This window comes from Metallosphaera yellowstonensis MK1, assembly GCF_000243315.1.
Taxonomy (GTDB): Archaea; Thermoproteota; Thermoprotei_A; order Sulfolobales; family Sulfolobaceae; genus Metallosphaera; species Metallosphaera yellowstonensis.
The window spans coordinates 769,656-823,823 of the sequence record NZ_JH597761.1; the positions used below are offsets into that span (position 1 = coordinate 769,656).

The following is a 54,168-nucleotide window of genomic DNA, read 5'->3' on the forward strand; positions in this document are numbered from 1 at the left end:
GCAGACCTGCCTGGTCCACCTCAAACGGAGGGTGGACAGGAGGGTGAGGGTCTTGCTGGACCTCCTCCTCTCCCTCGCCGAGTCCGTCCCCACCCGTGGCTCTCCCCTCCTACCTCCTCGCCCCCAGGGAGGCCCCTCCTCAGGTCAAACAACCTGGCCGAGTACTTCAACTCCATCCTGGAGAGTTCGGGAAGTGCCACTCCCCCTGGAGGACCGCCCGGGCCATAGCCCTCAACTACAACCTCTCGATCTATCATCTCATCCTTGTAATAATATTACAAGAACCCTTATTTCTTCGTGATGTGATCAAATATATTCAGTAATTCCTTCATTGAATAAGTCTAAACCGAGAGATATATTACAATTTGCAAAGGAGCCCTTAATCACCCAGTCTACCACAGCGCCCAACTACTATGCTCTCAAACTGCCTAAAATCCTACTAACCTCTGCTTTAGGACCTACTAAACTGCAATTCTGGGCCTGCTAAGCTGCTAAACTCTAAACTGGGGGGTGATGAAGGGGAAAAGAAAGCGGGCGAGGGTGGCGGTGAAGTGCTTACTAGTTCTTTATAAAGAGAATATATATTGTTATTTTGTATTTCACGTACAAAAAAGTAGTAAAATATAAAATAGTTATCTATTTTAGTGTGAAAGAAAAGATAGTTAGTTAATGTAAAGAAAAAGAAAATAATGGAATAAAAGAACTGTTATAATATTCATATTGTGGTAATAAAAAGGCAAAGATAAAAACAAAAAAAGTTTTTAAATATGTTTTAACAGAAGTAGAAATGGGGGATGAGGGGATGATGAGTAGGGTCAGAATTGACCTATGATAGGACACCCGGAAGCTGACCTGACCCCCTCATCCCTAATTCATTACTTATCTTTTCAACTATTAAGCTTTTCTTCTCATCCAATTTTGAAAAATCGAGCGAAGAATGAGGTTGGATCCTAACGATGAAGTTTTGTTGTTTGCTACTCTTATTAAGTGAGCTAACGTATGCAATAACACGGCATAAGCAAAATCTAGGATTGAAGGAAAAAGAGATTAAGCTTTTTGTTTTAATTTTTTCTCATTAAATTGGGGAGTTAATTCAAAATTTATAAAACTTTCTCTAAATATAAAATTTTAGGGCGATGATGAAACGACGTGCTGAGAACATGAGGAACGACTTAGAAGCTGAGCCTTGTCAACAGTTTCCGATAAACCGTGAATTATGCGTAAAAAAAAGAAAATAATGAATAAAAGAAATGTTATAATATTCACATAAAGATAATAAATGTGCTGGAAGAAGAAACTAAAAGATTAAAACATCTGTTTAACTACACATCTAAATAGGGGGCACCCCTGGAGGTGATGACGGGAGGCATACCGATAGGTGACGAATGGCTTGGAACCTGATCCCCGCCCGCCCCCCATTGTTTTTTCTTACTACCTCATTTATATTTTTATACAATGTTGTACTTCTTACTACCTCATTTATATTTTTCCAAGTCGATGTTGTACTTCTTAGCGTATTCTTTTAGGCCTAAGTCTAAGACCTCGTCGGCAACTTCTGAGTATCTTTTCCCTATGTCTACAGCTATCTTCTTTATTATCCTGGCGTATTGAGGGCTTACCCACAGTTGTTCCTTATTTGTTGGGTGAGACACCATTTCCCTCACTAAGTAAATATCTATTTAGATGTTTAAAAGCTTTACTGTTGAGATAAAGAGATTGTATAAACTCCCCAGTTTAGTGTAGAAAATTCAACTACTGGTAATAACTACTACTAAGGGTTTGGAAAGTAAAAGCAACGAGTGAAAGTGTAGGCCCCGTAAAAAGAAGTGCGTAAGGCCTTCTTTCTTTTCATAAAATTTTCTAAAAGTGAAAGTAAAAATTCAATTAGTCTCAAAAAAGTGTAAGTTAGTCTTCATAAAAAATACGTAAAATTGAAAGAGTAAAAAAAGTATTGTGAAAGTTCGGAAAAAATTCAGTAGTAGTAAATACTAGCAAAATCTCTTTTTAAAGAAATAGAATTTTTTCGGCAAACCGGGGAGTTATTTTGAGAAATTAGTTTGCTCTTATCCAAAACTTTTTCAAATTAAACTCCCCAGTTTATCAAACTTAGGATATTTATTACAGTTATGAGAAATTAGAAAGATAGGGTTAGGTTATGTTATTTCTTATTTAGAGAAGGTTCTTATTCAGTCTTACCTTTAAGATTAGACTGTAACGCTTCTACGTAACTACTCGTTATTTTTAATCATCTAAATATCGTTTTGACAAGTTGTGTTTATGTAGTATCACCGAAGTAGTTTTTATTGATGATCCCCCTAACTGATGACGGGCACTGCTCACGAGGTTTGGGGAGTGATAAAAGTGTGGATGGGAGGGTATTGAAGTTTCCCTCGACTAGCCCCAGTGATCTGGGGGTGACCGTGTATGAGCCCTCAGCAGGGGTGCCCGTGGTGGAATTAGAAGTAATTAAAGAAGGTAAGTTACGCCACGGGTAAACACCGTTCTTTAACCTATATGCAAACAATACCCTGGCCTTAGTGAACTCATCTAATATTTCACTTATCCTAGAGTCAATTCCTCAACCCAGCCTAAGTCGACTAGGAAGTTTAGACCTTCACCACTGTGAAGGAGGCCGATCCACGAGGTGGAACGTTCACTTAACGTAATTCTCAGGTCTTTTCTTGAACTCCGCCATACACATCGGGGAACAGAAGAGGTATGTCTTTCCCTTATACGTAACCTTGTAAGGTGATTGGGTCACCTCCTCCCCACACACGGGATCCTTCAAGTGGGCTCACCTTGTCTATTTAAACTTCCACAATTTATTCCTTAACTCCACAACTTCCCCCACCACTATGAGGGCTGGAGAGGTTACGTTATGCTCTCTCACCGTCTTTGCTAGCTCCCTCAAAGTGCACGTGAGTACCCTCTGGCCCTCCGTTGTAGCCTTCTCTATCACAGCCACAGGTGTCCTCTCACTCCTCACCTTCATCAGATTCTCGGCTACCTCCTCGACCCTCGACACGCTCATCAGGAGAACCACTGTGCCCTTCTTTGGGATGTAGTCCAGATCCATGGCTGATCCATCAGCCCTCTGTCCTGTCACGACCGAGAATCCAGAGGAGTACCAACGACTTGTCACAGGAATCCCAGCGTAGGCCGGTCCCGCTATGGCGCTGGTCACTCCGGGTATCACTTCGCACTCCACCCCCCTCTCTATCAGAAAGAGGCATTCTTCTTCTCCCCTTCCGAAAACGTAGGGATCTCCACCCTTCAGCCTGACAACCGTGAGTCCCATTCTAGCCTTCTTTAGAAGCAGGGCGTTGATTCCCTCCTGGATCTCAGCCTCCCCCCTCTCCTTCCCAACGTAGATGAGCTCCGCCCCATTCCTGATTTCCCTCAGTAGTTCGGGAGAGATCAACCTATCGTACAGGACAACGTCAGCCTGCCTCAGTACCTTTAGTCCCTTGACCGTGATCAATCCTGGATCCCCTGGACCTCCACCCACTATATAGACCTTCCCGCTCATCTTCTCTCCTCAAACAACGTTAACCCGTCTCACGATATAAACCCCGAAGGCCACTCCCTCCAGTAACTTAATCAGATACGCCAGTATGAAGACGTCGTTTAACAAGACCTGTTGTGAGACGTGGAAGATTCCGGAGTCAATGTAGAGGATAATTATGAAGAAGACGTCTGCCGCAAATCCCAGGGAGTAGAGTGTGAACTTCTCCATGAACCTCAACGAGGTGATAGAGTAACCTATTATGAACCCGCCCGCGAATTCCGACAGGAACGCCCCAATGAAGAGCCACTGTAACTGCAGTGCCATGGTGTAAACGAAGGGAGTGAACCAAGGTAACATCATCAGGATCGCAATGGAAATGAACAGCCAGGCTCTCCCCCTGAGAACAACAGAGGCTATGGGTATTAGCTCACCGTCCTCCGTCTCCACATATTTCTCCTTGGGGGTGTAATTGTGCATGGCGAACCACCCCAGGAGTGCCCCAGACAGGATGGGACCCTGATAGGAGATCAGTCTCAGCAATGGGTCCCCCACACCGTAGACGACTCCAGAAACTATCAGGAGGACTAACCCCGCATATTTGGCCACAGCTGTCTGCTTCAATCGGCCGACCTCCTCTCAGTCCTTAGGACAACGGTCTCCCTATCTCTTAGGGAGCAAACCCCCTCACGGAGGCTACTCGGTTGTGGCTCACAACGAAGGAGATCTGGCCCCCTGAAGGCTGAGCCCACGACGCCGATCATCAACACTTCTCGCTGACCGTTCAGGTCGAAGTGAGGCGTTTGGTCAAGGGGACGGTAGATGACTCCCACGGGCTTTCTCAACACCTCCAAGTTGCTGAGATAACAGAGCCTGGACGTGTCCTCCAGAGTTCCCCTCAAGGCAGCCTCCACTTGAAGGAGATGTTGTCCCTCCTCATGGCTTAACCGGTCGTGAATGCCAGCTGAGACATCTGTCAATCTCCTCACATCCCTCTCCGTTGAATCAATGGCCGAAAGACTAATCATGTTGCTCCTCCCGATCCTAAACTCAACCTCACACCTACCCTCCTCGAGTGTCGCATTGGGTAATTCTCTTCCCGCTCCTCACCTCTACTAAGTTGACTGGAGGAGGGCATCTCTGGAATAAGTGAAGTCCTCAATTTTAACTTTACCTACCTCCTCACTTTATGAGTTTGCCTCAATTTTTACAAAGAAGCTTTCAAGTTTTCCTCCATTAATCTAACATCACCTTAAAGACTTTATATAGATTTAATTACAACATCTCCCCAAGTAAGTTGGAGTGTAACGTAAAACACTCGACCCCTGGAGTGAGTTTACCCCCATTAAGGGAGGTAGATCAAATATGTTACCTTTCCGTCAACCTTCTCCTTGCTCACTATCTTAACTCCCTGCTCTTTCATTGCCTGGGCCCACATCTCTACTTGATCTTCCTGAGCTCCAGGGGTAGCTAATACCTTAATCTCCCTGTTCCCTCCGGTTTCTAACCACTTCCTCATTAACACCACCGCAGGGGCGTTGGCTCCACAGCTCCCTGTCTCCTTAGTAAGGTCAATCTCTTCCGTCAAGCAGCCTCAATATATCATATGGGAGCTCAACTTTAAGATACTTTCGTTTTCAGCGAAGTAAACCTTCTCCCACGACCTTCGTTCCATCTCAGCTATGATGGACCTAATAATTGAGACCGCGTTGCAGAGGGAGGTCCTGCACCCCGTCATAACGAAGGATCTCCCTCCTCTCTCCTTCAGTTTCCTCTCCCTCTCATCCCCGGAGGACAGTACTATCACCTTCCTACCCACGCTGGCGAATATGGGAGAGTGGAGAAATTGTTCCAGTGTTTACCCGTGGCGTAACTTCTCTTTACTTTTAATTACTTCTAATTCCGCCACGGGCACCCCTCTTGAGGGATCATACAGGGTCACCCTTAACTCATTGGGGCTAGTCGAGGGAAACACCACTACCCTCCCATCCACCTTCCTTACCAAGTTAAGGGGAGCAATAGAATCCCTCTCCAAAAGAACTTCACCGCTTTCCAGGTACCTAGCGTTCACCTTCAGTACTTTTACACCCCCACCCTCGTGAGCAGAGCCCGTCATCAGGTGGGGGTTAAAAACCCTGATAACTTTCTCAACTGTCTGTTTCCTCTTCCTCAACTTCTCACCGTTAAACGGGTTGATGGAGGAAGTGTAGGACTCAGAGACCTCTGCGACCTCTATCGGCTGAGTTTTCAACATCTCCAGAAATTTAACAACACTCCACTGGTGAATCCTATGCCTAAGCTTATCATTTTTATTGCTCTCCATCTTCTCCTTAGACCTTGAGGAGAACTTACCTACTACGACTTTGGCACTTAAGCTCCTAGCAAGCTCTGTTATCCTCTTTACAGTCTTCCTCAACACGTCAGTTTTCCTCTCCCTCTCCCTCAATTTTCTCAACTTCTTCTTTATTAACTCGTCCTTAGTTGAGTGTCCTTTAGTAATCTCCTCCCTCCTCAAGGAGTAATTAACCACAATCCTCCCTAACCCAGTCTCATATCTCCTCAACTCCTTGAGTTTAAGACCCTCGAAGACTGCTACCGTGACGTTATTCTCATTAACGTCAATAGAGATATGATTGCCGTCTTTCGTGTCAACCTCAACCTCCTTCTCAAAAGTCAACCAAACTAGGACTTTCCTACCAACTAATCTTAACTTAAGCTCTTGCGAAACCCTCCAACCCTCATGCAAGTAACGAATAAGCTGTCTAGTTACCATGAGGGGAATCTCGACCCAACCCTTGTGGGTTAAAACATTAACTGAAACCTTGTTAAACCTCCAATTAACCATGTTAGGAATAGTGATCATAACCCTCTTATACTCCGGTTTATCCTTCCTCGTTAATCCTTTCTTTTCCTCTCCCTGAAACTCTTAACAATCCTTCCAGCAACGACGTAGGCACCTTCAATAACCCTTGAAGGTAGGAAGGGGTACTTCTCCTTATAATGATTGTAAAACCTCTCGTGCAACTTCTTCCTAGTGGTCTGTAAGCGCTTTGATAGGATTACCTCAATCATTTCGTTAACGAACTTCCTCTGATGTTCTTCAACCTCCCTAAGAACGCGGTACTTCCACTCGTTCAAGAAGTCGCCCTCTAGTTTAACCGTCCTTTTCAACGTTTTCAACACATTTTACCACCTTCTCATACTCTTGGCCGTAAATTCTTGGGGCGAATGACTTGACGATCTCTACAAAGTCCTCCACTAGCTCCTGCGTGTGATCCTTATCATCTTGGAAAGCCACAATAACGTTTACTCCGTAAGCTTTGAACTCTACGAGGTATTCGAAGCCGAAACGTGTTAGCCTGTCCTTATGAGCTACAACTGCGTCAATTTGCCTCCTCTTGGCTAATTCTATTAACTTCTTTAAACCTTCTCTGTCCTCTTTCAATCCGGAACCTATATCCTTTTTCTATCACACTCACTTCACCGAAAGTTTTCCTATTCTCTCAATGCGCCCAACTGCCTCTCCAAGTCGTCCCTTTGCGTTCACGAAACTCGTGCGTAAATCGCTACTTGTTTAACCCTTCCACCGCCGGACAACAATCAATTTCGCTGTAAGGTATTCTCCACCTACCGTTAACCTCAACAACCTTTATCTTCCCCTCCCTTACTTAATGACACCACTCCTACTCACGCCGAATATTTCAGCAACCTCACTGGGTGTTAGATACCTCTCCACAATAATTAAAAGTAACCAGAAGTATTTAAAAGTCACGTGAAAGTGCTATAATCTCTCGGCATTGGACGGTTCGCCAAATATTTCGGCCATCTTGAGGTAGGAGAAGTAGGCTATGCCGAAGTTCCCTCCCTGGCCTACAAAAACAGGTGTACGTCCTATTTTAACTTCTCTCCCCACACCAACTACCTCTTCGTGGTCAGCCAAGGAGTATGCTGCCCTCAGGGTTAGAAGGAAGGAGCCCATTCCGGGTCTGGGACTATCGGGCGGGGAGAACGGTATTACTATTTTCCTGTCAGCGAGCTCGAAGAGTTTTGAGCGAGGGTTAGCCGTGATGAGGAGTATCTTTCCCTTCCCCCTCTGTCTTTCAGCCAGGGATCTAAGTACCCTCGGTCTACCTGAAACGGAGATTATTAAGAGTGGTTTCCTGAAGTTCCACCCCAAGAGCTCGTACGGATCCACACACCTGAACCTTCCCTTGGTGACGCCTTCCAGGGCCAGGCACACTGCATAAGAGTCACCCGCACCTGTGACCAATCCCTCCCTGAGCCTCTCATCCACGCTCACAGACGTCCTCTGAGCCTCCTCAACTTCCCTCTTCAACTCAGAGATGACCGACATTACGTAGACTGACATCCTGTAGGGGTTGAGTAAATAAAAACTTGAAACAGAAAACTCAACTCTCCTCTAAACTGCACTAGGCGAAGGAGTGAGCTTTGTGGGGGCTCAGGGGTGTTTACCCGTGGCGTAACTTACCTTCTTTAACCACTTCTAATTCCGCCACGGGCACCCCTCCTAAGGGGTCATACACGGTCACCCCCAGATCACTGGGGCTGGTCGAGGTAAACTTCAATACCCTCCCATCCAACTTCTCCCATCCTCGTGAGCAGTGCCCGTCATCGGTCGGGAGATCGTCAAGAGAGAATTCTTGGGTAATACTACATGAACATGACCGACGTCAAAACGATATTTATAAAATTGAAAATAACGAGTAGTTACGTGAAAGAGTTACAGTCTGTGGAGTACATCCCTCATCTCGGTAGCTCCAAGAACTCCATCCAATTCTCCGATGACGAGAAGTTGAGGCGTCGATTTCTCGCACAATAAGGGGGAGATGTGCGGAGAGCGGCAAGATCATTCACGAGAGGAAAACTTGGAGAACTCCTCAGGTCGAGGAGGCGTTTAGAAGTAGAAAATAGGAGAGGAGAAATTAAACTTAATTTATGGTTCAACCTGACTGAGAATAGGTTGAAGATACTAATAACCTCAGGTTTAGCTTACCTTAAGGACGGACCTGTGAAGGGCGCTAACATAGGGGTAAACGAGTCCCGGGTTGAGGCCATAACCAAGGAGATCCCACCAGACTTCGAGGACGCCGAGCTCCAAATAGGAGGAAAGGATAGGATAGTCTCTCCAGGTTTCGTGACCACCCACACTTATCTCTCCCTCTACCCCTTCAGGTACTCTCTGGTCTCAGGGAAGTTAAACGTCAACGATTTAGTATCAGTGTTAACCCCTAAGGATATCTATTCGCTGTCGCTGTTGGCCTCTTATCACCTCTTGAGAAGCGGCGTCACGGCCGCAGTGACTGCAGATCCCAGCCCAGAGAGCGCAGCCAGGGCCATGATGAGCGTGGGACTTAAACCTTTCCTGGCTGTGGGAGTTGGGTGCAACTGGGGCCCCTCAGATTGGAAGAGGGAATTCAAGGTCCTGAGGGAGAGGTGGGGAGGACCAGAGGGAAGGGTACTCTTAAAGATATGTGACCAGCAGGAGTTGGAGGAGGCCCTCCATGTGGCGTCCGAAGCTAGAGTTCCGGTACTTCTGGACAGGCTCGTCACCTTAGAGGGCATCTCCCAAGTGCCCAACTACACTACAGCCCTCGGAGGAGGATCCAGACAGGATCTGGAGGCGGTGAAGCGACTGGGGGCCGGGCTCTCTTTCCTCCCATCAATGGAGGTGTGCAAGTTCACTTTGGGTTCCTTCTCACCGTCGATATCTCTGGACGCTAGTTTGAGGTATGATGCCAGGGTGGAACTGGGTTTCGCTATCTCTAGGCTGACGCTGACTCCAGATGAGGCGTTCAAGGCACTGACTTCGTGGGGTTATCAGGCTCTAGGTATTAAGGGATCCCTCGAGGTGGGAGCTGTACCAGACTTGGTTGTGTTTCAGGTCGGGGAACCACCTAGCTATCCCCTGGATAGGAGTTCCCCGTATGAGACACTCATCTTCTCCACTGGGGTGCCTGAGACCGTAATAGTGGGAGGGGAGCCAGTTTTAGACGGGGGAGTTCCCCTAAACGTAGGGATCAAGGACATCGAGGAGGCGGAGGAGGTAGTCCAGGAGATTGCAGGAAAGAGGATCAGTTCTCTGGAAAAGGGTTGAGGTAGTTGGGGACATAGCCATCGTGGGGGTCCCCTTCAACGCTGACGAAGAGGAACTCAGACGTTTCGCAGAGGAGATGATGAGGAGAACTGGGGTGAGGGCGGTCTGGGGGAAGAAGAGGGATACGTCCGGAGATTTCAGACTTCCGACTTATGTTCACCTGGCCGGTGAGAGGCGTAGCGAGACCTTATATAGGGAACACTCCTGCGTCTATTTCCTGGACATAACTAAGGTGTTCTTCTCTTCCAAGCTCTCCTACGAGCACCGAAGGATAGCCAAGATGGTCAGACGTGGGGAAGTTGTGGTAAACATGTTTGCGGGCTTCGGGCCCTTCTCCATCCTCTCCTTCAAGCTAGGTCAACCAAAGGTGGTCTACTCTATTGATATTAATCCCTATGCATATTATTATATGATTGTAAATATCGAATTGAATAAGACCTACGGTGTGATTCCAATGTACGGAGACGCCTTTAGGAGGTTGAAGGAGCTGGGAGTGGTGGACAGGATAATCTCGCCGTTGCCTGAGAGAGGCAAAGAAGTTTACTGTGAGGCCATGGAGCATCTCAGGAGCGGAGGATACCTTCATCTATTTGTCGAGATTAAAGTCGAGAGGGGCGAGGATCCCTTAGAGAGGGCACTGAGGGAGTATCCTGCAGAGGGTGGAAGAGTGGTGAGGAGCGTGAATCCCTCAACCTACCACGTGGTCTTGGACATAAGGAAGGGTGAGAGCGTTTCTCCTTATAAGTCAGTTTGCTGAAACCTTCATCCAATGGAGTTCAACTTGAGAGATCTGGAGGACATGAACTTGGGCGTAATAGCCTGTCAAAGGAAGAGGGTGGAGGTGGGGAACTATCGCATAGTCTTCCGGAGGAGAAAGGTAGAGGGCGACTACATGTATCTGGTGGAGCTCTCACTGGGAGGAAAGGTAATAGAGAGGGGAGCCTTCACGGACTTCAGGGAGGCTACAATTTTTGCTGGGAGATTGTTCAGGGCGTTACTGTGAGGTTGAAATGCTTTTTATCTTTCCCGGGAGATGTGGGGCCTGAGGAGAGTTGTCAAAGGACGACGTACTCGAGGCGCTGAAGTCTGGGAGAATAGATTACGTGAGGGTGGAGTTCATAGATCTCTTGGGGAACGTCAGGGGCAGATCTTTGAGGAGGGCAGAGTTCGAGAAGGTCATGGGTCAGGATATGGGGGTGCCCTACGCCGAGTCCCTCGTGTTATTAGATTACTTGGACAGACCCATCAAGTCCAAGTATGAGGACATAATAGCCATGCCAGATCCACAGTCCTTCATTATTATTCCTTACTTGGAGAGGACGGCCAGGGTTCTCTCCTACCTCTTCTCCCCAGACGGTACGCCTTCGAAGTTCTGTACTAGGGGGATACTTAGGAGCGCCGTACAGAAGCTTGAGGAGATGGGTTTGGAGTTGGAGATCTCCTTCGAACCGACCTTCTATCTATTGAAAAAGGATCAAAAGGGCATGGTTCCATCGGATTTCGGCAAGGCCTTCTCACCAGAGGGACTCATGGAGGAACAGGGCTTCCTGAAGGACGTCATAAAGTACTTGGAATTGGTGGGGGTTCAGGTCGAGATGATAAATAAGCACTACGGTCCGGGGCAGTACGAGATCACCTTCTCGGCAAGGGACGCCATATCATCTGCAGACTCGTTGATAACAGCCAGGGAGATTATAAGGGATGTGGCCAAAATCTACAGTCAAGTAGCTACATTCATGCCTAAGCCCTTCTCTGACCTCCCGGGGAGTAGCATGGACATCTACATCAAGATAAAGAGAAAGGACGGTTCAGACGCGATGTTAGATCCCAACGATCCTAAGGGGATAGGTATCAGCAGGGTCGCCTACAGTTTCTTCGGTGGTATACTAGAACACATAGGGAGCATAATAGCCATAGCCTCTCCAACCATTAACTCGTACAAGAGGTTCAGGGAGGTAATAACTCCGAACCTTGGGGGAATAGGTCAAGAGAGGCACTTCATAATCAGGATCCCGAGCAACTTTAGGGAGTCGAAATCCCTGGAGTTTAGGCTGGCAGACCCCCTAGCCAACTCCTACCTACTGCTAGCCTCCCTCATATTCTCAGGGATAGAGGGAATGGAGAAGGGGGCAGATGTGGAGGTCAACGAGGTGGTCACCACCATACCCAAGGACATGAGAGAGGCGTTAAACGTGTTGGATGGAGACTCATCCCTGAAGTTCTCTCTTGGAACTGAGCTCATATCCTCGTTCCTCGAACTCAAGAAGAGGGAACTAGAGAGTTACGAAAACTATGTCTCTGAGTGGGAGAGGGAAGCTTACCTTAAGGCAGGATGGTAATGCTGGCAGCAATATTGAGGGAATTCGGCAAACCCCTGACTCTCGAGGAGATGGAAGTCCCCCATGGTGTCATGAAGGTCGGAGCCACAGGTCTCTGCCACGGAGATTTGCACATAATTATGGGAGAGTGGAGTTGGGACCTGGGGATCAAGCCCCCTCTCATCCTGGGACACGAAATTGCACTGGAGGGGGAGGACGGGACGTCCCTCCTGCTATATAACGCGAGAGGGTGTGGTAAATGTAAGGTGTGCTCTAAGGGTTTCCCCCAATTCTGCGAGAGGGTGAGGGTACTAGGTGTTCACGAGCACGGTGGATTCGCGGAGTACGTCCAGATCCCAAGTGGATACCCCCTAGTGCCGGTGAAGGGGGAAGCCTTTGAAGTAGCTCCCTTGGCTGACGCTGGCGTCACAGCCTACAATAGCGTGAAGGGGATAGGAGAGGGCGACAGCGTGGCGGTGTTAGGGACCGGGGCGGTGAGCATGTTCGCTGTCCAGATGCTCTCCATTAAGGGGGCAGAAGTCACCGTGGTGGGAAGGAACGAGAGGAAGCTGTCCAAGATGTTGGAGTTAGGGGCGTCAGAGGTGGTCAAGGCCAAAGGAGAGTACTCCACCGCCTTAGGAGAGGCCTACCCTAGGAGGAAATTCGACTACGTCATAGACTACGTGGGGAGCGACAGTTCACTGAGGGACGCGCCTTGGCTGTTGTCAAGGATGGGGGAGCTGAGGTTAGTGGGAGAATTCGGTGGGGAACTTAACGTTTCGGGTCAGCTACTTGTCCTGAGAGGGATAAGGGTTAGGGGAGTTCTATACGGAACCCTCAGGGACTTGATCTGGGTGAAGAGACTGTTCGAGAGAGGATCGTTAAGACCCATCTCGGTACCCTACACCCTATCTGAGATCAACGAGGCAATATCTGACTTGATGGAGGGAAGGGTAGTGGGTAGGGCAGTGATAGTACCTTAAGTCCCCTCAGTTTTACATTCCAGAAAGAACGGCCTCTCTCCCCTCAAGGTTATGTTCACGTTCAAGAACTTCCGGATTACCTCCAGGTTCGTCTTCGCATGCTCCGTGAGCTGTGCCCCCGTGTACCTGAGATTGTTGAGGGCGCACAGCACCATGAGCATGTCTGACATGTGTCTGTCTAAGGCTCCTCCGCTGGACATGTCCTGGAGCAGTTGTTCAGCTGCCCTCTCTCCCACGATCTCAGCCATGACTCCCCTCTCCCCTAACGCACTGCCTCCCATCAATGAGTCACCTACTGCCACCACTACTATCCCTGAGCCCTTGCTACCCACTTCATCAATCTCCAACTCTATGTGAACTGGTTTGCCGAACTTTTCCAAGTGCCTCCTGGCTGAGTCCGCCTGCCTCCTGGCTATATCTCCCGGCAGGGAGGACACATGAGACACTCCTACAAATTTCGTGGCCTCTCCCATCTCCGTGAGTGAGAGGGGTGTAGGGTTTCCCCTCACGTTCTCAAGAACAATTTCTCCACCCCCTTGAGGGTAGTGCCCCCTTCTCGAGACCCTGAGTTCTGCTCTCATCCCCATTTTCTCCAGGATGGGAAGGTAGACCAGTCTCATGTAATCTACCGGGGGAGATAGGGGGACGTCAGTACCTCCCCTTAGAGTCAGTCTCACATTTCTGTTCAGTATTACCGGGAGGGCGGTCATGGCTATCAGGACTACGCTCCCAGCAGTGCCCACATCCAAGGAGTAGTTCCCTTCCTGAACCTCTCCTGGCACGAACTCCAGTTCCGTGGAACCCAGGAAGTCACCTCTAACCTTTGCCTTTGCCAACAACTTCATCACCCTTACGGCCGACAGGTGCTGGTGCTGTAACCCAGGGTTCTTTCTTTTAGCCCTTATGTTTCTCATCTTGAATGGCCTCCCTGTGAGAACTGACAAGGTGAGTGAAGTCCTAAGTATCTGACCTCCTCCCTCACCGAAAGATCCATCTATCTCTATCACGTCTTATCAACCAAATGGAAGTCAGGGTGAAATTAAAGCCTCTAGCCAGGGTGCTCGGTAGGGAGGAGTTGATAGTTATACCAATTGCGGAACACGGTAGGTTCGTCCTGACCCTCAACTTCTACGAGGACGTCGAGGACGGGAGGAGAGGGAGGCTAGTGCTAGTGGAGGACAGGTTCGGTATGTTGACGCAGGTGAGGGTTATTGAGGGTGACAAGGTGAACGTTGAGGCAGAAGGGGTGAGGGAAGCTATGGAAGTGCTCTCCAAGGTCATTAGGATCGAGAGGTGGAACATGGGCAAAATCATCCCCCTGATACTTAATCCTGAGTTCAGGAATGAGCCTCGCAGTATGAGCAGGGGAGTGAGGGGATACGTGAACTACGTGAGCAGGTATGGAACTCCCGACACTGAGAAACTGAGGGGCATACTGACTCTTCTAGTGGAGGAAGTCCTCTAGGGTTGAGGTCTTGACGACCTTTCCTAACCTCACTCCAACTCTCCTCAATTTCCTCCCGTCCTTCTCCAGTAGCTTCATCAGTAAACTCATGGCCTCTTCCTTTGCCCTGTCTGAGGATAGGGCGAAGGTGTAACTCCTTCCCCTGCTGACGATATCCAGGTCTTCCATTATACCTATCACGTAGATCTCCTGAGGTAGACCGTCCACTTTCTTGTAGGCCTCCTCCACCGCCCTGTGAAGGAAGGGTCTAATCTCCTCAGGATCCCTCGTGTTTCTGGGGAGGGTCAAGTATCTCCCCATGTGGTGTCTCTCCCTCGGTTTCACCGGTTCCTGGAACGTGTTATTGGCTAGGCTGAGGAGATAGAGGGCCTTACTTTTACCTACCAGTCGCGAGAGCTCATTTAGCCCCACTTTCCTCAATTGCCCTAACTTGTTTATTCCCTTCTCCAAGAGGGCCCTTTCAGTGACCTCCCCCACTCCTGGGATCTCCCCCACGTCCAGGTTCTCCAGGAAACTCATGACTTCCTCCGGTCTGATAACTCCTAGACCCCCAGGCTTGTTCCTGTCGGCAATTACCTTGGCCAACACCTTATTTGGGGCTACCCCCATGCTCACCGACAATCCTTCCCTCTCCTTGATTTCAGTCTTAGCCCTGAGGGCCAACTCGATGGCCTCCTGGAAGTTCCTCACCCTCCTTGTGACGTCCATGTAGGCCTCATCTATACTGGCTACCTCCACCACGTCCGCATATCTCCCCAGGATTGTCATCACTCTGTCACTGACCTGTTGATAAAGTTCCTTCCTCATCCTGAGGAACACTACGTCCTTGGAGATTTCCTTGGCCTTCTTTATGGGAATCCCCGCCTTTATCCCCAACTTTCTCGCCTCGTAGTTTGAGGTGGCCACTGCACCACTGTCCTCAGATCTTCCAGAGAAAACACACACAGCAACAGGCTTGCCCTTAAGCGATGGATTCATGATCTCCTCCACCTGTGCGAAGAAGTAGTCCATGTCTACAAATACTACTATCATCTACAAATTACTTTAGGATTCATGCTTTTCAGTTTTTCTTCAACCTCTTTCAACTTGGGGGAACTTATTCCTCCCAGCCTCGTCACCTTGATCCCAGAAGCTACGATAGCTAACCTGAGTGCCTCCTCAATCGGTCTGTCGGCGACATAGACAACGTTGAAGGCAGCGTCAAAGACATCTCCAGCTCCTGTGGTGTCCACAGCGTTAACCTTGATGGACTCGGCCCTGCACTCCACCCCGTCTCCGAAGACTTCAGCTCCCTCCTCACCCTTCTTGATCACTGTCAGCTTAGAGTTGATCCTGGAACCCAACCTCTTGTACTCCTCCTGGTTTACGAAGATTACGTCCACCCTCTCGCCACTGTATTCAGAGGCATATGGCCCAGGATCGTAGCTCACCAATTTCGCTCCCTCGTCGTACACCACTGAGGAAGGGGGTATAGAGGCGAAGTGTATTACGTCAAATATCCCCCTCAGTTTACTTACGTCCTCGGCTGTAGGCATCAGTCTTGGATTACTCCTCCTTATCATTGAGATCTTACCGTCGTTCCTCAGAAAGATGACGGCGACATTGGGCTCCTCGTCCAGCTCCTCTAGGTAGTCCAATCCTACACCTTCCTCGGCTAGAGGGGACATCAAAGCCTTGACTAGTGGTGTTCTCCCTACCTTGGCGTATACCTTCGAGCTGTGGCCCAACCTAGCCACCGCGACCGCATAATTTGTCGCTGAGCCACCTGGGAAGAACTCGATGAGATCCGTGTATTGAGGGGAGTCTGGACTCGGAATCTGGTCTGCCCTGACTATGACGTCTATGTTAAGCTTACCCACAGCTAAATGGACCGGGACAGTCAGTTAGCCGCCACCTCTTCACAATTCTGACCCAAAGGTACTCATCACTAGACTGGGCAGATATAAGATTACCCAGTTATTTAGCCTCCACCAGTTCCAGATGAGAAATCCAGTCCTTAAATACTCGTGAAACCTACTGATCGTGAAACCCCCACGTCTGGGACCGTTGTTGAATTGCCCACCGTGAGGGAGGGGATGGATAGCTCCTTTTAGAAATGTTTTTAGATATTAATATAACATATTCTTTATAGGCATATTCTTTTAATGCCCACCGTAGGGTTTAGGTTTCGCGCATACATAGATCAACAAACGTTTAGGGCGTTAGAGGCCCGGTTGGAGTTAGCCTCAAGTTCACAACACCCTGCGTTGGGCAGACGTGTACTTCCGTGAACTAGACGGGAAGTGGTCAACACGGACGGAGTTGAGGCAACCGGCACTGGACCTGAGGAAGCAGGACGTCCAATGTCAGTCAATGTACTCCCAGGTAGTCCAACAGGTCGCACTACGAGGCCAGGGAGAGGTCCTTAGACGGATTGTCGCGTTTTCCCAGGACGAACGGGGTGGTTGCCCTGGACGTCGGGATGGGAAGTCGCTCGTGGCCTCGGGTGGTGCCCAACATGAGACATGGGGAAGGCACTCGGGAGCTGAGGAAGCTGCACGGGGACCTCTCCAGGAAGGAGTTCCTGTCAAGAACTTGTTCAAGACGAAGGTCAAGGTCGCCGAAGCTTAAGGGCGCTCGAAGGAGCTGAGGGACGTGAGGTTGGGCGAACACTTCCCCGAGAAGTACGACGTGGTCGTCATGGAGGACGTTCAAGTTAAGGAACTGGTGGGTAAGTCCTCAAGGAGGATGAGGCTCCGCGACGTCGCGTTCCACGAGCTAGAGACCGTCCTGAAGTACCAGGTGGAGAAGTACGGCAAGGAACTGGTCCTCGTCGAACCATCATGTACCTCCAAGGCCTGTGCCAGATGCGGACACGTGAAGGACTAGACCTTAGCAGATCGCGTGTTCTCTGCGGTTGGGTAACAGACCTTGACTACAACGCTTCCCTGAACGTGCTCAAGAGATCAGGACTGGTGGCCTGTAGTGCCTGTGGAGCTCCTCCCTCTACCCGCTGGGCAAGGAAGCAGGAAGCTCCGTCCGCTAGGGCGAGGTGGTTCACTCAAGATACCTCCACGAAGTTAGTCCACGAAGTTAGCTCCGTGCATGGTTATAGCAAGGGGGATCGATCTTTAAAAATAAGTACATGTGGTCCACCCCTCATGAGGGCTGAATCCTTTCTCACGTTAATAGAAATCTTTTTATACTTATTTATTATCAACCAATTTTGTGGAGAGACTACTGAGACCTAAAGAGGCTTGCCAACTGCTCAGCATTTCATACTCAACACTCCTACGGTGGATTAGAGAAGGGAAGATAAGGGCGGTAACGACTGAAGGAGGGAAGTATAGGATACCTTACAGCGAGATTAAGAAGTACTTAGAGAGGAGGGAAGAGACGAGGGCTGTAATTTATGCGAGGGTGTCCTCGGCTGACCGGAGAGAGGACTTGGAGAGGCAAGTGAACTACCTAACAAATTACGCAACGGCGAAGGGTTACAAGGTAGTTGAAGTACTGAAAGATGTAGCTAGCGGGTTGAACACAGGAAGGAAAGGACTGTTAAGGCTATTCAAACTTGTTGAGGGAAGGAGTGTAGACGTCGTATTAATAACATACGAAGATAGGTTAACAAGATTTGGATTTGAATACCTTGAGGAGTTCTTCTCAACCGTGGGAGTTAAGATTGAAGTGGTTTTCGGTGAGGAACCTAAGGATACACAGGAACTTGTGGAGGACTTAGTCTCAATCATAACCTCATTCGCAGGGAAAATTTTCGGAATGAGGAGTCACAAGAAAACACTCCTAGTTCAGGGCGTAAAAAAGTTGATAGGTGAGTTGAGTGGAGAGGACAGTGAAGTTAAGGGTTAGGGTTGACCATAAAACTTACTCAGTACTTAAGGAGGTCGAGGGGGAGTACAGAGAGGTTCTAGAGGAGGCAATAAATTACGCGTTGTCAAACGAGACTACCTCCTTCACCAGGATTAAAGCTGGGATTTACAAGACTGAGAGGGAGAAGCACAAGGACTTACCATCCCATTTCATTTACACCGCCTGTGAGGACGCAAGCGAGAGGTTGGACAGCTTTCAAAAGTTGAAGAGGAGGGGTAGGAGTTACACTGAGAAACCGTCAGTGAGGAGAGTCACTGTGCATCTAGATGATCACCTGTGGAAGTTCAACCTCGACACGATTTCAATTTCCGCAAAGAGGAGTAGGGTTTTCATTTCACTAACCTTCCCTAAGATCTTCTGGAGATATTATAACAAGGGCTGGTCGATTGCCAGTGAGGCCAGGTTTAGACTAATGAAAGGTAACGTGGTGGAGTTCTTCATAGTTTTTAAGAAGGATGTTAAACCTTATGAGCCTAAGGGTTTCATCCCAGTCGACCTCAACGAGGACTCGGTCTCCGTATTAGTTCATGGAAAACCGACGCTTTTAGAGACTAACACTAAGAGGATTACTCTGGGCTATGAGTATAGGAGGGAGGCAATAATTACTGGTAGGTCAACTAAGGATAGGGAAGTGAGGAGGAAGTTAAAGAGGCTGAGGGAGAGGGATAAGAAAGTAGACGTTAGGAGGAAATTAGCCAAGCTGATCGTTATTGAAGCTTTTGAAAGTATGAGTGCAATTGTCTTGGAGGACTTGCCAGGGAGAACTCCGGAGCATATGATAAAGGACGTGAAGGACAAACAGCTTAGGTTGAGGATTTACCGTTCAGCATTTTCCTCAATGAAGAACGCTATTATTGAGAAGGCTAGGGAGTTCGGTGTCCCCGTACTCTTAGTTAACCCCTCTCGCACTTCCACTGTTTGCCCAGTCCACGGGACGAAGATCGTTTACCGACCCGATGGGGGCGATGCCCCAAGGGTTGGTGTTTGTGGGAAGGGGAAGGAAAGGTGGCATAGGGACGTGGTTGCGCTGTACAACTTAGCGAAGAGGGCTGGAGATGTGAGCCCCGTGCCGTTGGGCTCGAAGGAGTCCCATGACCCGCCTACAGTAAGTGGGTGGTTGAGGGCTAAGTCCCTACACTCGATCATGAATGAACATAAAATGATTGAAATGAAAGTGTAGGGACAAACGGGGACAACCGCGGTTAGGGTCGAGTGTATTGGTGAAAAGGTTTCTCCTAAAATATTTATACGCGTGGAGGTTTCATACCAGTATGTATCCTCCAAAGTTCGGATATGTAATCCCAGATAGCTTGGGGGAGGCCACGGAGTTCCTGGAGCAACACGAGGACGCCAAAGCCCTAGCTGGAGGTCATAGCCTAATACCCATGCTTAAGCTCAGGATCATACGACCTAGCTACCTTGTAGAATTGAAGGGACTCAAGGAATTGCACTTCTTGAGCAGAGAGGGGGGAAAGATAAGGATAGGGGCGCTGACCACCCATTACGAGATACTCAAGTCTGGAATACCGTTGTTGAGCGAAGCTGCATCTACGGTCGCAGATCCTCAGGTTAGAAACATGGGAACAATAGGTGGGGTGATCTCTCACTTGGACCCAGCCGCAGATTATCCTGCCTCTTTGATCGCCATGGACGCTGTGGTCAGAATAAAGGGAAGGAAAGGTGTAAGAGAGGAATCGTTCAAAGATTTCGCAAAGGACATGTTCACCCCTGACCTTTCACCTGGGGAGTTAGTGACGGAAGTTGTAGTTCCGGACTTCAATGGATACTCGTTTTCCTACAAGAAGTTGGAGAGGAGGGCCGGGGATTTTGCGATAGTGGGAGTTGCGGTGCTCCTCAAGAAGGAAGGAGGAGTTGTGAAGGACGTTAGGATAGGGCTGACAGCTGTTAACAACAAGGCTGTCAGAGCTGATGAAGCTGAGAAGATGCTTCTGGACGCTTCCCCTGACGAGAAGCTGATAGAGAAGGTCTCAGAGAAGGCGATGGAGTACGCTAACCCAACGTCCGACATCAGGGGTACCGCAGAATATAAGAAAAAGATGGTGAAAGTTATGACTAAGAGAGCTCTCCTTGATGCACTAAAAAGGTGATTGAAGTGAAGCTCTTCGAGAAGGATCAGAAGGTAAAGATAACCTTGAAAGTGAACGGGAAGCCCTACGAAACTGAGGTGGAGCCGAGAAGGCTGTTGGTTCACGTCCTCAGGGAATTGGGTTTCACTGGGGTGCACGTGGGTTGTGACACCTCGAACTGTGGAGCCTGTACAGTCATCATGGACGGTAAATCGGTGAAGTCGTGTACCTTGTTGGCGGTGGAGGCGAACAACAGCGAAATAACCACTGTGGAGGGTCTGGCACAGGATGGCAATCTCCACCCGGTTCAGGAGGCTTTCTGGGAGAAGCACGCCCTTCAGTGTGGATATTGTACGCCTGGGATGATAATGCAGAGTGTATGGCTTTTGAAGGAGAACCCTAACCCCACAGAGGAGGAAATAAGGGAAGGGATCTCAGGAAACCTGTGCAGATGTACAGGTTATCAAAATATAGTGGAGGCCATCAAGACAGCCGCCGAGAGACTTCGGCTAAATCAGCCTCTGTATCAACGTCGATGAGAACTCCCTCGTCTCCTTGAACCAAACATATTTCCTTAACATTTCTTATTATTTTTCTGGCTCCTGTGTCTCCCTCTAGTTTCCATATCTCTGGGAAAAGCTTCTTGGAAAGGATTACTGGGTTTCCCAACTTTCCCTCATACGTCGGCACCACTGCCAGACAGGAGGAGGAATAGGCCTCCAGCATTCTCTTGACAACTCCCTCACTCACCAAAGGCATGTCCCCCAAGGCTACTAGAATCCCGTCCATATCTTGAAAGAACCTGACTCCAAGCTTGAGAGATGTGGACATCCCATTGGCCCAATTTGGGTTGTATATCACGACCTCACTTTTGAGGACTGGAAACAACTCAATGGCATACCTACCGACTACTACCACTCTAGGCCTAGGTAGAGCAGATATGGCCCACTCTATTATGGTCTTTCCACCTACAGTCATCAATAGCTTATTTCGGCCGAATCTTTTACCTTCTCCAGCTGCTAAAACCACCGTACCTACGTCCATTGACGAACTGTACTCTCCATTTGACACTGGTGAACTCACCCCTCAAGACGGGGCTTCCTGCTTCATGGCACCATCTTGCCTGAGTAGTATAAGGGCAAGTTATAACAACTTTCGACACTTCGTTGTTTACTATCATCCTCAGTAACTTGAGGAACCCCCTCCTCTTCACGTTCAATGAAGGTCCCACGTCCGTGATGACCTGCTCGTGGTCCTTAACGTTCTCCTCGAGGTACTTAACTTGGTTTGCCAAGTCGTCCTTTCGCGATGACACTCCAGCATATAATACCACTTTCCTCTTCCTCACAATTCCCATTAATTTTTCCACGTCCTCCCTGAACCTCCACTTCCCGCTCTGTAGTACTGGTCTTATTTATCCCTTCTTAACATATTCCCTAAGTGTCGTATAGGATATTCATAAGCGTTGGCAGACTTCCTTAGGTTTCAGCATTGTATAAAAGCTTATGATGAAATAATATAAACTTTACGGCTTATCGGAAACTGTTGACAACGGCAGTAATTCTGAACATAGTGAGCGTCGGCAGAGTATACACGCCGTGATGAGGAATGCACGATGCTTACGTAATGTCTACTCCGTGAGAAACGTGATGAAGTTGGTCCTGCCCTCTCGACTAAAGGTCACATATACGCGACGTTCCTGACTATCTCCTGCAGTACGCTCGGAGTTATGACTTTTTTCAGCACGTCGTTCTTTATTACCTCTCTGAAATCCTTACCGCTCACCAGGTCCCTTGATCCGTATTCTAGCTTTGGTGAGTTCAAAACTCTCTTCACTAGCTCTTCGGTCAATTCATCGAAATTAATTCCGTTGAGCACCTCAGTCCATCTGGAGGTCTTCTCCTGGAGAGTACCAGCACTTCCCAGTATGACTGAGAAGTATCTCTTGACTTCCTTACTAGTGCTCAGCCTCTGTATCATCAAGTTAACGAATTTCTTCCTGATGACGGGTGTGGCTAGAAGGACGAAGTAGTTCTTCCCTCCGAGGTTCCAGGAGTTCGCCCTGTCAGCCACCTCATCCGCTGAGAGTATCACTGCGTTCTTGAAGGCCTCCATCATCCAAGACACCAACTCCTGCTCTTCCACCAGGATTTCCTCCTTGGGAAGACTCGCCTGTTGGACGTCCCTCTTTAGGAAAGTGGAGTAGACGGACTTTGTGTTGTATTTCCACGTCGAGAAGGGACAGATCGTTAATACGTCCTTATTCTTGAGCTGTACCGACTTCCCTGAGTAAACTGTCAGGAACGTACCTGCACACTCGTTATCTCCTCCAGAATAGCCCATCTTCCTCATCCAACAACCCACGTGTACCCTTCCCTTCACTTTGTCCTTTACCAGATCGTATGCGAGAATACCTTTGTCTCCACTCAAGCTGTTATACACGTAGAGACCCTCGGGGCAAAGGAAGTAAACCCCTTGGAGACCCAACTTATCCTTCATCTCCCTTATCCTGATTGCGTCACTCTTAGCCCCCTCCACATCTCCCGCTATGTACTTCTCGAAACCACAACAATGTCCGTCCATTAACTTGACCCTGGGAGAGTAAGATAGATCGTTCCCATAATCTCTAAGGAAGTGAAGGAATCCCTCCAGGCCATCCAAGTCATATTTGGATGCACAGCCAACGAACAGCATGAAGGGAGGTTTGTTCTTGTAAGTGTTCTCGATGAGCTTCTCCTGCTCCCTTATTCTCTGACTTACAGGTGGTGTCTCCACATTCAGGGTAGACTTCGTCTTATTGAGCCTGGGGAGAACCTCAGTAACTGAGGCTATCTTTACTCCAACGGGACAGGCATCCTGACATTCCATGCAACCGAAACACTGCTCGAACTCCTGATCTCCAGATATTAACCTAGCAAACTTTCCAGGGGGAGATCTAGTGTAATCCTGGGTAACCCTGTAGGCCAGGCAAGCATTCAGACAGAGACTGCAGTTGACGCACTTAAGGGCCTCCTGGTACTGTAACCTAAACTGGCCCAAGTTCTTGGGAACCTTAAGCTCAAACTCGGCCCTATTTAAGATGGCCTTATGGAGCTCAGTGTACTCCATGAGGTTAGGGAAGGGGAGGACTCTCGGGTTCTTCCTCAAGTAAGAGAATAGATCCTCTAGTCTTGACTCCTCCACAGATCCACACTTCACATAATACCTCGCGGGGGAGTTGTAGTTGACGATGTAGCCTACGCCCCATTCCGCTTGAAATTGGTCTATAACCTCAAGGTATTCGGACCTGAGACATACGGGTAAATAATCCCTTTTGATGATCTTTTCGGTCCTACTCGTTATATTTTTAACCAATTCGGCTGTGCTCAAGGATCCTCGTTTCTCCTGCACAGAGTCCGAGTAGGCCTCTGGGATGTAGTAATACGCACCCTCTTGGGTTATTACTCCAGACCACGAGAATTTGGATTCCTTGGTTGACTCCACAACTTCCGGATACCTGACTCCGAGGACCGAGACGTAGTTAGGATCCTTGAGTTCATGAACCCTCTTCTTTGCATTGACGAATCCGAACTTGTAACTGCCGAACCCTGAGCCGTTGGTGGCTACGAAACCCCCTATAGTCCCTTCCACATATACAGGGAAAAGGGCCGGAAATATGTCCTCCCTGGAGAGCCTCTCAATGAGTTCCCTGAAAGTTACCCCTGCAGGGACTGTAAGCCTAGAGTAAGGACCGTCAGAGGACTCGACCCTATAGATACTCCCATCCTCAAGTCTGGTTGGGGGTGAGATAGCCCTCGGATTTTGAAACTGAAGAATGCCTCCATAAAGGGATGTTCCTCTTCCTACGATGATCTCTCTCCCCTCTTGTACCATAAACTTCCTGAAAGCCTCTGAACCCATCAACTTCAATGCCCTGCTGAACACTGACGCGTCGAATAGCATTACTGAACTATGTCTTCTTCAACTGAATTTAAAAATACGTGGCCGAACGCCCAACACATGGTGGATGTCGTAATTCCTTTGAGTGTATCCGGTGTTTGGTACCCAGTTCCCCACCAGGAACCGTCTAAGGCTGGATCCTTGGGAATAGCCTTAGTTCTGGAACCCTATAGTCACGCCCGTGTCAGTGAGGGAGAAGGCGTATACATTAACGGAGCGAAGGTGAACTTTGAGAACCTAAAGTATCTCGAGATGAAGTTAGGCAAGGTCAGGGTCGACATGACCTCAGCCGTCCCTCTGGGGTACGGATACGGAATGAGTGCGTCTGTGAGTCTGGCCTACTCTCTGGGGGTAGCCGAGATTAGAGGGATTCCTGAGGAAGTAGCAGTCAGGTTGGCGCATGAGAGTGAGGTCATCTCCGGTAACGGTCTTGGTGACGTCATTTCACAGTACTACGGTCACGGGATAGTGTGTAGGATGAGACCTGGTTTACCTCCCCTCGGAGAAGTCAAGGTGTTCGAGAGCGAGGGGATTGTCTACTCCAAACCCTTAGCCCCGCTTCCCACTTCCAGAATCGTCAGAAGATTGGATTTAGCCTTAAAGCTAATGGAGGAGTTCATGAGAGACCCTTCCCTCTCCTCATTCTTCACAATCTCCAAGAGATTTGCCGAAGCTCTTGGTTTTCAATCCCCATATCCCTGCTCCTTCAGGAAGAAGGGGGTAATTCTTAAATTAAATGAACCGGAGTCTGATTCATGGATAAAGCACAGGATCGCAAGGCGTGGAGCTTACGTGGAATAATACCAGAGAACCATCCCAGGAGGGAATCCCTACTCATCAGGGAGAAAGTGGTGGAGGGCATGATGGAGAACGTGGTAGTACCCCAAGGGTTGATAGCTCAAGGGAGGGGGGAGTGCTTTGATTATCTGTTAGGCGAGAGGACGCAAGACTTCGCACTCAGGGCTATTGAAGTGTCAGCGGCCATGTTGGTGACAGCCAAGAGCCCAGTGATATCCGTTAACGGCAATATGGCCGCCCTAGCAGCCCATGAGATAGTCGACCTGGCTAAATCGATCCCTGCTAAACTGGAAGTAAACCTCTTCTATAGGGATGAGGAGAGGGAGAGGGCAATAGAGAGGAAATTAAGGGAGGCTGGGGCGGAAGAGGTCTTGGGCGTAGGAAAAAACGCGTCTGAGACCATACCGGAGCTCTTCAGCGAGCGAAGGAGGGTAAGTAAAGAGGGGATATACTCAGCAGACGTCGTCCTCCTAGGGCTCGAGGACGGAGATAGAACCGAGGCTTTGGTGAGGCTTCAAAAGAAGGTCATAGCCATAGACCTGAACCCTCTCTCCAGGACTTCACTTACGGCCACTGTGACCATAGTCGATAACGTAGTCAGGGCAATCCCGGAGCTTAAGAAGAAAGTCCAGGATGTCAGGAACAAGGACAGGGAAGAACTGGAACGCTTGATTAAGGGGTTCCACAATAGGGACAACTTGAGGTCTGCATTGAGGTATATGTCGGAGAGGTTAGCTCAACTATCCCTAACCCTATAGTTCTCCCTTGACGGGAATTTTCCTTCCCTGACTTCACTCGTGTATTTCCTTACGGCATCCCTTATCTCTGTCTTGAGATCTAAGTATTTCTTGGCGAAGTAGGGTGAGATGTCCCCTAGGCCTAGTAGGTCGTGCAATACCAGGACCTGTCCGTCACAGTGAGGCCCAGCACCTATACATATGGTCGGTACGGACACCTCTTCTGTCACCCTTTTTGCGATCTCTGCGTAGACGTTCTCTATGACAATGGAGAATACGCCCGCCTCCTCGAGTGCCATTGCGTCAGCTAGGATTTTCTCTTCGTCTTTGATCAACCTATATCCCCCCAGGGCCAGATACCTCTGAGGGGTCAGGCCTATGTGTCCCATGACCGGTATGCCTGCCCTCACAATGCTTTTGACCCTCTCGAACATCTCTACTCCTCCCTCTAGCTTCACTGCGTCAGCCCCCTCCCTTACCAGTTCTCCGGCGTTTCTCACTGCTGTCTCGTTGGAGAGTTCGTAGCTCATGAAGGGCATATCTACCACGATCATCTGTCTTGGATTAGCTCTCACTACAGCCCTGGTATGATGAACCATATGATCCATGGTGACCTGGAGAGTTGAGGGGAAACCCAGAACGTTCATCCCTAGGGAATCTCCCACTAGGAACATATCGAGATCTGTTTCAGAAAGTATCCTGGCCATGGAGTAGTCGTATACCGTCAGCATTGTTATTTTCTGTCTCCCCTTCATCTTCACGATGTCCCTTACCGTCATCCTTTGCATTTCCCATCGTAGCTATCTTTGTGGCCAGCGTTAAAATCCTCATCACCTTGGTAACTATGTATTGAGTCTCCTCATATTGAACGGCCCTTCGGTGGAGCTCAACTAGGAGAGGGAGGTCGCTGAACGCGATCTTCCTGAAGAGCATTCTGTCAGCCTCTGTCCTCAGACCTCTCCCTGCTAGAAAACGTAGTTTTCTCTCCAGCTCGTCTAAGTTCAGGGAGTGAGCCTGAGCCCTAATTAGCATGACCTCGGGTTCCTCCTCCTTTCCTAAGGTTTCCTTAACTGCCTCCAGGTCAACGAACTTCCACCAATGTTGATTTGAGGACTTGTACGAGGTCTCGATCACCGCGTAGTCCTTTTCAAGCGACCTCAGGATCATCTTCGGATCGAAATTGTAACCCCTCTCTCTCAACCTCTCCACCAGCGTCTTGTAGTCGAAGTCCCCTACTTCTCCCCTCCCCTTCTCCTCAGTTATTGAGAGAGCTACCTCCAACACTACCTTAGCCTTCTCGTACTTCAGAAGGGCCTCCGTTACTCTGTCCCTAACTCCCCCTATCAACACGTGTATTTCTAAAAACGTTAAATTATTAGTTAGCCGTGAATAATGTCGTATGACTGAGCCTCAGCCGATAGTCAGTGTTACTTCTCTGACCAGGGAGGTCGATGGCAGGCTAATACTCCACGACGTGAACTTTAACGTTCTGAGTGGCGAGATCTTTGGGATCGTGGGCCCCAACGGAGCTGGTAAGACCACAACCTTAAGGATCTTGGCTGGGATAATCACCAAATATGAGGGATCAGTTACGATCCACGGCAATACTCCTAGGAGAGCTAAGGAACAGGGACTTATCTCGTATATGCCTGAGGATTCTTTCCCCTACGATAGGCTCACTGGTCTAGAGAACCTGGAGTTCTACGCCAAACTATACGCCGGGGGACAAAAGGAGAGGATCGAGGAGTTCATCGAGAGAGGTATAAAGATAGCTTCCTTAGGGCAAAGAATATATGATAAGGTCTCTGGGTACAGTAGGGGCATGAAGAGGAGACTTCTCATAGCAAGGACACTGATGGTACATCCTGTAGTGGCTATTTTGGATGAACCGACCTCATCTTTGGACGTGGAATCTGCAGTCAGGATAAGGAATACAATTAGATCCATGTCTGGGAAATCCACAGTGATTTTGTCGTCCCATAATCTTCTGGAAGTAGAGTACCTCTGTGATAGGGTCATGATGCTCAACATGGGGAGGCAGATAATAATAGGTAAACCGAGAGAGATAGTGGAACTTACTAGAGCCGGGAATCTGGAGGAATCATTCCTGAAGCTGATAGGTGAGGGAAATGATAAGTGACCTCGTGAGAAAGGAGTGGTTAGATCTGAAGAGGGACAGAAGACTCCTCCTGACTTCAATCCTCTTACCCATGCTCCTGCTCCCCTTGGTGGGAGCCATAATTTACGCATCAGTGGCCTCACAACCACCCATAGTGCTGTTGATAAACAACGATACTGCCAACATCCCTTACGTTAACTTCCTCGAAAAATACGCTGAGCAACAGGGAGCCAAGGTGTACCTAAACAACGGTAGTTCCGTAGTTCCGGACGTAGAGGTCATCTTCCCCTCAGGATTTGCACAGAACATCTCCTCCATGAACGGCACAGCCTATGTGGAGGAAATAACGTTAGTCTCTTCACAGAGCGATGCTGTGAACATCGTTAACGACGGTCTCTATAAGCTAGCGGTCAACGTTTCCTTGACTAGGATATCCACTTTGTCCCGTGAGGCTCACACTCCTGTAAATCCTGAGGCCGTACGAGATCCCCTAGTATTGAAGCTTGGATACATAAGCCCAGAGAAGAGACCAACTACAGGATCTGTGGAGAGACTGGGCCAGTTGACCAGAGTGGTCTCCCTTATTCTCTTCCCAGCAGCAACACCTGTAATATTTTTCCTGACCGACGGTATCCTGGGAGAGAAGGAGAGAAAGACGCTCGAGGCACTACTGGCTTCGCCTGTTTCGCCCTTTGAACTGGTCATATCCAAGCTAGTGATAGCCATGATGTTGGGCATCATATCTTCGCTAGGAGATCTCCTGGGCTTAGTTGCGTTCTCCTTCTTTGCTCCACTCCTTGTCGGGAACATAGGAGAACTGAGCTTATCCCTGGCGGGAATGGTCTCAATTGCCTACCTCCTCATGATCCTCCTAACTGGATCGATAAGTCTACTACTCCTTGTGCTCATGGGCGGATCACAGAGGAACGCGCAGCTCATCAATTTCCTGGTCACTGGGTTTGGTATGTTAGCTTCGTTCTCAGCACTGATTTTGAATTTTGGCTCACTTGGGTTCCCCTTGGTCCTAGTTTACTTCATTCCCTACGTACAAATAGTAGCGGGGCTTTTGGACTTCGTGTTCGGTCTTGGCACTCAGAGCCTGATCCTCCTCTTATCGACATTTCTGGTATCTGTTCTGCTAATTTACACAACTACTCGCCTCCTCGATCCAGAGAGGCTCATCCTGAGGTGAAGGACTAATAAGTTTTTAATTGTATGATAGACATTTACTGTATGGGCTCCCTAAAAGCCTACGTTCTATTAATTACATCCATAGGGAAAGAAATGGATGTAGTGAACGAGATGAAGAAGCTAAACGGGATCAAGGACGCCACAGCAGTCTACGGGGAATACGATGTGGTATTAGAAGTCGAAGGTGCGAATCTAGACGAACTAAACAAAGTAATAGGACAGGTAAGGAGGAATCCCCACATAATAAGGACTGTGACTCTGATCTCCATGTAAATCAGTTTTTTAGCCCACTTCATCGATCAGCACGTCTCTGCGACATCATCCGTTTATTATAATTTAGGGGACCCACCTATGTTCATATTACCCTGGTACCCAGGGTCACATTCCCATAGGCCTTGTATCGTCTAATGTAAGGCAGATTAAATCTGTTTTGGGTTTCCGACAGATTGTCTTATTGGATGTTTTAAGAGCGGAAAGTCCCCTCCCGAATCGATGCAGAGAACAATGAGCTCAGGAGTGGGAACTCTCCATTTAAGGTGTGGGGGCAACTCAGACAGAAGTGGAGTTCAGTCCTGCTTTATCTCCACTTCCTCGTCTTCCTCAGCTTCCTCAAATACCTTGAGCCTTCTGACTAAGTCCATTACTACAGAGTCCAACTGGGCCACCTTGGCTTCTAGAAAGGCGATAGATTCTTCCAATTTATCTGTATTTTCGTTCCTTGGATTAGACTGCTGCACACCCTCCAGACCATTCTTGATGTAGAATTTCACCAGGTCGGTAACCTGTATACCCATATCTTCAGCCTTCCTTTTAAGCTCGTCATACATCCATTCTGGAATCGATAAGTGTACTGTGGGCACTGTTATTTCCTCTAATAAAAAAGACAGGGGAACAATTATATTAATCTTCCTCTTATAGTAGTCCTCTTGAAGTATTAAGATGGTGTTATCGATACAGAAAATACTTAAACCTTCCGTACTACAAGTATAGAAATAGGTGCACAATGAGAGTCGTGACTTTTAAGGCGGAGGAGGACCTCTTGGAGCTCTTAGATAGGTATGCCATAAGATATGGCCTCAATAGAAGCGAGGCCATAAGGAAAGCGATCGAGAGCATGGTAAAAGAGGAGATGAGTAAGGAAACCGTCCCTGTTGCAAGAGTGGAAAGGATGAAGCTATAAAAGGAAAATGTATTTCTTTAAATTATTTTCGTCTATTTCTTTTCCTTTGATCTGTTGATAATTTATCTCATGGAGGAATTGGTCTGGTGGATCCAAAGGAAGTAAGAGCCCCTTAACCCAGTAATGTAAGGGAATCACTATGTCGGGGTTGAGGATCTTAACCAACTCGGCTGCTTCCTTTCCATCGATAGTCACAAGACCACCTACCGGGATAGCCAGTACGTCCGGACTAAACGACTTAAGTATGCTCTCTCTAGGAATTTCCCCTACGTCCCCCATGTGAAGGAGTGTTATCCCCTCATACTTGATTTCGTACATACTAGTCTTTCCCCTCCTTTTTCCTCCTTCCCTGTCGTGGTTCACCTTTGTCGCCCTAACCTTATAGCCGTCAAACGCGAACTCGCCCTCCAGACCCATTTTAACTTCCTCTGAGAGTAGACCTTGATAGGCGTTGTGGTCGTAATGATCATGCGTAATCAGGACATACTTTACCCTCTCTATCTCGGGAGGGGGAAGGCCTATGCTCCCTCCGTCGTGGGGGTCAATCACAAGCTCTCCGTTCACAACGAGCATTGAATGCCCATAAAGTCTTATCATGCGGAGTCCTTCATGTGTTCAGGTATTTAGATGCTATCCTCTTGGCATCCTCTGCTGTTATCTTCTTTCCTGTGTCTGCCATCCTCTTGACTTCCTGGAGAACCGCCTTTAATTTCTCATCGTCGAGGTGTATCCCATCCTCCTCTAATATCTTCCTCAGTCCGTGAATCCCACTGTGTTTACCCAAAGCTAATCTCCTGAAGTTACCTACCTCTTCGGGTGACATCGGCTCGTAGGTCAGAGGGTTCTCTATGACTCCGTGCACGTGTATGCCCGCCTCGTGGCCGAAAGCGTTTTCGCCCACTATTGCCTTGAAGTACGGCACTGGGACTCCGCTGAGCTCAGATACCAACCTGCTGGTGTCGTAAAGTAGCCATGTCTTAACGCCTACCTCGTAGTCCATCAGTTTCTTCAAAGCCATCACAACCTCCTCAAGGGAGGCGTTACCTGCTCTCTCACCTATTCCGTTAACTGTAACGTGGACTTGCCTAGCTCCTGCCTGAACTCCTGCCAGCGAGTTAGCCGTGGCTAGGCCGAAGTCGTTGTGGCAATGTACACTCACAATTCTGCCAGAAGTGGCGTTAACTACCTTCTTGATGAGGTCGTAGAACTTGAACGGGTACATCGTACCCACAGTGTCTGGTATGTTAACTCTATCTGCCCCCGCCTCCACTGCCGTTTTCACGGCCTGGATTAGGAAGTCCTCGTCTGTCCTCGTAGCATCCTCTGGGCTGTACTCTACGACTAATCCGTGGGACTTAGCGTATCTAACGGACTCGTAGATCCTGTCCAAGACTTGCTCCCTGGTCAACTTGAGCTTGTATTTCAGATGTATGTCAGAAGTAGCTATGAACACGTGAATGCTGGAGAGACCGGCCTCTATACCCTTGTCTATATCGTTCTTGTTGGCCCTGGCCAGCCCGGTCACCTCTACGCTATCGCCTACCTCCTCTAAGATCTTCTTGGTGGCTATGAACTCCCCCTCCGAGGAGGCCGGGAAACCTGCCTCTATTACGTCCACTCCCAGCCTCTGAAGCTGCCTAGCTATCCTCACCTTCTGCTCCACGGTGAGGTCTATTCCTGGGGCCTGCTCCCCATCCCTGAGTGTCGTATCGAATATTCTAATTCTCCTAGTGGAGAACACTCATCCCTCTATACGCACCAACATGAATTGGGAAGGACTTTTTATAAATCTTTCCCTATAACCTCGTTGATTATATCCTTGGCCACCCGTAGCTTGAGTCTCTTGAGGTGAGAGGCGGGAGAGTCAGAGCTTAACCAAGGCTTAGAATACCTCCCTACCATAGGTGAGTCCAAGTCCATTCCGTACAGCCTTATTCTCCTAGCCCCGAAAGCTCTGGCCAACACCACCGCCCTGTCCCCATCCGTGAACCCCCCGAACAACTTCAGTCTGCCGAAGGGAGGGACCTGGGTAGTACCTACAACTCTTTTCAACTCTGAGACCTTGTGAAGGAGATGGTAGTTGTCCCCGTGGGCGTGCACCACGTAGAGCGAGTCTGGAAATTGAGTTATGCCGTCTAAATCGGTAACTATAACGTCAGGTACGATCCCCAGGGACAATAAATAGTTAGTTGCCCCGTCGGCCGAAATCATTACCTCCCCCTCGAACTCCCTGTGATCCACTAACGAAGGCCCTGCCCCCACCACTGCCACATCTTTGCCTCTGATGATCTCGAGCTCCCTCGTGAGATCCTCCCTTATCATCAAGTTTAGGAGAGACGCCGAATAATAGTCCTTGGAGAACGGAAAACCGAACATCCTCCTCAGTCGATCGTAGATGGAGAGCCATCTGAACGGATCTTGAATAATATCTTCTCGCCCTCCTTTCTAACAATCTCCACTCTATATCTCTTAAAAACGTAGGACAGGAGTGGACTATCCTTAGAGATCGAGAAAGTCACATCTACGTTCGCCAGCAGTCCCAGTGCCTCCAACGGGTCAGAGGAGCAGGTATATGAGTCTAGGTCAATGGTGGAAGTCATCGAAGATGCCCTGTACTTTGTCGAATAACGAAGTGACCCTGTCCAAGATTAACTTCATTTCCTGTCCCCTAGTCAGAACTGAGGGAGCCTTAGTTGGAGACTCGTTGAGCATCTTAAGGGCGGAGAGTTGTCTCCACAGATCTTGGATCTCGTTGATGATTCCCTTAACTTTCTGGTCTATTTCCCTGGATATCTCCAGGAAACCCAATACTTCAACTGGAGAGAAGGATATGTCTAGGATTCCATATAGTGATAGCAGGACGTTAGACATGTTCTCAAGGGTCTCGGATAACCTCAACGCCGTATAGTACATGTCTCCGTCGTTGAAGGCATCGCTAGACTCCTTGAGGGTTCGCATGGATCTCAAGATATACTCAGACGCCATGGAGCTATTGTTCACAGCTCCACCACCTCACCTTTATTTATCTTTATCAGGTCTATAACTTTCCTGCCCTGAAAGTCTTTGACCTTCCAGTCTCTCTTCACGGAGGAGAGAAGGCCCTCTGGATCGTAGGCTATGCCTCCGATCGTCAGACTCATTATCACCAATGGGTAACTGTGCTTCAGTTCCCTGGGGCTTATGACGACTCCCATCACTGGAGGGTTCCTTCCTAGCTTCTCAACCAGTTCGAGCCCCTCACGAGAACGCTTGACCTTGTTGTAGAAGTAGTTGAAGATTTCGCCCCTCATCAATAGCGATATGGCGTCTACTCCCTCTAGGACTATCAAGAGGAGGTACCTATCCTGAAATTTGGAGACTACAATTCCCTTCAATCCTTCCCCGTAGTGGTCCAAAATCGCCTCGGTGAGGGTTGATATAAATCGCTCGACGGTCATGTTTAATACCTTCACGAGGCTGAATTAAAGTTATGGATTACTGGCTCCAAAGGTACCTCCAGGAGAGACCATCGATGACAGTAGGTGCAGTCGAGGCCGTAGTACCGTGCAACTCCTCTTGTTTAGAGGGAACCGAGTTCAGATCGCTCTTGAGTGATCCATCCTTCCGTTCCAGGTTAGAAGTGATGGACAGCCTGGTGGATCTGATCAAGGACCTCTCCAACACACTGGTCAGGGAGATTGAGGAAAAAGCTCAGGGTATGGAGGGAGTAAACGTCAACGCCTTAGTCTACACTGTGTATAGGTTGAGCGAATACGGCGGAACTACAAGTTTGGGCGAGAAGCTCAGGTACGAAGGGAGAGTGTTAGCTGAGGGGAGTTTCCCCCTCCTGATTAACGTAAACAAGCTTGTGGATCAATTGGTCCAGGATCAGAACATAAGGTCTATCTGTGACGAGATAAGGTACTTGACGGAGGCTCTTTGGGAACACTTTGAGAAAAACATGGTGAGGGTTTAGATGAAAGTGAGGGTCGGCATAGAAGGGTTCAGCCTGGACTCTGCTCATTACACCCTCTCCTCGCCCAAGGACGATCAACTCCACGGCCACACCTACAACATCGACGTGGAAGTAGAGGGACCGGTAGACGAGAATAGCGGATTCGTGGTCGACTTTAACGTCCTGAGGGAGGTGGTGAAAGAGGTGGTGAAGGAGTGGGATCATAAGTTCATTGTCCCCAAGAGGGATATCCCAAAGATAAAGGTAGAGTCTCCATTCAGGCTAGAGATCAAGGAGATAGACCACCCATTCCCCACAGTGGAGTACATAGGACTCGAAATAGCCAAAAGCGTCCATCGGAGGCTCGGTGAGAAGTTTAAGGTGATCGTCAAGATCTATGAGGGAAAAGACTCGTACGCTCTAATAGAGTACCCTTGACTCTGGACTCCCTAGTCACTCCTAGTTTGCCTATAGTGCTCATCGAGCGTGTTACTCCACATTCCTTCAGGTCGGGGCTCAAGGGGTTCGGGCTTCATAGGATTTCATAATATTTAATATCAATCCTCAGCCCTTGGGCTTCACCTGAGTCGCGGCTGGCCCGTTCACACCCCTCCGCCCCCTTAGCAGGATGACCCCACCCAACGGGTCCTATGGGAAACCCGCACATCTTCAGTTCACCGTCACACCCAATCGGGATTTCTTCACCCATCTGGTGTGATTGTGTTTATGTTTTCAAATCAACAAATAAGAAAACTTTACGGTTTATCGGAAACTGTTGTCCACGGCAGAGCTAACGTGGTGTGAGAACTCATATTTTATCACTAAAGCTTGTCATAAACGAATACAAAATATTTTTGTTGATACGGAGAACGATTCATCCCCCAGGATGTCAACGTTCTTCTCTACCCTCAAGATGCACTCCGTTAACTTGATCTTTTCTGGGAAACTATTCCTTTTTCAGAACCTAGCGCATTTTATTTACATAAAAGGAAAGGAGTATTATTCTGTAAAGTACAGGATTAACAGAGGTACCATGAGTATTACACCTGCAGTGATCATCGCTCTTAATTAGTCGACTATAAACCTTAGTCCGATCACGTCCACCTTCTCGCCTCCTTCAAGGCGGTTTGGACTTAGGACGAGAGTTCCCTCCTGGACTTTAAGACATCCTTCACGACCTTCTCTTGTCGCGTACACGAACTCTTTCACGGACAAACTGCAATCCTCTCCTCTTAAAGAAAAGAAACCATCGTACTCGGCCCTAAGCAAAGGCTTTGTACCCTTGAAAATGATCACTCCTCCATATATTGACGGTAAACAAATCAGGGGGTCGGTGCAGGAAGACAATCTCATATCGCTTCTCAACTTCTCCACCATTCCTCCTTGAGCGATTAGCGGGAGATGGGCTATAGCTATGATGACGTCATTGAGGTGGAAAAGACTGATCTTGGGAACCGAGACTATCATCTGCTATCCTCCTAAAGAGGGGTTTGTCCTGTATGTAAGTCTTATCCAATAGGGAGGCAATCTCCGCCTTAGCTAGCTCGTAACCTATGTACAATGCGTGTTCTCTGGAGATCTCGGTCTCCATTAGCAATTTCCTGCCCACGGATAGGGCATCTTTACCCTCGACAGTGAGTTCCCTCTTCCCAAAGAACGAGACCCCTATCCTTCTATCCTCTACGTATACCTTTACGTGACCTGCCGGATCCATGTTGGGCTCAATTCTGCCTACCTCTATCAACTCACCTACCCTCTGAGGCCTCTCCAACTTTCTCTTCTTCTCCTTTAGGATGAGTAGGTTCGGGCCCACATCCTTAGGTGGCTTCCTTTGGTACATCGCAATGGACACCATTTGAGATGCCACCTTGACTTCCCAGCTATTCCACCTCGTCTTTCCTTTCTCCATCACCAGGAGGGATGACGCGCCTATCTCGCCAGCCATGCTCACCACTAATGCAGAGACACCGTGGCTGTCCGCGTCTATCAGCTCCGTCACGTTAAGTGTACCCATAAGGAGAGGTACGTCAGGGAGAGAGTCCCTTATCTTAAGATACTCCACGAGACTGTCCACCATACCAGTTAGGGGAGGAGAGAGAATAGGGTCGGCCATGAGCCTTGTAAACCCTTTCCTCCTGGCCATATTGACTAGCTCTATAACGGTCCCTGCTCGATTATCTGTGGAGAACGGAGCTACAACGAAAGCTGCACCTCCTTTGACTTCCTCTAGGTCATCAATGTTGAGTTCGTTTAGATTGAAGGCGAAGGTTGCACCTGTCCTGACTCCTTCCTTTATTACCCTAGGTGAATCACTGTCTATTCCTACTACTAACCCCAAGTCAAGTAAATGTCTTATCCTTCTCCTGACCTCCTCTGGGTCGTCGAAACCCACGGGAAAGCCAGCCACTATAACGTCCACAAAGGGTTTAACTCTCTTTAATTCCTCCTCCCATTTCTCCATGGACCAACTGGGATCGAGTTCCAGGAAGACTCGAAATGGAGGGGGTCGCAAGGGTATCTTCACGCCTGCTTCAAAGGCAATTATGGCCTTACTCTCGATCTCACTCAAAATCCTCCCCTGTTCACTCTTCATCTCCTTTTCAAGAATTCTGTCAGCCGGGACTAAAGTTGAGAGGCTCACGCCCCTCCTCAGGGCCTCGAGGACGTGAACTACGTCCCAGGCGTTCTCTGTCCCCTTGTATACCTTAACTCCAAGCTCCCTCTCTATGACCTTTGCGTCTCCGTAAACGAGCCCGGGTAATATCACGAAATCGTATTCTTTCAATTCCTCCTTTCTTAGTCTGAGATTCTCCAAGATGTACCTGACACTCATTAGGGAGGCCACAGGGTAGTCCAGAACGAGTATGTCCACGTCTCCCTGGGATTGCTTCACTGCCTCTCTCAGGATAGGGTACGCCAGTTTTCCAGTCACCAGTAACGCTCGCATTTTTCATTCAGTCATTCAGGGTTGTCGTTAATATTCATACGATTAAGCCCAATTATTTGCGTTGAAAACTCACTCAAGAAACATTTAATACTCCCAAAGTCAAAAACGTGGCTATGAGTCTCATCCCCAGAGCTTCTAATGTGAGACCAGGCGACAAGTTTGATACAATAATAGTGGGTCTAGGACCCGCTGCGTACAGTGCAGCCCTCTATGCTGCCAGATACATGCTCAAGACCTTGGTCATAGGCGAAACTCCAGGGGGACAGCTCACAGAGGCTGGAGAGGTAGACGATTACCTAGGGCTCATAGGAGTCCAAGCATCGGAAATGATAAAGTTGTTCAACGCTCACGTGGAGAAGTATAGCGTTCCCATCCTAATGGATAGAGTGGAGTCGTTCAAGAGAGAGGGGGAGGAGTACATCGTAAAGACGAAGAGGAAGGGAGAGTACAGAGCTTCCACGATCATTGTGGCTGTAGGCACCAAGAGGAGGAAGCTCAACGTTCCCGGTGAAAACGAGTTCCTGGGCAGAGGAGTGTCCTACTGTTCAGTGTGTGACGCACCACTCTTCAAGAACAGGCCAGTAGTCGTGGTTGGAGGAGGAAACTCAGCATTGGACGGAGCGGAGCTCCTGAGCAGGTATGCTACAAAGGTCTACTTAGTCCATAGGAGGGAGGAGTTCAGGGCCCAGCCCATAATAGTGAAATTGGTCAAGGAGAAACCCAACGTCGAGTTCATCCTAAATTCCAGGGTAAAGGAGATAAGGGGAGACAAACTGGTCAGGAAGGTAGTTGTGGAGAACCTGAAGACAGGTGAAGTCAGGGAAATTGAGGCCAATGGAATATTTGTGGAGATAGGTTTTGAGCCACCTAAGGACTTCGCCGAGGTCAATGATCTGGAAACTGACGAACAGGGCTACATAAAAGTTGATGAGTGGACAAGAACCAACCTGCCAGGTGTCTTCGCCGCGGGGGACTGCACAAACATGTGGATAGGTTTTAGACAAGTAGCTACTTCGACGGCTATGGGCGCCGTGGCCGCACACAGTGCGTATAATTATCTGAACGAGAGGAAAGGGTTCAGGGGATGAGAGAGTTACTGGAGAAGATAACCAAGGAAACCTCTGCTTACCTCAGGGAATTGAGCGGAAGGGAGGGGTTGGACAAGGTAATTGGGACTCACGGCGACGACACAACTAAGGTTGTGGACAGACTCGCGGAAGATTTCATACTGGAGAACTTGAAGAAGGAAGACTTAAGAATCACCGTAGTCACAGAGGAGACCGGGTTCATCGAGAGGAGTGGGTCTGAGTACGTTGCCGTAATAGATCCTTTAGATGGTAGCACCAACTACCTCAACGGCATAACTTGGGCGGGAGTCTCCATAGCCCTATTCAAGAGGGACGGATCCCCAGTGGCCGGGGCAGTTAGCGAAATCTTCTCTGGGAGGACTTATTCATACGATCAGGAACGAGCTTACGTAGACGGTAGGATTTTTACAGGTATCTCGAACCCCCGGACGAGGATCGTGTTATCCTATTTCGACAGATCCAGGTTGAGGGAAGCAATGGGGATACTCTCCGCCATAGAGGGCAGTTACAAGACCAGGAATCTAGGTTCGGCCTCCCTCGATATGCTCTTAACGTGTACCGGGAGGGCCTACCTGTTCTTCGATATAAGGAACAAGTTGAGGAACGTGGACATTGCCTCTTCATCAAATTTCTGTAAGAAAGTATCCATAAATCCTATGAGTTTGGAGGGAAAGAGCATAGATATAAACCTCGAGGGAGTGACGACCATCAAGAGTGTTGTCGTATCTCCTGACTCTTCTCTCCTAAGGAGGATCTTTTCTGGGTTGAGGGCTTTACCTTCTTAAGTGCCTCAAGGAGATCCTCCTTCTCTAGATTCCTTCCCTGAACTCCCCTTATCACGTCCTTGAGTACTCTCAACTTAGCCTCTCTAGCTAGAGCGGCCAAATCGGCACCGGTGTATCCCTCAGTTATTTCCGCTATTGCTTTACAGTCCACTTTTTCACAGCTATCTGAACCAACGTATTTCTGCAATATGTCAAGCCTTTCCTCAGTGGTCGGAAGGCCCATCTTAATAATGATGTCAAACCTACCAGGCCTGAGGAGGGCCGGATCTATAGCTCTTATTCTGTTAGTCGTCCCTATTACGACGACCTCCTTTAGGTTTCTGATACCGTCCATTTCCGTAAGTAACTGATTCACTATCTTTGACGACTCCGTGTTACTCCTGTGCGACCTCTTCGAGGCTATGGCGTCCAACTCGTCCAGGAGAACTATGGACGGTCTGTTCTCCCTCGCCCTATTGAAAACCTCCTTTATCGTCGAGACTGCCCCCTCATATCCCTTGTACATTATCTCAGCCACACTTATGGATATCAGCTTCACGTCTATCGTCTTAGCTAAGGCCTTGGCCATCATGGTCTTTCCTACTCCTGGAGGGCCATAGAGCAGTATCCCTCTTATGGGTGGGACCTTCATCTGATCCATGAGCTTAGCATACTTCAGCTGAAGTTCTAGTAGCTCCCTAAGTTCCTGTTTGACCCTCTGATATCCTCCTATATCATCCAGCGTTACCTTATCCTCTCCCTCTTTCCCACCGTCCTCCGACTTTCTCGCCCTCCTCTCAAAGTCTAACCTAAACTTCTCAAACTCCTCCAGCATCTGAAGTGTTATGCTAGGCTTGTACCTCTGTATGATCTCCAGAAAGTCACTCATGGTTATTTTTCTCTCAGTCTTGGACTCTAAGGCCTCTATGGCGACCTTTCTCGCTGCCTCCTGACAAATGTTGGCTAGGTCGGCCCCGCTGTACCTCTCTGTTATCTCAGCGAGCCTGTTTAGATCCACGTCTGGGGCCAAGGGCTTCCCCCCACAGTGAACCTTCAAGATCTCCACTCTGGCCTGTTTGTTGGGAGGCCCTATGTAAATCAACTTATCGAACCTTCCAGCCCTTAGGAGGGCCTTATCTAGGGTCTGTGGTACATTCGTTGAACCCACTATTATCACCCCGTCGTCGTTGTGAAGGCCATCTATCTCTGAGAGCATGAGTGATAGTAGCCTCGGAGTGACGGAGTCCCCACTGTGCGTCTCCCTCCTTACTCCGATTGTGTCTATCTCATCAAAGAAAAGGATACAAGGTGCGTTCTTCCGGGCGTTGGCAAAAAGCTCCTTAAGCCTTGCTTCACTTTCACCGTACCATTTGCTCATTATATCGCTTACGTTGACGTAGATGAAGTTCAGCTTGGCCTCACTAGCTAGAGCCCTCATCATTAGGGTCTTGCCACAGCCTGGTGGACCGAAAAGGAGTATGCCCTTAGGAGGTCTGAGACCGTAAACTTTAGCCAGGTCCTTGTTCTTCAGAGGAAACTCCACATATTCCCGTATCTCCTTCTTAACATCTTCGTAGCCTCCAATGTCGTTCCAAGCTACCTTCCTCTCCTCATCGTCCCTCTTCTTAGACCTGGCTTGAACCTGCGATGCCTTATCGCTCGCGTTGAAGTTGGTAGTAAATCTTTTAAACAGTCCCATAAGTATGTACATTATTATCCCTAGGGATATAAAAAGGATTATCATTGTCAGCTGATAGTTCATTTGCCCTTGTGGAGTCTCTCATTCCGTGTATATAAGCAGGCGTAAAGGAAATCCGAACTTGGCTGATTGAAAACAACACGTTCTACTTTAAACTACTCCCCACACGGGGGTTCGGGCTTCATTGAATTTTCATGAATTTGTATCCAATCCTCAGCCCTTGAGCTTCACCGGAGTCGCGGGGAAACCCGTTACTCCTCCGCCCCCTTAGCGGGGTAACCTAAACCCACCTACTCCCACTGGGAGTGAGAGAGAGGTGGGGAAACCCGCACATCTTGAGGAAGATATTCAAGGATGCGTTGAGTTGTCTATCCAGGGTGAAACCACACCTCTCACAACGAAAAGTCCTACCTTTCGGGAAATCCGTCCACATCTGGGGCAGGACTTGGAAGTTAAATGAGGGTTCACCTCCTTAACTAGGGAGCCGTATAGTGGGGCCTTGTACTTCAACGCACGGTGGATCGACCTCCATACAGTCCTTGAAATCTTCTTAGACAACCTGTCGTCAGCTTCTTGGAACATATCCTGTTTGTTCAGTTTCTCAACAGCAATCGTAGTCACGGTATACATCTCAAGGAGCTCGTTGACGAACTTGTGAACGTGGTCCCTAACTCTATTCCTCTCACGGTGGGAGTACTTCCTCGACAACAACTCCCCTTTCCTACCGTGCTTGGAAGCGAAGGACTTGATTCTACCCCTCTTCAACTCCATCCCAAACTTGAGGCTGTACAGCTCCCTCAAGGAGAAAGTGACGAACTTCTCGCCGTCGTAAGCGTCCAGAGTATAGAGGTTACTGTCGATTGCTAGATAGTCCAGGGGAGTTGACCAGGGTAATTTGTAACGGAATGGTAGGTGAACCTTGTCCTCCTTTATCACGGGCTCACCCAGTTCTAACCCTTTGACCCGTGGAGAGAACCAGGTGTGGGACCAGGAGAGGGTCAAGTACTCATACGGTCTTACAGTAATCCTTACGTTCTCGCCATCAACCTTCCTCAGAGTAGACTTAACCCTTACGTAAACCTTCTTCAATCTAGGTTTCCTCAGTGAAGCTCGTCCCTTTTCAGCCCTCCTCCAACCTTTCAACATTGAGCGTCGCTTATTGCCTTATCCACGTAGTGTGAGGCTAGGACGTTGACCTCCTCCAGTTCGTCCCTCAACGTCTTGTACACTCCCTTCTTCTCGGGGAGGGTTATCTTGACCTTCGTGAGGACTTTCTTACCCCTCTTCACTTCCCTCCTCTCAACCTTGATCCTCTCCCACAACCAGTCTAAAGCCCTCTGCAGTAGGACTCTGTAGTTCTCCAGTAGTACTTCACTCTCCTCCTTCTTGTCGTTCTTCATGGAGTAAGTTAGGTAGACGTACTCCTCCTCTGGCTGAAACGATTTAAGCCTTAATTTCCTCGACGCACTTCCTCACCTTCTCGTACTCGTGACTCCCCACTCCTTGCAATTTCTCGCTTAACGATACGTATAGAGATTAGGTCTTCGACCAGTTCCTGCTCGGGGGTTTTGTCCTCCCCGTTCAACACCACGAGCTCATGGTCGTGCGCTTTGCACACCTCCTCTACTATCTCGAAGCCGAACCTCACCGGTCTGTCCGGGTAAGCAATGGCTTTCGACACCTCGTTGTTGAGCGTCGTCCTCAGTTGAGGAACCCCTTCCTCTTCACGTTCAACCAAGACCCCACGTCTGTTATCACCTTCGTATTCCTTAACGTTCTCCTCTAGGTATTTAACCTGGTTCACCAAGTCGTCCTTTCGCTTGTTCGATACCCTAGCGTATAATGCCACTTTCCTCCTCTTGACAATACCCATCAGTTTTTCTAAGTCCTCCCTGAACTTCCACTTCCCGCTCTGCACCACCGGTTTTATGTAACCCTCCTTAACGTAGCTCTGCAACGTGCGGTAGGATATTCCCAGTTTTTGGCACACTTCCTTAGGTTTCAGCACCATAATAAAACTCACATACAAAATGTATAAACTTCACGGTTCATCGGAAACTGTTGTCAACGGCGTCTCCTCGAGGAAACACGCTCTGTTACCCTCAACTCGCCGGGATTAACCTAGTTTTAGTAGTAGTTATTAGATTTCCGTTGATGACAGGACGTCAGTTAAGGGGAAGTCAAATAACTACTGTTTGAGGTGTAATTAGAAATGATTGAAGGTGGCGAAGAGTCATGCCGTTGACAACCGTCGAAAGAGTGCTATAACAAACGAAGATGCATAGCCTACTGTTCACGACGGTGGGGTGGGATCTCATCTCACATTCATGACTTTCCAGCCCTCATGTCGTTGATCACCCTCATAGCCGCGTTAAATCCCGGGGCCCCTGTCACCCCTCCTCCTGGATGGGTTCCTGAGCCACAAAGGTAGAAGCCTTTGACCGGTGTATTGTAATCGTACCCTGGGATGGGTCTGAACGAGTAAAGCTGGTCAGGGGTCATATCCAGGTGGAATATGTTACCTTCAGTTATACCGAACCTCTTCTCTATGTCGAGGGGAGTTATGACCTCATACCTTACAGGTTTGAAGTTGGGTGCATACTCCCTGATCTTGTCCATGGTGAGTTGATATATCTCATCCTTCATCTCATCGAGTCCCTGCCTGTACGGTAGATATTGCCCGAATATGGAGAAGGAGAACTTCCCAGGAGGTGCTAGGGTAGGATCGACTGACGACTGAATATTTATGGAAAGCCAAGGTTCCCTGGAGAACCCTCTAACCTTGGCGTCGAGGTAGGCCTTCTCCACGTAGTCGACTGAGGGAAGTATCAGCTCAGAAGCTATGTGCTCTGGGGATAGAGACTTTCCATGACCGAAATCGGGCAACTCCTCTATGTAGCCCACGACCTTGAACGAAACTCCTCTTCCCTTGAGCGATCTCACCTTTCTCACGAACTCTTGATCCAGCTCGACTCCCTCCAACAGCTTCGTGAAGGTGAACCTAGGGTCTGCATTGGAGAGAACTACCCTGGACTCTATTACCTTCCCTCCCTTCAGTAAGACTCCCGTGACTCTGCCTCCCTTAACCAGTATCTTCTCCACTGGACTACCCGTGTAAACCTCTACTCCAAACGACTCCGCGGCTCTCCTCATGGCGGCGGTAACTCCGCCCATTCCACCCCTCACGTAGCCCCAGGCTCCCTTTATACCGTTGACCTCTCCGAGGACGTGATGGGCTAAGACGTAAGCAGTACCCGGCGTGGAAGGAGAGGCGTAGGTCCCGACCACCGCGTCCTCAACGAGGGCCGCCTTGACCTCGTCTGACTCGAAGAAGGTGTCCAGGAGAGAAGATGCGTCCTGGACTAAGGTCTTAAGTGCCTCCAAGAGGTCCTTGGGACTCTCCGTGCTGACAGACTTGAGGAGTGGGATTAAAGCCTCCAAGTCCTGTATGGAGGGGGGTGGGTTGAGCATTATAGTGTCGGCCAGTAGGTAGAATGGTTCCCAGAACTTGATCCACTTCTCGTAGGCTGAGGCATCTCTAGTGGAAAATTTTGATATCTCCCTCTTGGTTTTATCCACGTCGTTCCAGATATAGAGACTCTTCCCGCTCCCGAAAGGTACGAAGAGACCTGGATCCTTCGTGATGATTTCCAGCCCTCTCTCCTCCAGCTTTAGATCACGTATTATCCTTGGCCTCAGGAGGCTCAAAACGTAAGCCCCAGTGGAGACCTTTACCCCAGGCCACAACTCCTCAGTGACAGAGGCTCCTCCCACCACGTCCCTTCTCTCGAACACTGCCACCCTGAGCCCATTCATGGCGAGGTAGGCTGAGGCCACTAGGCCATTATGTCCTCCCCCCACGACGATGACGTCATACATGGTGATCCCGTCACTCCTTTGAGGTGAAGTGGAGTACCACGGACAGCCCAACAGCCACTGCGGTGAGGCCCATGGCGAAGTAGGCCATGAACACCAAAACTTCAGGGATAGTCATCATCAAGATATCTTATAACGATCCTTTTAACACTAATCGTCATGGAACTTGTTGAACCTAACTATAACGAGAACCTGTACAGCCTGGGATGTGGGATAGCGAACTGGTTGGGAACGAAGGTGGAGTGTCAAAGGAGGATAGAGGTATCAGCCAACAGACTTGTCCTACTACTCTTGGACGGCTTCGGTTGGAATATCATGAGCCAAGCCCTGGGGGAAGTCAAGGAGGCCAGGAAAATTCACAGCGTCTTTCCCTCGACCACCTCCACCTCCCTGACGACGTTGTTCACGGCAAGGGTCCCAGGAGACCACGGGGTTCTCGGCTATAATACTTTCGTAAAGAGACTCGGAGGAATAGTGAACAGCCTCAGGTACACGCACCCCTCCTCAAATATAAGGGACTCATTGAGCAACGGTGTTCCCTTCGAGAGCGCCTTTCCTAAAGCCAAGGGGTACTTATCCCAGGTGGAAAAGGGAACAGCGGCCGTTTTACCTCAGGGAATAGAAAACACCGAGTTCACGAGGGTAGTCCACGGTAAAGTGGAGGAGACAAGGACGTACTTCAATATCTGGGATGCAGGTAACTCGCTCACGGCACTCATGGGGAAAGGTTATAGGTTCATCTACGCCTACATTCCTGACGTAGATACGTTAGCCCACAAGTACGGACCTTACGATCCCTCGACTCTAGAGGCAGCCAGGGAGATCTTCATGAAGTTTTACTACGCTCTCAAGAAAAGGGGGGATTACACAGCCCTCATAACTGCGGATCACGGACTCATAGAGACGGACAAGGTGGTGGAGGTGAGGGGGGAGCAGGAGCTCATGTCCCTGCTGGAGTTGCCTCCCTATGGAGACTCCAGGGCCCTCTTCCTTAAGTCCAGGTTTGACATGAAGGTCTTCCTCTCCCAGAGATACAACCTTAAGGTATATGCAGGTGAGGAGATACCTCCACTCCTGGGAGGGATTACCGACAGGGAGTATCTCCCCGACTTCGTGGCTGTACCCTTGGACAAGGCCTCCTATATCTTTGATTATAGGGAAGACGGAAACTACAGAAAGCTTAAAGGGCATCACGGGGGTCTGCTCAAGGAAGAGATGGAGATACCGTTGGTGATACTCAATGGTTGATTTCCTTATACCTTCATGGGAGGAGATAGAGGATAGAGTGTTCCAGATAGTTGAGAAAATGACCAAGGATGGCTTCTTCCCTGACGCCATAATAGCCGTACTGACGGGAGGTGCAATACCGGCTAAGTTGCTCTCAGATATCTTGGACACCAAGAACATAAAATACGTGGACATCAAGTTCTACAAGGGCGTAGGTACAACGGAAAATAGGCCCGTTATTAAGGCTATTTACATCAACGACCTGGAGAACAAGAACGTCCTCATCGTGGACGACGTCTCGGACACCGGGGAGACGCTGGAGGCCGTGAGCAACGTGGTCTCCATGTTCTCGCCGAAGACGATAAGGACGGCAGCCCTATACGTCAAGCCTTGGTCGAGGAAGATACCAGACTACTACGGCGAGCAGGTAGGAAAGTGGATAGTCTTCCCCTGGGATAAATGGGACGTTGTCAGAAGTAACCCAGAGGTACCAGTGAGCGGAAAGGAGAGATACTTCAAAATTCGGAGTGCGTTGAAGAACGTCTAGAATATTATAGGCTCCCTGTACTCTCCCCAAACCTCCCTCAGGGTAGAGCTAATCTCCCCGACTGTGGCCCCCTTCTTTATGGCGTCGAGGACGTAAGGTACCATGTTGACGTTCTCCTTCTCAGCTACCTTCCTGAGGTTATTCAACGAGTCCCTGAACTTGATCTCGTCTCTATCAGACCTGTATTTCTTAAGCCTCTGGATGACCCTCTCCCTAACCTCTGGGTTGACCCTGAAGACCTCGGTGGTACCTATCCAGTCTGGCTCATACGACATGTTCACTCCCACCTTAACCATGTCCCCCTCCTCTATCCTCTTCTGGAGTCTGTAGGCGCTCTCGGCTATTTCGGCCTGGGGGTATGCCCTCTCTATGGCCTTCATCATACCCCCCATACCTTCGATCCTCTCTATGACCTTCCACGCCCGCTCCTCTATCTCGTCGGTGAGCCACTCCACATAATATGAGCCGGCGAGGGGGTCTACAGTCTCGGTGACCCCGCTCTCGTAGGCCACGATCTGCTGAACTCTTATGGCTATTTTGGCTGCCTTCTCGCTGGGTAGTGCTACAGCCTCATCGTAAGAGTTCACGTGAAGGCTCTGGGTACCACCTAGGGCAGCTGCCAATGCCTGGATTGTTGTCCTGATTATGTTTATCTCGGGCTGCTGGGCTGTGAGCTCGGCACCTCCAGTCTGTGTGTGGAATTTCAGAGTCATGGAGTCCGGTTTCTTGGCGTTGAACATATCCCTCATTATCTTGGCCCACATCCTCCTGGCTGCCCTGAACTTAGCTACCTCCTCGAAGAGGTTGGTGTAACCGGCAAAGAAGAAGGACAACGTGGGGGCGAAGTCATCAACCGGTATACCTCTCTCGAGGGTCCTCCTCACGTACTCTATCCCATCTGCTAGGGTGAAAGCCACTTCCAGAACCGCGTCTGCACCGGCTTCCCTGATGTGATATCCGCTTATACTGATGGGATGCCACTTGGGCACATTTTTATATGAATATTCAATTATGTCTACAGCGTATCTCATTGAGGGCTCGGGCGGGTAGATGAAGTTCTTTCTAGCTATGTACTCCTTTAGGATGTCGTTCTGTACGGTTCCGTCCAGCTGAGCTTGGCTTATCCCCCTCCTCTCAGCGGTGGCAATGTACATGGAGAGCAACTCCATGGCAGTAGCGTTTATGGTCATGGACGTGGAAACCTTATCCAGGGGGATGGAATTCATGACCAGGTCCATCTCCTTCCAGTGGAACATTGAGACTCCCACCACTCCCACCTCCGTATAGGCAAGAACGTGGTCTGGGTCCAGTCCCAGCTGAGTGGGGAGATCGAAGGCCATACTGAGCCCGGTCTGGCCCGCTTCGAGAAGTTTCCTGAACCTGAGGTTTGTGTCCTCTGAAGATCCGAAACCTGCGTACTGTCTGATTGTCCATATCCTCCCTCTATACATGTTGGGATAGATCCCCCTAGTGAAGGGATAATCGCCGGGGAAGCCTATCTTCTCCTCGTAATCACCCTTGACGTCCAGGGGTGTATATAACGGTTTGACCTCAATTCCTGAGGGCGTGATGAACTTGGACTTCCTCTCCTTTCTCTTGGAGAGCCATGTAGCCAAAACCTTGTTCTCCCATTCCTTAACCCTTTCCCCTGAGACCAAAGAGAATACCCTATATGGCTTTGTTTAAACGGTATATAATCTTTGCTTTTTGATCAAACTTTTAAAGTAAAAGGACATAAATGTCCCCATGAACACCCTGGGCATAGACCACGTGGGAGTAGCCGTGGACAACCTGGAGGAGGCCATAAAACTCTACACCGAAAAGGTGGGAATGAAGCTCGTGCACAAGGAGGATCTTCCGGACAGGGGGATAAGGGTAGCGTTCCTGGTTGGAGACGACGGAGTAGCTGCGGTGGAATTGATGGAGCCCATGAATCACGATGATCCAAATAACACCGTTGCAAAGTTCATTAAGAGTAAGGGACAAGGAATGCATCACCTCGCAGTAAAGGTGAGGGACATAAGTGAGAGCCTTAAGGAGATGGAAGCCATGGGTATGAACCTAATTGATAAGGGCCCTAGGAGAGGTGCTAGAGGGCACCTAGTAGCTTTCGTTCATCCGAAGAGCGTCATGGGGGTGCTCCTGGAGCTCGTTCAAGAGGCTCATCATTGAATTTTATGGACCCTTACCAGGAGAACCTCGTCGTTAGTAGATCTATACAGTGTAAGTATTCCCCTCTAACCCTCTGAGTAAATTTTAAATTTTCTTAATCAAGTATTTAAAGTGGGATCTACAATGCCCACGAAGAGAAGGGATATATTTAGTTACTTCGACGACCTCATCAAACAGATAGAGGAGGAGTTTGAGGAGATGGAGAGGGAGTTCTTTAAGGCAGCGGAGAAGGGACAGGTGAAAACCTATGGCCCCTACGTCTACGGATTCAAGGTAACTCTAGGTCCTGACGGCAAGCCCATAGTTGAAGAGTTCGGAAACGTCAAGAGACTGGGTAACAGACCACTACTCAGCGAGGAGAGGGAACCCTTGGTGGACGTCATAGAGAAGGAAGACACCATCAGGGTCGTGGCTGAGGTTCCAGGGGTTGAGAAGGACAACATCAAGGTAAAGATAAACGGCACTAACCTGATAATTACCGCGAACTCCCAGGACAAGAAGTACTACAAGGAGGTGGAGCTGCCTGCCCCAGTGGACGAGAACTCCGCCAAGGCTAACTACAAGAACGGAGTTCTTGAAGTAATACTCAAGAAGAAGGAGTCTACTGCTGGAAAAGAGATAAAGATCGAGTGACCTTAGCCTTATTGTTTTTTATGAAGCTCGTTCCTGAAGGATCATCTATTACCAACCTGAACCTTGTTCTACCGTCCATAGCGAGCTCGATTTTTTCGCATCCCCCCTCACAGATCCCTCCAACACTGTCCCTGACTATTTCCAGCAGTCCTCTCACGGTAGTCAAGTTACCTTGGGAGGCCGACGCGGGCTCTATCTCCACTCCCAACTCAGGTATGTTCACCGAGGCGAATGCCGACCTATAAACGAGGGACGAGAGGTCCTCCTCGCACTCCACGTCCAACTCTATCCTTATGGGTTCCTGAGTCTCGTAGGGTTTTACGTCCCTCAGTCTGAAGTTACAGCTTTCGCACTCCCAGTTGGAGAGTACCAGCTTGCCCACTTGGGGTGTTTCGTAGAGGTAATCCTTTGCAGACAAGGTCTCCTTTCCACAGGCTGGACACTTGAGCCTCTCGTTCATGATTAGTATTGGCTCCATGGCTATCAACCAAAGCTTATTTGGTAGAACCGCACATTATATCGCAGAGCGATTCGGAGATATGAAATTCCCACGGGAGAGTGAGATAGGAAAGATAGAATATAAGCTTATTCTGGCCGATCTCCGTGAGGACAGGCTCCAACAGCTTGCTTCGCAGATGAAGTACAGAATTGAGGAGGGAGGAGGAGAGGCCATATACGTAGTAGGGGTCAGTGACGAGGGAGACGCCATAGGTCTCTCCAAGGAAGACCTACAGGAGACGCTAAACTCCATAGAGAGAATAGCCTCAATGATAAACTCCAAGGTAGCTCACAAGAGGATAGTGGAGTTCAAGAAGGGACTTTACGTGGCTGAGGTGTTAGTGAGGTTTCAGAGGGATAAAGTTCCCATCCAGGTGAATGTGGCCGTCATGGGCCACGTGAACGCCGGGAAGAGCACGCTCACCGGCACCCTAATCTTGGGCAAGCTAGATGACGGGAACGGTGCGTTGAGGAGCGCCGTGGCCAGATACCTTCATGAGGTGATAAGCGGGAGAACCTCGTCAATTACCATGAGGTTATTGGGCTTTAACGAGAGGGGCGAAGCAGTGAACCCCGCGTGTAGGGATCCCCTGGACGAAGCTGAGGTGACGTTGAAGAGTTCCAAGACAATCAGGTTGATCGACCTGGGAGGACATGAAAGATACCTCAGGACGACTCTAAAGGGACTCCTGGGATACGAAGTTGACTACGTGATGCTGGTGGTGGGAGCAGACGACGGGCTGAGCATCATGGGCCGAGAACACCTGGCCGTGTCCGCAGTGCTGAAGTTCCCCATATTTGTGGTGATAACTAAGGTGGACAAGTTCCCCGATGAGAGAGTGAGGGAAGTGATCGGACAAATAAAGGATGTCCTGAAGATACCGGGCATCAACAGGCTAGCCATGGAGGTAGACGACGAGGGAGATGTGCTCAACGGAATAATAGGGATCAGGTCTCTCAGAGTAGTACCCATATTCAAGGTCTCCAACGTGACCGGGAAGGGACTGAACCTCCTCCTCAGGTTCATGAACATGCTGCCTCCCAAGAGGGTCAAACCTGAGAGGTCCACGTTAGTCTACTTAGACGAGATATACAACGTTCCAGGAGTAGGCACAGTGGTTCTGGGCTCGGTGATAAGAGGAAAGGTATCAGTGAACGATCAACTTTTCGTAGGGCCCACCAAACTCAGTGAATTCATAGAGGTGAAAATCAAGAGCATTCAGCTGAACAAAGTCTTCGTGGAAAGCGTCGGAGAGGGATCTATAGCCACCTTCGCCCTTCAAGGGGTAACCAGGGAGAGCCTGAGGAAGGGAATGGTTTTGACTAAGAGCCCTCCTAAGGGTATAAGGAACTTCTGGAGTAAGGTGATAGTCCTTCACCATCCGACGACCATAAGGGAGGGGTATGTGGCTACCATGCACCTCTACACCATCAGGCAGGCCATAAGGTTCTCCAAGATCTCAAAGGGTGTTCTCAGATCTGGGGACAGTTCAGACGTCGAGATGTCGTTTATGTTCAGACCCGAATACGTTGAGCCCGGCCAGATCTTCGTCTTCAGGGAAGGAAGAACCAGAGGCTTGGGAATAATAACCAGAGTAGAGTGACGAGAGAGTGGAGTTTGTCACGAGATTTCATTAATTGATGCCAATCCTCAGCCCTTAAGATTCACCGGAGTCTGGGAGGACCGTTCCTATCCCCCTTAAGCGTGGAACTATTCATAAGGGCTGGATGATGGGGAAACCCGCACATCTTGAGGTTATAGCCACACCTTTCAGGAAAACCCATCCACATCCAGTCTGACTAAGCCGTGGCCAACAGTTTCAGACAAACCGTAAAGTTTATATCATTTCGTCATAAACTCTTATATGATGCTGAGACATAAGGAAGTCCGCCAACGCTTAGGAATATCCTATGCAACACTCAGAGAATACGTAAAGAAGGGATAAATAAAACCAGTACTACAGAGCGGGAAGTGGAGGTTCAGGGAGGATGTAGAGAAGTTAATGGGTATTGTTAGAAAGAGGAAAGTGATACTTTATCCTAGGGAGCGTGGAGGCGTTCCTCAGGTTCTCGAGCGCCATTTAGGCTAACCACCTGGGCCGATGAAAATCTTTAAGTTACGTTAAAGTCCCATAACTGCTGCGTAGAATAAATTTCACAGCTTATCGAAACTGTTAGCAAAGGCGTTAAGCCCCTCACGTCCGTTAACGTTGAAGGCGTTAATGTCCTGGAAGACCTCAGTGCCTCAGGAGACCCAAGAAATTGGGTAGTGCGTTACTTAGCGTTTATCTTCGAGACCGTACAAGAGATTATCTGCCTTGACACTCGCTCGGCTTCTCTACCTATAGTATTCTGAAGCGCCTTCGCTAAAGCTCCTGAAATGTCATAATCTGCAGACCAGTTAAGCTCGTTGTCTCCGACCTCAACTATCGTCTTGATAACTAGTGTGAGTCCTGGCCCAAGGACCTCCATTAGGTTGGTGACCTGTCTCCCTGTTACCTTATGTTCCTTAACTTCCCCGCTCAATTCGACCCTCATGGGACCTATGCTGGCCTCCACTACAAACCTTCCGCTCTCCATCCTCCTCACTCCAGGAATACATTCCAAGAGATTCCTGTAATCGGAAAGGAATGTCATCGCCTTGTCGTTGTCTCGAACCTTCTCTACGCCTCCTATCTTACTCATCTAGCTACACCCTAAGTTCTCCTACGCGAATTACTGTATTTCATTTTCTCGAGGCTTATATAATTTTAGGACGTAGTTTAAGTTCCACGATCTCGACGTTTCTGTTGGATTTAAGGGTTGAACATCCTCTGTCCTCATCTTACCTCAGGTGAAGGAGTGGTTGTCGGAACCTTGTGTATATCTGACCGAGACTTTAATTCTCCTCTTTCTAGGAATTGTTCCAAAATGGGAGTATATGACTTAATCCGTAGGTAGAAAAGATTTCCCGTCTGATGAGTTTCTGCCCTCAGCACTCCCTGTCCATTCAAACCTTTTTATCCTAAGATTTGGTCTCTCAACTCCTCGCTCTGAAACGGCTGTGTGAAGATCGAGTTGGACGGGAATCTCAATCCCGCGATGAAGAGCTTAGACTGTAACGCTTCTACGTAACTACTGGTTATTTTTAATCACTTCTAAATATCGTTTTGACAAGTTGTGTTTATATAGTATCACCGAAGTAGTTTTTATTGATGATCCCCCTAACTGATGACGGGCACTGCTCACGAGGTTTGGGGAGTGATAAAGGTGTGGATGGGAGGGTAGTGGTGTTTCCCTCGACTAGCCCCAATGAGTTAAGGGTGACCCTGTATGATCCCTTAAGAGGGGTGCCCGTGGTGGAATTAGAAGTAATTAAAAGTAAGGAAAAGTTACGCCACGGGTAAACACTTACTTCTTCTCCACCCTCTGCTTCAGGCAGTCAAATAGGTCACTTATTAGTTTGTTTACAGCTGGATCCATTAACCTGGCCCCTACAGACGCGAGCACTCCCGCCACTCTCACTTCCGCGTCATAAGCTATCTTGCTGTCCTCGATTTTGACCTTTGCCATGATGTCCACGTTACTATTGAGGCCCGTTCCCTTGGCTAGGATAGTCATTCCCTCCATAGGTATCATGTCCTTAAAGGTTACTGTTGCCTTATACTCCCCCTTTATGAAGCCTATACCTGCTGTCCCAACGACCTTGTAGGTATCTCCTTCCTTAGTTACGCTCTTTATTCCTGGGAAGCAGGAGGAGACCATGTCGAGATTGCTTAGAATGTTCCAAATGGTCGACTTATCCGCGTCCAGTTTAACTTCTCCCTGATACTTCATGACCAATACTTGGACTGTAGTCGGAAAAAAGTTTTTAGATTGTTCAACCTAGCCGACCGAGTCCCCGAAACAAAGTCCCTCTTTGATAACGCTCCTATCTAGAGTTTCGGTCTTATGGAATTGCGTCGGTGCGATCACTTCCGCTCATTGTATGGCTAATCGGGTAGCAGTTATTAGATTTCCCTTGAAAAAGGGGCGGTAATTAAGGGAAAGTCACGAAACTGCTGATCGGGGTGGTGCTCCACATCTCCCGCCTCACGGTCGAGGTATTCCGGCCCTTCGCCAAACCCATTGAAGATAAAAAAGATCGACGGGCCAATATTACATGATGAGTATCAAGATAAAGGTGAGGTATTTCGCCTTCGTTAAGGATCTCACTGGCAAGCACGAGGAAATCGTGGAAACCACGTGTAGGGAGTTGAACTGCCTGTTGGAGCAACTGGGGAAGACTTATGGAGAGAGGTTTAGCTCGGCGTTGCGACAGGGATTGGGTGGAGTGAAGGTCTTCGTTCTCGTTAACGGAAAGACGAACATCGAAACTTTACGGGATGGGGACGAAGTCGCCGTTCTCCCTCCTCCTGCAGGAGGAGAATTACGTATAGGAAAGTTGGACGTGATGAAGGAAATACAGGACTTCCACAGTAAAGCTCCTCCAGAAGCGGG

At 48.9% G+C, this 54,168-nt stretch carries 62 protein-coding genes and 8 pseudogenes (1 of these 70 cut by a window edge); 33 read left to right on the forward strand and 37 right to left on the reverse strand.

The window, feature by feature from the left end; translation table 11 throughout:
• Positions 1–323 (forward strand): annotated as a pseudogene (locus tag METMK1DRAFT_RS17450) (IS256 family transposase); the annotation flags it as partial.
• 1,152 nt (positions 324–1,475) lie between these two features.
• Here METMK1DRAFT_RS17450 and METMK1DRAFT_RS04715 read toward each other — a convergent pair.
• The gene (locus METMK1DRAFT_RS04715; RefSeq protein ID WP_009071339.1) at positions 1,476–1,655 is read right to left on the reverse strand and encodes a hypothetical protein; all 180 of its coding nucleotides are present in this window, start codon (positions 1,653–1,655) and stop codon (positions 1,476–1,478) included.
• Between the two features lie 651 nt (positions 1,656–2,306).
• On the opposite strand from METMK1DRAFT_RS04715, the gene METMK1DRAFT_RS04720 reads away from it, so the two are divergent.
• Positions 2,307–2,495, forward strand: a complete 189-nt coding sequence (locus tag METMK1DRAFT_RS04720; protein WP_009071340.1) for a hypothetical protein — start codon at positions 2,307–2,309, stop codon at positions 2,493–2,495.
• 158 nt (positions 2,496–2,653) lie between these two features.
• Here the strand turns inward: METMK1DRAFT_RS04720 and METMK1DRAFT_RS04725 are convergent, their stop codons facing one another.
• The 10 genes and pseudogenes from METMK1DRAFT_RS04725 to METMK1DRAFT_RS16240 all read right to left on the reverse strand — a co-directional run bounded on the left by METMK1DRAFT_RS04725 (position 2,654) and on the right by METMK1DRAFT_RS16240 (position 8,175).
• Positions 2,654–2,788, reverse strand: coding sequence for a YHS domain-containing protein (locus METMK1DRAFT_RS04725; RefSeq protein ID WP_009071341.1), 135 nt, complete (start codon positions 2,786–2,788; stop codon positions 2,654–2,656).
• A gap of 15 nt (positions 2,789–2,803) precedes the next feature.
• Complete coding sequence (gene cobA / locus METMK1DRAFT_RS04730; RefSeq protein ID WP_009071342.1) at positions 2,804–3,529, reverse strand: uroporphyrinogen-III C-methyltransferase; 726 nt, start codon at positions 3,527–3,529, stop codon at positions 2,804–2,806.
• Positions 3,530–3,538: 9 nt separating this feature from the next.
• On the reverse strand, positions 3,539–4,129 hold the full coding sequence (locus METMK1DRAFT_RS04735) for a hypothetical protein (protein ID WP_009071343.1): 591 nt from the start codon (positions 4,127–4,129) through the stop codon (positions 3,539–3,541).
• On the reverse strand, positions 4,126–4,533 hold the full coding sequence (locus METMK1DRAFT_RS04740; protein WP_009071344.1) for a hypothetical protein: 408 nt from the start codon (positions 4,531–4,533) through the stop codon (positions 4,126–4,128). Before METMK1DRAFT_RS04740 ends, METMK1DRAFT_RS04735 begins: the two co-directional genes overlap by 4 nt.
• Before the next feature lie 317 nt (positions 4,534–4,850).
• The gene (locus METMK1DRAFT_RS04745; protein ID WP_009071345.1) at positions 4,851–5,093 is read right to left on the reverse strand and encodes a hypothetical protein; all 243 of its coding nucleotides are present in this window, start codon (positions 5,091–5,093) and stop codon (positions 4,851–4,853) included.
• Between the two features lie 6 nt (positions 5,094–5,099).
• Positions 5,100–5,312 (reverse strand): hypothetical protein, encoded by a 213-nt coding sequence (locus METMK1DRAFT_RS04750; protein WP_009071346.1) that lies wholly within the window; start codon positions 5,310–5,312, stop codon positions 5,100–5,102.
• 51 nt (positions 5,313–5,363) lie between these two features.
• Positions 5,364–6,688, reverse strand: a pseudogene (locus METMK1DRAFT_RS16235) (IS200/IS605 family accessory protein TnpB-related protein).
• A pseudogene (locus METMK1DRAFT_RS04765) lies at positions 6,660–7,241 on the reverse strand (IS607 family transposase). The pseudogenes METMK1DRAFT_RS16235 and METMK1DRAFT_RS04765 overlap by 29 nt, the downstream one beginning before the upstream one ends.
• 45 nt (positions 7,242–7,286) lie before the next feature.
• Complete coding sequence (locus METMK1DRAFT_RS04770; RefSeq protein ID WP_009071354.1) at positions 7,287–7,874, reverse strand: phosphoheptose isomerase family protein; 588 nt, start codon at positions 7,872–7,874, stop codon at positions 7,287–7,289.
• Between the two features lie 100 nt (positions 7,875–7,974).
• Positions 7,975–8,175, reverse strand: coding sequence for a hypothetical protein (locus tag METMK1DRAFT_RS16240; RefSeq protein WP_082230010.1), 201 nt, complete (start codon positions 8,173–8,175; stop codon positions 7,975–7,977).
• A gap of 179 nt (positions 8,176–8,354) precedes the next feature.
• Here METMK1DRAFT_RS16240 and METMK1DRAFT_RS04775 point away from each other — a divergent pair, with 179 nt between their 5' ends.
• The 5 genes from METMK1DRAFT_RS04775 to METMK1DRAFT_RS04795 are packed head-to-tail and all read left to right on the forward strand — an operon-like array spanning position 8,355 to position 12,921.
• Complete coding sequence (locus tag METMK1DRAFT_RS04775; protein ID WP_245544551.1) at positions 8,355–9,620, forward strand: amidohydrolase family protein; 1,266 nt, start codon at positions 8,355–8,357, stop codon at positions 9,618–9,620.
• Positions 9,583–10,377: a tRNA 4-demethylwyosine(37)-methyltransferase Taw21 gene (gene taw21, locus METMK1DRAFT_RS04780; protein ID WP_009071363.1), complete on the forward strand. Its 795-nt coding sequence runs from the start codon at positions 9,583–9,585 to the stop codon at positions 10,375–10,377. Before METMK1DRAFT_RS04775 ends, taw21 begins: the two co-directional genes overlap by 38 nt.
• 12 nt (positions 10,378–10,389) lie before the next feature.
• Positions 10,390–10,623, forward strand: coding sequence for a hypothetical protein (locus tag METMK1DRAFT_RS04785; RefSeq protein ID WP_009071366.1), 234 nt, complete (start codon positions 10,390–10,392; stop codon positions 10,621–10,623).
• Positions 10,624–10,672: 49 nt separating this feature from the next.
• Positions 10,673–11,959 (forward strand): glutamine synthetase family protein, encoded by a 1,287-nt coding sequence (locus METMK1DRAFT_RS04790; protein ID WP_009071367.1) that lies wholly within the window; start codon positions 10,673–10,675, stop codon positions 11,957–11,959.
• The gene (locus tag METMK1DRAFT_RS04795) at positions 11,959–12,921 is read left to right on the forward strand and encodes an alcohol dehydrogenase catalytic domain-containing protein (RefSeq protein ID WP_048087425.1); all 963 of its coding nucleotides are present in this window, start codon (positions 11,959–11,961) and stop codon (positions 12,919–12,921) included. Before METMK1DRAFT_RS04790 ends, METMK1DRAFT_RS04795 begins: the two co-directional genes overlap by 1 nt.
• Here METMK1DRAFT_RS04795 and rtcA read toward each other — a convergent pair.
• The gene (gene rtcA, locus METMK1DRAFT_RS04800; RefSeq protein WP_009071370.1) at positions 12,918–13,928 is read right to left on the reverse strand and encodes an RNA 3'-terminal phosphate cyclase; all 1,011 of its coding nucleotides are present in this window, start codon (positions 13,926–13,928) and stop codon (positions 12,918–12,920) included. The two genes, METMK1DRAFT_RS04795 and rtcA, sit on opposite strands and share 4 nt — an antisense overlap.
• Positions 13,929–13,942: 14 nt before the next feature.
• On the opposite strand from rtcA, the gene METMK1DRAFT_RS04805 reads away from it, so the two are divergent.
• Positions 13,943–14,386 carry a hypothetical protein gene (locus tag METMK1DRAFT_RS04805; protein WP_009071371.1) on the forward strand — a complete coding sequence of 148 codons (444 nt, stop codon included), beginning with the start codon at positions 13,943–13,945 and terminating at the stop codon, positions 14,384–14,386.
• Here METMK1DRAFT_RS04805 and METMK1DRAFT_RS04810 read toward each other — a convergent pair.
• A complete protein-coding gene (locus METMK1DRAFT_RS04810) occupies positions 14,366–15,418 on the reverse strand; it encodes a Y-family DNA polymerase (RefSeq protein ID WP_009071373.1) in 1,053 nt (350 codons plus the stop codon). The genes METMK1DRAFT_RS04805 and METMK1DRAFT_RS04810 overlap by 21 nt on opposite strands.
• Positions 15,415–16,245, reverse strand: a complete 831-nt coding sequence (locus tag METMK1DRAFT_RS04815) for a PfkB family carbohydrate kinase (protein ID WP_009071374.1) — start codon at positions 16,243–16,245, stop codon at positions 15,415–15,417. The genes METMK1DRAFT_RS04810 and METMK1DRAFT_RS04815 overlap by 4 nt, the downstream gene beginning before the upstream one ends.
• A gap of 285 nt (positions 16,246–16,530) precedes the next feature.
• On the opposite strand from METMK1DRAFT_RS04815, the pseudogene METMK1DRAFT_RS19985 reads away from it, so the two are divergent.
• The 3 genes and pseudogenes from METMK1DRAFT_RS19985 to METMK1DRAFT_RS19995 all read left to right on the forward strand — a co-directional run.
• A pseudogene (locus tag METMK1DRAFT_RS19985) lies at positions 16,531–16,817 on the forward strand (hypothetical protein); the annotation flags it as partial.
• Positions 16,818–16,861: 44 nt separating this feature from the next.
• On the forward strand, positions 16,862–16,996 hold the full coding sequence (locus tag METMK1DRAFT_RS19990) for a hypothetical protein (protein ID WP_281034077.1): 135 nt from the start codon (positions 16,862–16,864) through the stop codon (positions 16,994–16,996).
• A 24-nt stretch (positions 16,997–17,020) separates the two neighbouring features.
• Positions 17,021–17,254: an IS200/IS605 family accessory protein TnpB-related protein gene (locus tag METMK1DRAFT_RS19995; RefSeq protein WP_245544552.1), complete on the forward strand. Its 234-nt coding sequence runs from the start codon at positions 17,021–17,023 to the stop codon at positions 17,252–17,254.
• Positions 17,255–17,300: 46 nt separating this feature from the next.
• On the opposite strand, the gene METMK1DRAFT_RS20000 is transcribed toward METMK1DRAFT_RS19995, so the two are convergent.
• Positions 17,301–17,426 (reverse strand): hypothetical protein, encoded by a 126-nt coding sequence (locus METMK1DRAFT_RS20000; protein WP_281034078.1) that lies wholly within the window; start codon positions 17,424–17,426, stop codon positions 17,301–17,303.
• A gap of 167 nt (positions 17,427–17,593) precedes the next feature.
• Between METMK1DRAFT_RS20000 and METMK1DRAFT_RS04825 the strand changes: the two genes are divergently transcribed.
• From METMK1DRAFT_RS04825 to cutC, 4 genes are all read left to right on the forward strand, one after another.
• Positions 17,594–18,232 carry an IS607 family transposase gene (locus METMK1DRAFT_RS04825; RefSeq protein WP_009071376.1) on the forward strand — a complete coding sequence of 213 codons (639 nt, stop codon included), beginning with the start codon at positions 17,594–17,596 and terminating at the stop codon, positions 18,230–18,232.
• Positions 18,216–19,433: an RNA-guided endonuclease InsQ/TnpB family protein gene (locus tag METMK1DRAFT_RS04830; protein ID WP_009071377.1), complete on the forward strand. Its 1,218-nt coding sequence runs from the start codon at positions 18,216–18,218 to the stop codon at positions 19,431–19,433. Before METMK1DRAFT_RS04825 ends, METMK1DRAFT_RS04830 begins: the two co-directional genes overlap by 17 nt.
• 91 nt (positions 19,434–19,524) lie before the next feature.
• Positions 19,525–20,361, forward strand: coding sequence for a glyceraldehyde dehydrogenase subunit beta (gene cutB, locus METMK1DRAFT_RS04835; RefSeq protein WP_009071378.1), 837 nt, complete (start codon positions 19,525–19,527; stop codon positions 20,359–20,361).
• Between the two features lie 5 nt (positions 20,362–20,366).
• Complete coding sequence (gene cutC, locus METMK1DRAFT_RS04840) at positions 20,367–20,879, forward strand: glyceraldehyde dehydrogenase subunit gamma (protein ID WP_009071380.1); 513 nt, start codon at positions 20,367–20,369, stop codon at positions 20,877–20,879.
• Here cutC and METMK1DRAFT_RS04845 read toward each other — a convergent pair.
• The 3 genes and pseudogenes from METMK1DRAFT_RS04845 to METMK1DRAFT_RS04855 form a co-directional block, all read right to left on the reverse strand.
• Positions 20,824–21,411 (reverse strand): nucleotidyltransferase family protein, encoded by a 588-nt coding sequence (locus tag METMK1DRAFT_RS04845; protein WP_245544553.1) that lies wholly within the window; start codon positions 21,409–21,411, stop codon positions 20,824–20,826. The genes cutC and METMK1DRAFT_RS04845 overlap by 56 nt on opposite strands.
• Before the next feature lie 64 nt (positions 21,412–21,475).
• Positions 21,476–21,796 (reverse strand): annotated as a pseudogene (locus tag METMK1DRAFT_RS04850) (recombinase family protein); the annotation flags it as partial.
• Positions 21,797–22,020: 224 nt separating this feature from the next.
• Complete coding sequence (locus METMK1DRAFT_RS04855) at positions 22,021–24,282, reverse strand: 4Fe-4S dicluster domain-containing protein (RefSeq protein WP_009071389.1); 2,262 nt, start codon at positions 24,280–24,282, stop codon at positions 22,021–22,023.
• Between the two features lie 57 nt (positions 24,283–24,339).
• Between METMK1DRAFT_RS04855 and METMK1DRAFT_RS04860 the strand changes: the two genes are divergently transcribed.
• Together METMK1DRAFT_RS04860 and METMK1DRAFT_RS04865 are read left to right on the forward strand one after the other, a co-directional pair.
• Entirely contained in the window at positions 24,340–25,080 is a 741-nt protein-coding gene (locus tag METMK1DRAFT_RS04860; protein WP_009071392.1) for a GHMP family kinase ATP-binding protein, read from the forward strand.
• The gene (locus tag METMK1DRAFT_RS04865) at positions 25,035–25,835 is read left to right on the forward strand and encodes a 4-phosphopantoate--beta-alanine ligase (RefSeq protein WP_009071393.1); all 801 of its coding nucleotides are present in this window, start codon (positions 25,035–25,037) and stop codon (positions 25,833–25,835) included. The genes METMK1DRAFT_RS04860 and METMK1DRAFT_RS04865 overlap by 46 nt, the downstream gene beginning before the upstream one ends.
• Here METMK1DRAFT_RS04865 and panB read toward each other — a convergent pair.
• Positions 25,814–26,602: a 3-methyl-2-oxobutanoate hydroxymethyltransferase gene (gene panB, locus METMK1DRAFT_RS04870; RefSeq protein WP_048087429.1), complete on the reverse strand. Its 789-nt coding sequence runs from the start codon at positions 26,600–26,602 to the stop codon at positions 25,814–25,816. The genes METMK1DRAFT_RS04865 and panB overlap by 22 nt on opposite strands.
• The gene (locus tag METMK1DRAFT_RS04875) at positions 26,502–27,164 is read right to left on the reverse strand and encodes a hypothetical protein (RefSeq protein ID WP_245544554.1); all 663 of its coding nucleotides are present in this window, start codon (positions 27,162–27,164) and stop codon (positions 26,502–26,504) included. The genes panB and METMK1DRAFT_RS04875 overlap by 101 nt, the downstream gene beginning before the upstream one ends.
• A gap of 49 nt (positions 27,165–27,213) precedes the next feature.
• Here METMK1DRAFT_RS04875 and METMK1DRAFT_RS04880 point away from each other — a divergent pair, with 49 nt between their 5' ends.
• The 3 genes from METMK1DRAFT_RS04880 to METMK1DRAFT_RS04890 are packed head-to-tail and all read left to right on the forward strand — an operon-like array spanning position 27,214 to position 29,397.
• On the forward strand, positions 27,214–27,954 hold the full coding sequence (locus METMK1DRAFT_RS04880; RefSeq protein ID WP_009071397.1) for an ABC transporter ATP-binding protein: 741 nt from the start codon (positions 27,214–27,216) through the stop codon (positions 27,952–27,954).
• On the forward strand, positions 27,944–29,125 hold the full coding sequence (locus METMK1DRAFT_RS04885; RefSeq protein ID WP_009071399.1) for an ABC transporter permease: 1,182 nt from the start codon (positions 27,944–27,946) through the stop codon (positions 29,123–29,125). The genes METMK1DRAFT_RS04880 and METMK1DRAFT_RS04885 overlap by 11 nt, the downstream gene beginning before the upstream one ends.
• Positions 29,126–29,166: 41 nt before the next feature.
• Positions 29,167–29,397 (forward strand): Lrp/AsnC ligand binding domain-containing protein, encoded by a 231-nt coding sequence (locus METMK1DRAFT_RS04890; RefSeq protein WP_009071401.1) that lies wholly within the window; start codon positions 29,167–29,169, stop codon positions 29,395–29,397.
• Between the two features lie 293 nt (positions 29,398–29,690).
• Here METMK1DRAFT_RS04890 and METMK1DRAFT_RS04895 read toward each other — a convergent pair whose 3' ends face one another.
• Positions 29,691–29,984, reverse strand: coding sequence for a hypothetical protein (locus METMK1DRAFT_RS04895; RefSeq protein ID WP_048087631.1), 294 nt, complete (start codon positions 29,982–29,984; stop codon positions 29,691–29,693).
• A 143-nt stretch (positions 29,985–30,127) separates the two neighbouring features.
• On the opposite strand from METMK1DRAFT_RS04895, the gene ccr1 reads away from it, so the two are divergent.
• Positions 30,128–30,304, forward strand: coding sequence for an aCcr1 family cell cycle regulator (gene ccr1, locus METMK1DRAFT_RS04900; protein ID WP_009071406.1), 177 nt, complete (start codon positions 30,128–30,130; stop codon positions 30,302–30,304).
• On the opposite strand, the gene METMK1DRAFT_RS04905 is transcribed toward ccr1, so the two are convergent.
• The 6 genes from METMK1DRAFT_RS04905 to METMK1DRAFT_RS04930 are packed head-to-tail and all read right to left on the reverse strand — an operon-like array spanning position 30,299 to position 33,741.
• A complete protein-coding gene (locus METMK1DRAFT_RS04905) occupies positions 30,299–30,901 on the reverse strand; it encodes an MBL fold metallo-hydrolase (RefSeq protein ID WP_009071408.1) in 603 nt (200 codons plus the stop codon). The two genes, ccr1 and METMK1DRAFT_RS04905, sit on opposite strands and share 6 nt — an antisense overlap.
• A gap of 10 nt (positions 30,902–30,911) precedes the next feature.
• Entirely contained in the window at positions 30,912–32,045 is a 1,134-nt protein-coding gene (locus METMK1DRAFT_RS04910) for an isopropylmalate synthase (protein WP_009071409.1), read from the reverse strand.
• A 41-nt stretch (positions 32,046–32,086) separates the two neighbouring features.
• Positions 32,087–32,680: a 6-hydroxymethylpterin diphosphokinase MptE-like protein gene (locus METMK1DRAFT_RS04915; RefSeq protein WP_009071410.1), complete on the reverse strand. Its 594-nt coding sequence runs from the start codon at positions 32,678–32,680 to the stop codon at positions 32,087–32,089.
• A gap of 5 nt (positions 32,681–32,685) precedes the next feature.
• Positions 32,686–32,904 (reverse strand): hypothetical protein, encoded by a 219-nt coding sequence (locus METMK1DRAFT_RS04920; RefSeq protein WP_009071411.1) that lies wholly within the window; start codon positions 32,902–32,904, stop codon positions 32,686–32,688.
• A complete protein-coding gene (locus tag METMK1DRAFT_RS04925) occupies positions 32,888–33,304 on the reverse strand; it encodes a hypothetical protein (protein WP_155812299.1) in 417 nt (138 codons plus the stop codon). The genes METMK1DRAFT_RS04920 and METMK1DRAFT_RS04925 overlap by 17 nt, the downstream gene beginning before the upstream one ends.
• On the reverse strand, positions 33,301–33,741 hold the full coding sequence (locus tag METMK1DRAFT_RS04930; protein ID WP_009071413.1) for a hypothetical protein: 441 nt from the start codon (positions 33,739–33,741) through the stop codon (positions 33,301–33,303). Before METMK1DRAFT_RS04930 ends, METMK1DRAFT_RS04925 begins: the two co-directional genes overlap by 4 nt.
• 32 nt (positions 33,742–33,773) lie before the next feature.
• On the opposite strand from METMK1DRAFT_RS04930, the gene METMK1DRAFT_RS04935 reads away from it, so the two are divergent.
• Together METMK1DRAFT_RS04935 and METMK1DRAFT_RS04940 are read left to right on the forward strand one after the other, a co-directional pair.
• Positions 33,774–34,259: a hypothetical protein gene (locus tag METMK1DRAFT_RS04935; RefSeq protein ID WP_009071414.1), complete on the forward strand. Its 486-nt coding sequence runs from the start codon at positions 33,774–33,776 to the stop codon at positions 34,257–34,259.
• Entirely contained in the window at positions 34,260–34,676 is a 417-nt protein-coding gene (locus METMK1DRAFT_RS04940) for a 6-pyruvoyl trahydropterin synthase family protein (protein WP_009071416.1), read from the forward strand.
• 630 nt (positions 34,677–35,306) lie between these two features.
• Here the strand turns inward: METMK1DRAFT_RS04940 and METMK1DRAFT_RS04950 are convergent.
• Together METMK1DRAFT_RS04950 and METMK1DRAFT_RS04955 are read right to left on the reverse strand one after the other, a co-directional pair.
• Positions 35,307–35,705, reverse strand: a complete 399-nt coding sequence (locus tag METMK1DRAFT_RS04950; protein WP_009071420.1) for a hypothetical protein — start codon at positions 35,703–35,705, stop codon at positions 35,307–35,309.
• On the reverse strand, positions 35,662–37,185 hold the full coding sequence (locus METMK1DRAFT_RS04955) for a dihydropteroate synthase-like protein (RefSeq protein WP_009071422.1): 1,524 nt from the start codon (positions 37,183–37,185) through the stop codon (positions 35,662–35,664). The genes METMK1DRAFT_RS04950 and METMK1DRAFT_RS04955 overlap by 44 nt, the downstream gene beginning before the upstream one ends.
• A 113-nt stretch (positions 37,186–37,298) precedes the next feature.
• Here METMK1DRAFT_RS04955 and trxB point away from each other — a divergent pair, with 113 nt between their 5' ends.
• Positions 37,299–38,273, forward strand: coding sequence for a thioredoxin-disulfide reductase (trxB, locus tag METMK1DRAFT_RS04960; protein ID WP_009071424.1), 975 nt, complete (start codon positions 37,299–37,301; stop codon positions 38,271–38,273).
• Entirely contained in the window at positions 38,270–39,058 is a 789-nt protein-coding gene (locus METMK1DRAFT_RS04965; protein WP_009071426.1) for an inositol monophosphatase family protein, read from the forward strand. The genes trxB and METMK1DRAFT_RS04965 overlap by 4 nt, the downstream gene beginning before the upstream one ends.
• Here METMK1DRAFT_RS04965 and METMK1DRAFT_RS04970 read toward each other — a convergent pair.
• The 4 genes and pseudogenes from METMK1DRAFT_RS04970 to METMK1DRAFT_RS04985 form a co-directional block, all read right to left on the reverse strand.
• The gene (locus METMK1DRAFT_RS04970; protein ID WP_009071427.1) at positions 38,982–40,799 is read right to left on the reverse strand and encodes an AAA family ATPase; all 1,818 of its coding nucleotides are present in this window, start codon (positions 40,797–40,799) and stop codon (positions 38,982–38,984) included. The two genes, METMK1DRAFT_RS04965 and METMK1DRAFT_RS04970, sit on opposite strands and share 77 nt — an antisense overlap.
• Positions 40,800–40,917: 118 nt before the next feature.
• Positions 40,918–42,196, reverse strand: a pseudogene (locus tag METMK1DRAFT_RS20005) (RNA-guided endonuclease InsQ/TnpB family protein); the annotation flags it as partial.
• A pseudogene (locus METMK1DRAFT_RS04980) lies at positions 42,180–42,744 on the reverse strand (IS607 family transposase). The pseudogenes METMK1DRAFT_RS20005 and METMK1DRAFT_RS04980, both read right to left, overlap by 17 nt.
• Positions 42,745–43,061: 317 nt before the next feature.
• Positions 43,062–44,615, reverse strand: coding sequence for a phytoene desaturase family protein (locus METMK1DRAFT_RS04985; RefSeq protein ID WP_009071431.1), 1,554 nt, complete (start codon positions 44,613–44,615; stop codon positions 43,062–43,064).
• A 156-nt stretch (positions 44,616–44,771) separates the two neighbouring features.
• Between METMK1DRAFT_RS04985 and METMK1DRAFT_RS04990 the strand changes: the two genes are divergently transcribed.
• A complete protein-coding gene (locus METMK1DRAFT_RS04990; protein ID WP_009071433.1) occupies positions 44,772–45,860 on the forward strand; it encodes an alkaline phosphatase family protein in 1,089 nt (362 codons plus the stop codon).
• Positions 45,853–46,386, forward strand: a complete 534-nt coding sequence (locus METMK1DRAFT_RS04995; RefSeq protein WP_009071434.1) for a phosphoribosyltransferase — start codon at positions 45,853–45,855, stop codon at positions 46,384–46,386. Before METMK1DRAFT_RS04990 ends, METMK1DRAFT_RS04995 begins: the two co-directional genes overlap by 8 nt.
• Here the strand turns inward: METMK1DRAFT_RS04995 and METMK1DRAFT_RS05000 are convergent.
• Positions 46,383–48,044 carry an acyl-CoA mutase large subunit family protein gene (locus METMK1DRAFT_RS05000; RefSeq protein WP_009071435.1) on the reverse strand — a complete coding sequence of 554 codons (1,662 nt, stop codon included), beginning with the start codon at positions 48,042–48,044 and terminating at the stop codon, positions 46,383–46,385. The genes METMK1DRAFT_RS04995 and METMK1DRAFT_RS05000 overlap by 4 nt on opposite strands.
• Before the next feature lie 88 nt (positions 48,045–48,132).
• On the opposite strand from METMK1DRAFT_RS05000, the gene mce reads away from it, so the two are divergent.
• Both mce and hsp20 read left to right on the forward strand, forming a co-directional pair.
• Positions 48,133–48,558 (forward strand): methylmalonyl-CoA epimerase, encoded by a 426-nt coding sequence (gene mce, locus METMK1DRAFT_RS05005; protein ID WP_009071436.1) that lies wholly within the window; start codon positions 48,133–48,135, stop codon positions 48,556–48,558.
• A 123-nt stretch (positions 48,559–48,681) separates the two neighbouring features.
• Positions 48,682–49,191 (forward strand): archaeal heat shock protein Hsp20, encoded by a 510-nt coding sequence (gene hsp20 / locus METMK1DRAFT_RS05010; protein WP_009071437.1) that lies wholly within the window; start codon positions 48,682–48,684, stop codon positions 49,189–49,191.
• Here hsp20 and METMK1DRAFT_RS05015 read toward each other — a convergent pair.
• Entirely contained in the window at positions 49,160–49,675 is a 516-nt protein-coding gene (locus METMK1DRAFT_RS05015) for a ZPR1 zinc finger domain-containing protein (protein ID WP_048087633.1), read from the reverse strand. The genes hsp20 and METMK1DRAFT_RS05015 overlap by 32 nt on opposite strands.
• Before the next feature lie 55 nt (positions 49,676–49,730).
• Here METMK1DRAFT_RS05015 and METMK1DRAFT_RS05020 point away from each other — a divergent pair, with 55 nt between their 5' ends.
• Positions 49,731–51,293, forward strand: a complete 1,563-nt coding sequence (locus METMK1DRAFT_RS05020; protein WP_009071439.1) for a GTPBP1 family GTP-binding protein — start codon at positions 49,731–49,733, stop codon at positions 51,291–51,293.
• A gap of 264 nt (positions 51,294–51,557) precedes the next feature.
• Positions 51,558–51,734, forward strand: a pseudogene (locus tag METMK1DRAFT_RS17455) (helix-turn-helix domain-containing protein); the annotation flags it as partial.
• A 229-nt stretch (positions 51,735–51,963) separates the two neighbouring features.
• Here the strand turns inward: METMK1DRAFT_RS17455 and METMK1DRAFT_RS05025 are convergent.
• Complete coding sequence (locus tag METMK1DRAFT_RS05025) at positions 51,964–52,374, reverse strand: SRPBCC domain-containing protein (RefSeq protein WP_009071440.1); 411 nt, start codon at positions 52,372–52,374, stop codon at positions 51,964–51,966.
• A 509-nt stretch (positions 52,375–52,883) separates the two neighbouring features.
• Here METMK1DRAFT_RS05025 and METMK1DRAFT_RS05030 point away from each other — a divergent pair.
• Positions 52,884–53,075, forward strand: a complete 192-nt coding sequence (locus tag METMK1DRAFT_RS05030; protein ID WP_009071441.1) for a hypothetical protein — start codon at positions 52,884–52,886, stop codon at positions 53,073–53,075.
• 4 nt (positions 53,076–53,079) lie between these two features.
• On the opposite strand, the gene METMK1DRAFT_RS05035 is transcribed toward METMK1DRAFT_RS05030, so the two are convergent.
• Positions 53,080–53,505, reverse strand: a complete 426-nt coding sequence (locus METMK1DRAFT_RS05035) for an SRPBCC family protein (RefSeq protein WP_009071442.1) — start codon at positions 53,503–53,505, stop codon at positions 53,080–53,082.
• A gap of 325 nt (positions 53,506–53,830) precedes the next feature.
• On the opposite strand from METMK1DRAFT_RS05035, the gene METMK1DRAFT_RS05040 reads away from it, so the two are divergent.
• Positions 53,831–54,168, forward strand: the 5' end (the start) of a protein-coding gene (locus METMK1DRAFT_RS05040) for a MoaD family protein (RefSeq protein WP_009071443.1). It continues 361 nt past the right edge of the window; only the first 338 of its 699 coding nucleotides appear in the window; the start codon lies at positions 53,831–53,833; its stop codon lies off the right edge, out of view.

Excerpts from the sequence above, each read along its gene's own strand:
- METMK1DRAFT_RS04715 (WP_009071339.1), bottom strand. The coding sequence starts at position 1,655 with ATGGTGTCTCACCCAACAAATAAGGAACAACTGTGGGTAAGCCCTCAA.
- METMK1DRAFT_RS04720 (WP_009071340.1), top strand. The coding sequence starts at position 2,307 with ATGATCCCCCTAACTGATGACGGGCACTGCTCACGAGGTTTGGGGAGT.
- cobA (WP_009071342.1), bottom strand. The coding sequence starts at position 3,529 with ATGAGCGGGAAGGTCTATATAGTGGGTGGAGGTCCAGGGGATCCAGGA.
- METMK1DRAFT_RS04740 (WP_009071344.1), bottom strand. The coding sequence starts at position 4,533 with ATGATTAGTCTTTCGGCCATTGATTCAACGGAGAGGGATGTGAGGAGA.
- METMK1DRAFT_RS04770 (WP_009071354.1), bottom strand. The coding sequence starts at position 7,874 with ATGTCAGTCTACGTAATGTCGGTCATCTCTGAGTTGAAGAGGGAAGTT.
- METMK1DRAFT_RS04785 (WP_009071366.1), top strand. The coding sequence starts at position 10,390 with ATGGAGTTCAACTTGAGAGATCTGGAGGACATGAACTTGGGCGTAATA.
- METMK1DRAFT_RS04795 (WP_048087425.1), top strand. The coding sequence starts at position 11,959 with ATGCTGGCAGCAATATTGAGGGAATTCGGCAAACCCCTGACTCTCGAG.
- METMK1DRAFT_RS04805 (WP_009071371.1), top strand. The coding sequence starts at position 13,943 with ATGGAAGTCAGGGTGAAATTAAAGCCTCTAGCCAGGGTGCTCGGTAGG.
- METMK1DRAFT_RS04810 (WP_009071373.1), bottom strand. The coding sequence starts at position 15,418 with ATGATAGTAGTATTTGTAGACATGGACTACTTCTTCGCACAGGTGGAG.
- cutB (WP_009071378.1), top strand. The coding sequence starts at position 19,525 with ATGTATCCTCCAAAGTTCGGATATGTAATCCCAGATAGCTTGGGGGAG.
- METMK1DRAFT_RS04855 (WP_009071389.1), bottom strand. The coding sequence starts at position 24,282 with ATGCTATTCGACGCGTCAGTGTTCAGCAGGGCATTGAAGTTGATGGGT.
- METMK1DRAFT_RS04860 (WP_009071392.1), top strand. The coding sequence starts at position 24,340 with ATGGTGGATGTCGTAATTCCTTTGAGTGTATCCGGTGTTTGGTACCCA.
- METMK1DRAFT_RS04865 (WP_009071393.1), top strand. The coding sequence starts at position 25,035 with ATGGATAAAGCACAGGATCGCAAGGCGTGGAGCTTACGTGGAATAATA.
- panB (WP_048087429.1), bottom strand. The coding sequence starts at position 26,602 with ATGCAAAGGATGACGGTAAGGGACATCGTGAAGATGAAGGGGAGACAG.
- METMK1DRAFT_RS04880 (WP_009071397.1), top strand. The coding sequence starts at position 27,214 with ATGACTGAGCCTCAGCCGATAGTCAGTGTTACTTCTCTGACCAGGGAG.
- METMK1DRAFT_RS04885 (WP_009071399.1), top strand. The coding sequence starts at position 27,944 with ATGATAAGTGACCTCGTGAGAAAGGAGTGGTTAGATCTGAAGAGGGAC.
- METMK1DRAFT_RS04890 (WP_009071401.1), top strand. The coding sequence starts at position 29,167 with ATGGGCTCCCTAAAAGCCTACGTTCTATTAATTACATCCATAGGGAAA.
- ccr1 (WP_009071406.1), top strand. The coding sequence starts at position 30,128 with ATGAGAGTCGTGACTTTTAAGGCGGAGGAGGACCTCTTGGAGCTCTTA.
- METMK1DRAFT_RS04905 (WP_009071408.1), bottom strand. The coding sequence starts at position 30,901 with ATGATAAGACTTTATGGGCATTCAATGCTCGTTGTGAACGGAGAGCTT.
- METMK1DRAFT_RS04915 (WP_009071410.1), bottom strand. The coding sequence starts at position 32,680 with ATGTTCGGTTTTCCGTTCTCCAAGGACTATTATTCGGCGTCTCTCCTA.
- METMK1DRAFT_RS04920 (WP_009071411.1), bottom strand. The coding sequence starts at position 32,904 with ATGACTTCCACCATTGACCTAGACTCATATACCTGCTCCTCTGACCCG.
- METMK1DRAFT_RS04930 (WP_009071413.1), bottom strand. The coding sequence starts at position 33,741 with ATGACCGTCGAGCGATTTATATCAACCCTCACCGAGGCGATTTTGGAC.
- METMK1DRAFT_RS04935 (WP_009071414.1), top strand. The coding sequence starts at position 33,774 with ATGGATTACTGGCTCCAAAGGTACCTCCAGGAGAGACCATCGATGACA.
- METMK1DRAFT_RS04940 (WP_009071416.1), top strand. The coding sequence starts at position 34,260 with ATGAAAGTGAGGGTCGGCATAGAAGGGTTCAGCCTGGACTCTGCTCAT.
- METMK1DRAFT_RS04950 (WP_009071420.1), bottom strand. The coding sequence starts at position 35,705 with ATGATAGTCTCGGTTCCCAAGATCAGTCTTTTCCACCTCAATGACGTC.
- METMK1DRAFT_RS04955 (WP_009071422.1), bottom strand. The coding sequence starts at position 37,185 with ATGCGAGCGTTACTGGTGACTGGAAAACTGGCGTACCCTATCCTGAGA.
- trxB (WP_009071424.1), top strand. The coding sequence starts at position 37,299 with ATGAGTCTCATCCCCAGAGCTTCTAATGTGAGACCAGGCGACAAGTTT.
- METMK1DRAFT_RS04965 (WP_009071426.1), top strand. The coding sequence starts at position 38,270 with ATGAGAGAGTTACTGGAGAAGATAACCAAGGAAACCTCTGCTTACCTC.
- METMK1DRAFT_RS04970 (WP_009071427.1), bottom strand. The coding sequence starts at position 40,799 with ATGAACTATCAGCTGACAATGATAATCCTTTTTATATCCCTAGGGATA.
- METMK1DRAFT_RS04985 (WP_009071431.1), bottom strand. The coding sequence starts at position 44,615 with ATGTATGACGTCATCGTCGTGGGGGGAGGACATAATGGCCTAGTGGCC.
- METMK1DRAFT_RS04990 (WP_009071433.1), top strand. The coding sequence starts at position 44,772 with ATGGAACTTGTTGAACCTAACTATAACGAGAACCTGTACAGCCTGGGA.
- METMK1DRAFT_RS04995 (WP_009071434.1), top strand. The coding sequence starts at position 45,853 with ATGGTTGATTTCCTTATACCTTCATGGGAGGAGATAGAGGATAGAGTG.
- mce (WP_009071436.1), top strand. The coding sequence starts at position 48,133 with ATGAACACCCTGGGCATAGACCACGTGGGAGTAGCCGTGGACAACCTG.
- hsp20 (WP_009071437.1), top strand. The coding sequence starts at position 48,682 with ATGCCCACGAAGAGAAGGGATATATTTAGTTACTTCGACGACCTCATC.
- METMK1DRAFT_RS05020 (WP_009071439.1), top strand. The coding sequence starts at position 49,731 with ATGAAATTCCCACGGGAGAGTGAGATAGGAAAGATAGAATATAAGCTT.
- METMK1DRAFT_RS05025 (WP_009071440.1), bottom strand. The coding sequence starts at position 52,374 with ATGAGTAAGATAGGAGGCGTAGAGAAGGTTCGAGACAACGACAAGGCG.
- METMK1DRAFT_RS05030 (WP_009071441.1), top strand. The coding sequence starts at position 52,884 with ATGATCCCCCTAACTGATGACGGGCACTGCTCACGAGGTTTGGGGAGT.
- METMK1DRAFT_RS05035 (WP_009071442.1), bottom strand. The coding sequence starts at position 53,505 with ATGAAGTATCAGGGAGAAGTTAAACTGGACGCGGATAAGTCGACCATT.